The sequence below is a fragment of the Brachybacterium sp. genome (assembly GCF_036379615.1).
Taxonomy (GTDB): Bacteria; Actinomycetota; Actinomycetes; order Actinomycetales; family Dermabacteraceae; genus Brachybacterium.
In genome coordinates, this window is the sequence record NZ_DASVGJ010000079.1 from 1 (window position 1) to 56,665 (window position 56,665).

The 56,665-nt window shown below is 70.3% G+C and carries 52 protein-coding genes, 2 tRNA genes and 1 riboswitch (1 of these 55 cut by a window edge); of the genes, 28 read left to right on the forward strand and 26 right to left on the reverse strand.

The window, feature by feature from the left end; genetic code table 11:
• Positions 1–238 (forward strand): ferredoxin family protein (locus VF289_RS18995; protein WP_330885983.1); only part of this gene is annotated, 238 nt, incomplete at its 5' end.
• Between the two features lie 143 nt (positions 239–381).
• Positions 382–771 carry a MerR family transcriptional regulator gene (locus VF289_RS19000; RefSeq protein WP_330885985.1) on the forward strand — a complete coding sequence of 130 codons (390 nt, stop codon included), beginning with the start codon at positions 382–384 and terminating at the stop codon, positions 769–771.
• 133 nt (positions 772–904) lie between these two features.
• Here the strand turns inward: VF289_RS19000 and VF289_RS19005 are convergent, their stop codons facing one another.
• The 5 genes from VF289_RS19005 to VF289_RS19025 all read right to left on the reverse strand — a co-directional run bounded on the left by VF289_RS19005 (position 905) and on the right by VF289_RS19025 (position 5,390).
• Positions 905–1,294 (reverse strand): barstar family protein, encoded by a 390-nt coding sequence (locus VF289_RS19005; protein ID WP_330885987.1) that lies wholly within the window; start codon positions 1,292–1,294, stop codon positions 905–907.
• A 95-nt stretch (positions 1,295–1,389) separates the two neighbouring features.
• Positions 1,390–2,994 carry a PepSY-associated TM helix domain-containing protein gene (locus tag VF289_RS19010; protein WP_330885989.1) on the reverse strand — a complete coding sequence of 535 codons (1,605 nt, stop codon included), beginning with the start codon at positions 2,992–2,994 and terminating at the stop codon, positions 1,390–1,392.
• Positions 2,995–3,003: 9 nt separating this feature from the next.
• On the reverse strand, positions 3,004–3,777 hold the full coding sequence (locus VF289_RS19015; protein ID WP_330885991.1) for a class F sortase: 774 nt from the start codon (positions 3,775–3,777) through the stop codon (positions 3,004–3,006).
• 1 nt (position 3,778) lies between these two features.
• Positions 3,779–4,567: a hypothetical protein gene (locus tag VF289_RS19020; protein ID WP_330885993.1), complete on the reverse strand. Its 789-nt coding sequence runs from the start codon at positions 4,565–4,567 to the stop codon at positions 3,779–3,781.
• A 211-nt stretch (positions 4,568–4,778) separates the two neighbouring features.
• Positions 4,779–5,390: a LysE family translocator gene (locus tag VF289_RS19025; RefSeq protein WP_330885995.1), complete on the reverse strand. Its 612-nt coding sequence runs from the start codon at positions 5,388–5,390 to the stop codon at positions 4,779–4,781.
• 170 nt (positions 5,391–5,560) lie between these two features.
• Here VF289_RS19025 and VF289_RS19030 point away from each other — a divergent pair, with 170 nt between their 5' ends.
• Positions 5,561–5,989, forward strand: a complete 429-nt coding sequence (locus VF289_RS19030) for an Lrp/AsnC family transcriptional regulator (protein ID WP_330885997.1) — start codon at positions 5,561–5,563, stop codon at positions 5,987–5,989.
• A 151-nt stretch (positions 5,990–6,140) separates the two neighbouring features.
• Complete coding sequence (locus VF289_RS19035) at positions 6,141–6,764, forward strand: DUF998 domain-containing protein (RefSeq protein ID WP_330885999.1); 624 nt, start codon at positions 6,141–6,143, stop codon at positions 6,762–6,764.
• Between the two features lie 200 nt (positions 6,765–6,964).
• Here the strand turns inward: VF289_RS19035 and VF289_RS19040 are convergent.
• From VF289_RS19040 to VF289_RS19050, 3 genes are all read right to left on the reverse strand, one after another.
• Positions 6,965–7,040: transfer RNA gene (locus VF289_RS19040), tRNA-Ala, on the reverse strand.
• A gap of 11 nt (positions 7,041–7,051) precedes the next feature.
• A complete protein-coding gene (locus tag VF289_RS19045; protein WP_330886001.1) occupies positions 7,052–7,237 on the reverse strand; it encodes a DLW-39 family protein in 186 nt (61 codons plus the stop codon).
• 21 nt (positions 7,238–7,258) lie between these two features.
• Positions 7,259–7,332: transfer RNA gene (locus tag VF289_RS19050), tRNA-Ile, on the reverse strand.
• 229 nt (positions 7,333–7,561) lie between these two features.
• Between VF289_RS19050 and VF289_RS19055 the strand changes: the two genes are divergently transcribed.
• The 4 genes from VF289_RS19055 to VF289_RS19070 all read left to right on the forward strand — a co-directional run bounded on the left by VF289_RS19055 (position 7,562) and on the right by VF289_RS19070 (position 11,552).
• Entirely contained in the window at positions 7,562–8,245 is a 684-nt protein-coding gene (locus VF289_RS19055; protein WP_330886003.1) for a fasciclin domain-containing protein, read from the forward strand.
• A gap of 87 nt (positions 8,246–8,332) precedes the next feature.
• A complete protein-coding gene (locus VF289_RS19060) occupies positions 8,333–8,965 on the forward strand; it encodes a sigma-70 family RNA polymerase sigma factor (RefSeq protein ID WP_330886004.1) in 633 nt (210 codons plus the stop codon).
• Positions 8,962–9,912 carry an anti-sigma factor domain-containing protein gene (locus tag VF289_RS19065; protein ID WP_330886005.1) on the forward strand — a complete coding sequence of 317 codons (951 nt, stop codon included), beginning with the start codon at positions 8,962–8,964 and terminating at the stop codon, positions 9,910–9,912. Before VF289_RS19060 ends, VF289_RS19065 begins: the two co-directional genes overlap by 4 nt.
• Positions 9,909–11,552, forward strand: a complete 1,644-nt coding sequence (locus VF289_RS19070) for a molybdopterin-dependent oxidoreductase (RefSeq protein ID WP_330886007.1) — start codon at positions 9,909–9,911, stop codon at positions 11,550–11,552. Before VF289_RS19065 ends, VF289_RS19070 begins: the two co-directional genes overlap by 4 nt.
• Before the next feature lie 89 nt (positions 11,553–11,641).
• Here VF289_RS19070 and VF289_RS19075 read toward each other — a convergent pair whose 3' ends face one another.
• On the reverse strand, positions 11,642–12,478 hold the full coding sequence (locus tag VF289_RS19075; protein WP_330886009.1) for a hypothetical protein: 837 nt from the start codon (positions 12,476–12,478) through the stop codon (positions 11,642–11,644).
• A 127-nt stretch (positions 12,479–12,605) separates the two neighbouring features.
• On the opposite strand from VF289_RS19075, the gene VF289_RS19080 reads away from it, so the two are divergent.
• Both VF289_RS19080 and VF289_RS19085 read left to right on the forward strand, forming a co-directional pair.
• Entirely contained in the window at positions 12,606–13,043 is a 438-nt protein-coding gene (locus VF289_RS19080) for a GNAT family N-acetyltransferase (RefSeq protein WP_330886011.1), read from the forward strand.
• A gap of 98 nt (positions 13,044–13,141) precedes the next feature.
• Positions 13,142–13,621 carry a YbaK/EbsC family protein gene (locus tag VF289_RS19085; RefSeq protein ID WP_330886013.1) on the forward strand — a complete coding sequence of 160 codons (480 nt, stop codon included), beginning with the start codon at positions 13,142–13,144 and terminating at the stop codon, positions 13,619–13,621.
• Positions 13,622–13,765: 144 nt separating this feature from the next.
• Here VF289_RS19085 and VF289_RS19090 read toward each other — a convergent pair whose 3' ends face one another.
• The 11 genes from VF289_RS19090 to dnaA form a co-directional block, all read right to left on the reverse strand.
• Complete coding sequence (locus VF289_RS19090; RefSeq protein ID WP_330886015.1) at positions 13,766–14,362, reverse strand: DUF3566 domain-containing protein; 597 nt, start codon at positions 14,360–14,362, stop codon at positions 13,766–13,768.
• Between the two features lie 3 nt (positions 14,363–14,365).
• Positions 14,366–17,275, reverse strand: coding sequence for a DNA gyrase subunit A (gene gyrA, locus VF289_RS19095; RefSeq protein WP_330886017.1), 2,910 nt, complete (start codon positions 17,273–17,275; stop codon positions 14,366–14,368).
• An 88-nt stretch (positions 17,276–17,363) separates the two neighbouring features.
• A complete protein-coding gene (gyrB, locus tag VF289_RS19100) occupies positions 17,364–19,481 on the reverse strand; it encodes a DNA topoisomerase (ATP-hydrolyzing) subunit B (protein ID WP_414644531.1) in 2,118 nt (705 codons plus the stop codon).
• A 467-nt stretch (positions 19,482–19,948) separates the two neighbouring features.
• Positions 19,949–20,449, reverse strand: a complete 501-nt coding sequence (gene ribH / locus VF289_RS19105; RefSeq protein WP_330886020.1) for a 6,7-dimethyl-8-ribityllumazine synthase — start codon at positions 20,447–20,449, stop codon at positions 19,949–19,951.
• Positions 20,446–21,723: a bifunctional 3,4-dihydroxy-2-butanone-4-phosphate synthase/GTP cyclohydrolase II gene (locus VF289_RS19110; RefSeq protein ID WP_330886022.1), complete on the reverse strand. Its 1,278-nt coding sequence runs from the start codon at positions 21,721–21,723 to the stop codon at positions 20,446–20,448. Before VF289_RS19110 ends, ribH begins: the two co-directional genes overlap by 4 nt.
• Entirely contained in the window at positions 21,720–22,334 is a 615-nt protein-coding gene (locus VF289_RS19115; RefSeq protein WP_330886024.1) for a riboflavin synthase, read from the reverse strand. The genes VF289_RS19110 and VF289_RS19115 overlap by 4 nt, the downstream gene beginning before the upstream one ends.
• 15 nt (positions 22,335–22,349) lie before the next feature.
• Positions 22,350–23,465: a bifunctional diaminohydroxyphosphoribosylaminopyrimidine deaminase/5-amino-6-(5-phosphoribosylamino)uracil reductase RibD gene (ribD, locus tag VF289_RS19120; protein WP_330886027.1), complete on the reverse strand. Its 1,116-nt coding sequence runs from the start codon at positions 23,463–23,465 to the stop codon at positions 22,350–22,352.
• 122 nt (positions 23,466–23,587) lie between these two features.
• Positions 23,588–23,717, reverse strand: a riboswitch (FMN riboswitch).
• Between the two features lie 138 nt (positions 23,718–23,855).
• A complete protein-coding gene (locus tag VF289_RS19125) occupies positions 23,856–24,404 on the reverse strand; it encodes a DUF721 domain-containing protein (RefSeq protein WP_330886029.1) in 549 nt (182 codons plus the stop codon).
• A 314-nt stretch (positions 24,405–24,718) separates the two neighbouring features.
• Entirely contained in the window at positions 24,719–25,978 is a 1,260-nt protein-coding gene (recF, locus tag VF289_RS19130) for a DNA replication/repair protein RecF (protein WP_330886030.1), read from the reverse strand.
• A gap of 19 nt (positions 25,979–25,997) precedes the next feature.
• Complete coding sequence (gene dnaN, locus VF289_RS19135; RefSeq protein ID WP_330886032.1) at positions 25,998–27,122, reverse strand: DNA polymerase III subunit beta; 1,125 nt, start codon at positions 27,120–27,122, stop codon at positions 25,998–26,000.
• A 682-nt stretch (positions 27,123–27,804) separates the two neighbouring features.
• Complete coding sequence (gene dnaA / locus VF289_RS19140; protein WP_330886034.1) at positions 27,805–29,508, reverse strand: chromosomal replication initiator protein DnaA; 1,704 nt, start codon at positions 29,506–29,508, stop codon at positions 27,805–27,807.
• 431 nt (positions 29,509–29,939) lie between these two features.
• Between dnaA and rpmH the strand changes: the two genes are divergently transcribed.
• From rpmH to VF289_RS19180, 8 genes are all read left to right on the forward strand, one after another.
• The gene (rpmH, locus tag VF289_RS19145) at positions 29,940–30,077 is read left to right on the forward strand and encodes a 50S ribosomal protein L34 (RefSeq protein ID WP_330886036.1); all 138 of its coding nucleotides are present in this window, start codon (positions 29,940–29,942) and stop codon (positions 30,075–30,077) included.
• A gap of 43 nt (positions 30,078–30,120) precedes the next feature.
• On the forward strand, positions 30,121–30,489 hold the full coding sequence (rnpA, locus tag VF289_RS19150) for a ribonuclease P protein component (RefSeq protein ID WP_330886039.1): 369 nt from the start codon (positions 30,121–30,123) through the stop codon (positions 30,487–30,489).
• Positions 30,486–30,794 (forward strand): membrane protein insertion efficiency factor YidD, encoded by a 309-nt coding sequence (gene yidD, locus VF289_RS19155; RefSeq protein WP_330886041.1) that lies wholly within the window; start codon positions 30,486–30,488, stop codon positions 30,792–30,794. The genes rnpA and yidD overlap by 4 nt, the downstream gene beginning before the upstream one ends.
• 85 nt (positions 30,795–30,879) lie before the next feature.
• A complete protein-coding gene (gene yidC, locus VF289_RS19160) occupies positions 30,880–31,983 on the forward strand; it encodes a membrane protein insertase YidC (RefSeq protein WP_330886043.1) in 1,104 nt (367 codons plus the stop codon).
• Positions 31,984–32,051: 68 nt separating this feature from the next.
• Positions 32,052–32,804 carry a protein jag gene (locus VF289_RS19165; RefSeq protein ID WP_330886045.1) on the forward strand — a complete coding sequence of 251 codons (753 nt, stop codon included), beginning with the start codon at positions 32,052–32,054 and terminating at the stop codon, positions 32,802–32,804.
• Between the two features lie 8 nt (positions 32,805–32,812).
• The gene (gene rsmG, locus VF289_RS19170) at positions 32,813–33,487 is read left to right on the forward strand and encodes a 16S rRNA (guanine(527)-N(7))-methyltransferase RsmG (protein WP_330886047.1); all 675 of its coding nucleotides are present in this window, start codon (positions 32,813–32,815) and stop codon (positions 33,485–33,487) included.
• Between the two features lie 34 nt (positions 33,488–33,521).
• Positions 33,522–34,403 carry a ParA family protein gene (locus VF289_RS19175; RefSeq protein ID WP_330886049.1) on the forward strand — a complete coding sequence of 294 codons (882 nt, stop codon included), beginning with the start codon at positions 33,522–33,524 and terminating at the stop codon, positions 34,401–34,403.
• 86 nt (positions 34,404–34,489) lie between these two features.
• On the forward strand, positions 34,490–36,553 hold the full coding sequence (locus tag VF289_RS19180; protein WP_330886051.1) for a ParB/RepB/Spo0J family partition protein: 2,064 nt from the start codon (positions 34,490–34,492) through the stop codon (positions 36,551–36,553).
• Between the two features lie 2,909 nt (positions 36,554–39,462).
• On the opposite strand, the gene VF289_RS19185 is transcribed toward VF289_RS19180, so the two are convergent.
• From VF289_RS19185 to VF289_RS19210, 6 genes are all read right to left on the reverse strand, one after another.
• Positions 39,463–39,963: a hypothetical protein gene (locus VF289_RS19185; protein WP_330886053.1), complete on the reverse strand. Its 501-nt coding sequence runs from the start codon at positions 39,961–39,963 to the stop codon at positions 39,463–39,465.
• Entirely contained in the window at positions 39,960–41,021 is a 1,062-nt protein-coding gene (gene trxB, locus VF289_RS19190; protein WP_330886055.1) for a thioredoxin-disulfide reductase, read from the reverse strand. The genes VF289_RS19185 and trxB overlap by 4 nt, the downstream gene beginning before the upstream one ends.
• 100 nt (positions 41,022–41,121) lie before the next feature.
• Entirely contained in the window at positions 41,122–41,694 is a 573-nt protein-coding gene (locus tag VF289_RS19195; protein ID WP_330886057.1) for a hypothetical protein, read from the reverse strand.
• The gene (locus VF289_RS19200) at positions 41,691–44,516 is read right to left on the reverse strand and encodes a hypothetical protein (protein ID WP_330886059.1); all 2,826 of its coding nucleotides are present in this window, start codon (positions 44,514–44,516) and stop codon (positions 41,691–41,693) included. Before VF289_RS19200 ends, VF289_RS19195 begins: the two co-directional genes overlap by 4 nt.
• A gap of 55 nt (positions 44,517–44,571) precedes the next feature.
• Positions 44,572–46,311 carry a murein biosynthesis integral membrane protein MurJ gene (gene murJ, locus VF289_RS19205; RefSeq protein WP_330886061.1) on the reverse strand — a complete coding sequence of 580 codons (1,740 nt, stop codon included), beginning with the start codon at positions 46,309–46,311 and terminating at the stop codon, positions 44,572–44,574.
• Positions 46,308–48,662, reverse strand: coding sequence for a DUF6049 family protein (locus VF289_RS19210; RefSeq protein WP_330886063.1), 2,355 nt, complete (start codon positions 48,660–48,662; stop codon positions 46,308–46,310). The genes murJ and VF289_RS19210 overlap by 4 nt, the downstream gene beginning before the upstream one ends.
• Before the next feature lie 193 nt (positions 48,663–48,855).
• Between VF289_RS19210 and VF289_RS19215 the strand changes: the two genes are divergently transcribed.
• The 10 genes from VF289_RS19215 to VF289_RS19260 all read left to right on the forward strand — a co-directional run.
• Entirely contained in the window at positions 48,856–50,271 is a 1,416-nt protein-coding gene (locus VF289_RS19215; protein WP_330886089.1) for a CCA tRNA nucleotidyltransferase, read from the forward strand.
• A gap of 224 nt (positions 50,272–50,495) precedes the next feature.
• On the forward strand, positions 50,496–53,198 hold the full coding sequence (locus VF289_RS19220; RefSeq protein WP_330886065.1) for a transglycosylase domain-containing protein: 2,703 nt from the start codon (positions 50,496–50,498) through the stop codon (positions 53,196–53,198).
• Positions 53,199–53,232: 34 nt separating this feature from the next.
• A complete protein-coding gene (locus tag VF289_RS19225; RefSeq protein ID WP_330886067.1) occupies positions 53,233–53,436 on the forward strand; it encodes a hypothetical protein in 204 nt (67 codons plus the stop codon).
• A 207-nt stretch (positions 53,437–53,643) separates the two neighbouring features.
• Positions 53,644–53,934 (forward strand): 30S ribosomal protein S6, encoded by a 291-nt coding sequence (rpsF, locus tag VF289_RS19230; protein ID WP_330886069.1) that lies wholly within the window; start codon positions 53,644–53,646, stop codon positions 53,932–53,934.
• 56 nt (positions 53,935–53,990) lie between these two features.
• Positions 53,991–54,548 carry a single-stranded DNA-binding protein gene (locus tag VF289_RS19235; RefSeq protein ID WP_330886071.1) on the forward strand — a complete coding sequence of 186 codons (558 nt, stop codon included), beginning with the start codon at positions 53,991–53,993 and terminating at the stop codon, positions 54,546–54,548.
• 84 nt (positions 54,549–54,632) lie between these two features.
• On the forward strand, positions 54,633–54,869 hold the full coding sequence (rpsR, locus tag VF289_RS19240; RefSeq protein ID WP_330886073.1) for a 30S ribosomal protein S18: 237 nt from the start codon (positions 54,633–54,635) through the stop codon (positions 54,867–54,869).
• Between the two features lie 17 nt (positions 54,870–54,886).
• Entirely contained in the window at positions 54,887–55,357 is a 471-nt protein-coding gene (gene rplI / locus VF289_RS19245) for a 50S ribosomal protein L9 (protein ID WP_330886075.1), read from the forward strand.
• Between the two features lie 349 nt (positions 55,358–55,706).
• A complete protein-coding gene (locus VF289_RS19250) occupies positions 55,707–55,988 on the forward strand; it encodes a hypothetical protein (RefSeq protein WP_330886077.1) in 282 nt (93 codons plus the stop codon).
• 103 nt (positions 55,989–56,091) lie between these two features.
• Positions 56,092–56,334, forward strand: coding sequence for a hypothetical protein (locus tag VF289_RS19255; RefSeq protein ID WP_330886079.1), 243 nt, complete (start codon positions 56,092–56,094; stop codon positions 56,332–56,334).
• Between the two features lie 38 nt (positions 56,335–56,372).
• A protein-coding gene (locus tag VF289_RS19260; RefSeq protein WP_330886081.1) for an amino acid permease crosses the window boundary here: on the forward strand, positions 56,373–56,665 show its beginning. The gene runs 1,126 nt beyond the window's last position; the window shows 293 of its 1,419 coding nt (coding positions 1–293); it begins with the start codon at positions 56,373–56,375; its stop codon lies off the right edge, out of view.

Here is a 56,665-nt window from a genome sequence, read left to right on the forward strand (position 1 = left end):
GATGCTCTACATCCAGCCCGACGAGTGCGTGGACTGCGGGGCCTGCGAGCCCGTCTGCCCCGTCGAGGCGATCTTCTACGAGGACGACACCCCGGACCAGTGGGCCGAGTACTACAAGGCCAACGTCGAGTTCTTCGACGACCTGGGTGCTCCCGGCGGCGCCGCGAAGACGGGCGTGATCGACAAGGACCACCCGATCATCGAGGCCCTGCCCACGCAGCCGAACCCCCTGGCGTGAAGGTCCCGGAGCGGCCCGTCCATCGGGCCCGGCGGACCCCGTGCCCCGGCGCGCACCCCACGACCCCGGGCGCCGACGACACGCGACCCGACATCCGCGGCAGGGTCCCTGATCGGGCGGCCACGGCTCTCTAGACTGCACATATGTCCGCACCTTCCCTGCACGTGAGGCTCTCCCAGGAGCCCCTCCTGAGCATCGGGGACCTCTCCTCTCACACCGGCGTGAGCCATCGTTCGCTGAGGTACTACGAGGAGCAGGGCCTGCTGGCGTCCCAGCGCACCCCGGCCGGACATCGCCGCTACGACCCCGAGGCCGTGGACCTCGTGCTCCTGGTCCAGCGTCTGTTCGCCGCCGGGCTCACGAGCACCGAGATCCGCCCGGTGCTGCCCGGGCTCGTCGACGAGAACAGCCGTACGGAGGGCCTCGTGGCGGTGCTGCGCGAGCACCGCGAGCGCCTGCAGCGGGAGACGGACCGACAGCTCGACACCATCGACATCCTCGACGAGGTCATCGAGTACCACGGGCAGCGCTGAGCCGCCAGGCAGCACCTCCGGGACCCAGGGGCCCGAGGTCCAGGGCTGAATCGAGACCGTGGGCCGAGCCCGCCGGGGTGAGAGAACCTCCCGTGCCGGGCCGTGACCCGCACCGGGAGCCGGGCGTGCCGGTTCAGGCTTCGACCAGCTCGACGTCCGGGTGCTCGGCGAAGATCTCGAGCACGGTCTGGTAGTACGTCGGCCCGCCGCCGGCCTCGAGCCGCGCGAGCTTCTCCCGGAACACCGGCTGGGCGAAGAGGTCAGGTCGGGCGAGCTTGCCGAGCAGGTACTCGCGCGTGGCGTCGATCCCGAGCGCCTCGCGGACGTGCTCGTGGGCGGTGAGCACCACCCGCGCCCGCTCGTGCCCGTTCAGGGCGCCGTAGCCGCCGTGGAGCAGGTCGTCCAGCGCATCCAGGCTCGGTCCCAGCGTCCAGTCCTCCCCGCGCATGAACACCCGGTTCAGCTCGTCGTAGAGGCTCGTGATGCCATGGATCCGGGAGCCGTCCAGGGTGAGCGTGAGCATGGGGTCATCCTGCCGGATCCGCAGCCGCGCGGCACGACGGGGGCGGGGCGGAGCGGCCGACGGGGGTGCCACGACGGGAGGCACGACGGACAGGCTCAGCCGGCCGGTCGGCCCTCCTGTCGCGCCTGTCGCGGCCTTCGGACCCGCCCCACCACGGCATCCAGGAGCACGAAGGCGGCGAGGCTCGCCCCCATCAGCGGGAGCATCAGACCGATGGCGAGCGCGACGAGCAGCACCAGGCCCACTCCCCACCAGGGTGCCCGGCGCAGCGCGCCGCGCTGCGGCGGCCTGCCCGGTCCGCGCCCCGCGCGGCTGGGCCGGCGCTGCCACCACATGAGGTATCCCCACAGGATCATCGCCACCAGCATCACCGCGATCACCGCCAGCACGATCTGGTTGACCAGGCCGAACATCGTCCCCATGTGCAGGTCGATGCCCCATCGGGTGAGCTTGGCGGCGAGGTCCTGATCGGCGAAGTCGGCACGGTCGACGACCTCGAGGGTGGCACCGTCCACGGCGACGGCGTCGACCTGCGTGGGATAGCTGCGCTGGATCTCCTGCACCACCCAGGCGGAGTCGGGGCCGGCCGGCGGGAGGATCTCGACCAGACCGGTGTCGATGTTGACGGCCTGGCCGGCGGCCAGGACGTCGTCGATCGCGGCCAGATCGGTGCGGTCGCCCGCTGCGGTGCCCGGTGCCGCGCCGGCGTCCGCCCCCGCGGAGTCGTCCGCGCCGCTCTGTCCGCCGTGGCCGTCGTGCCCGGTGTGGCCCGACCCGTCGGACGCAGCGTGCCCGTCCCCGCCGTGCCCGGTGTGGCCCGACCCGTCGGCCTCCTGCGTCCCCGTGGTGTGGCCGGCGTGCTCGCCGCCCCCGGCGGCCGCCGGCTCGCCCTGCTCTGCCCCGTCCTCCTGGTCGGCGGCTGCCTGCCCGCCCGCGGCCGGCAGCTGGGCATCGACCGCCTGGGTGGTGAAGCCCAGCGCCTCCCGGATCGTCCCGATGTTCGCCCCGCCGTACTGGGACCAGGTGATCCCGGTGGCGGCGAGGAACAGGGCGCCCAGCAGCACCCATGCCCCGGCCGCGGAGTGCAGCGAGAGCGTGCGTCGGTATCCGCGGGCCCGCAGGTCAGGGCGCAGCAGGTCCCGCTTCCGGCGGGAGCGGCGTGCGCGCCGGATCCACAGGCCGAGCCCGGCCACGGCGATCACTCCGAGCCAGGAGGCGGAGAGCTCGCTGTACAGGCGGCCGGCGTCCCCGAGGTGGAGGTTCCGGTGGAGCTGGTCGATCCAGCCCCGCAGCGGCAGCGCGCCGCTGGTGCCGTAGACGGTGAGATCGCCGCGCACCTCGCCGGTGGCCGGGTCCACGAAGATCCCGCGGCTCTCCCCCTCGACCAGGTCCTCGCCCGCGAACATCACGCGCGTGGCATCCCCGGGTCCGGGTGCGGGCCGCACGGCGACCAGCCGTTCCTCCTCGCCGACGTGCGCGCGGGCCGCCTCGACCTGCGTGGCCAGCGGCAGCGGTGCGCCCTCGGCCGGGGCGGTCAGGGCCTCGGCGTAGACCACCTTCTCGAGCTGAGGGCTCAGCGCGTAGAGCGCACCGCTCGCGGCGGAGACCAGCAGGAACGGTCCCACCAGGATCGCGGCGTAGAAGTGCAGGCGCAGCAGCAGCGGACCGAACCAGCCCTGCGCGGGGCGAGAGGTGCTCATGGCGTGTTCTCAGCTCTCGATCAATCGTGCGGAGACGACGGTGTTGTCGAGATGGTGCCCGTCGGCGCCGAGGTCGCCACCGCAGGTGATCAGGCGCAGCTCCGGTCCGTCGGTGCGACCGTAGACGCCGACGGTGGGGAACTCGTCCTTGGGGTATCGGGCCGTGTCGTACACCTCGAAGACGGCGACGCTCCCGTCCTCCCGGTCGACCTCGATGCGGTCGCCGGGCGCGAGCGCCCCGAGCTCGAAGAACACTGACGGCTCACCGCCCCAGGTCACATGGCCCTCGATGACGGCCGGTCCCGTCTCCCCCGGGGTGGGGGACCCGTCGAACCATGCCGCCAGATCCGCCTGCTCGCCGCGAGGTGCGAGCAGCTCCCCGTCCTGCCCGAGCCCGATCGGGAAGACCTGCTCGTCCACGCCGATCGCGTCGATCCGCACTCCGGTCGGCTCGGAGGCCGGGAGTGCCGCCACCGATGGCTGCGCCGTCTCCCGGGACGCGTCGTTCTCGGCCGGTGCGGCCACCCCGGTGTCGGGCTCCTGCGACGGGGACGCACCGCCGTCGGACCGGTCGCCGTCGGCCGGGTCGGCGTCGGGTGCCTCGCCGGCACCGCCATCGTCCGACGCCTCCGGGCCGCCTCGCAGTTCGGGCTCCGGCGGGGCACCGACCTGACTGGTCAGCGCGAAGACCAGCAGCGCCGCACCCACTAGGGCGAGCACCGCCAGGACGGCGACCGCCATGCGGCGGCCGCCGTCCCGGTGGGGAGTGCCCGAGGAGCTCATCTCAGTTCCGGGTGCTCACGGTCTGGCGACGGCGCAGCGCGAAGGCACCTGCGGCCGCAGCGGTCAGCAGCCCGCCACCGGCGAGCAGGGCTCCGGACTGCTCGATGCCGGCGGTGGTGCCGTCGCCGGTGTCGGCGCCGCCCTCGGGCCAGGCGCCCATCTGGGCCACGTCGAGCGTGCCGCACGCGGCGGGATCGGTCGCCTCGGAGGGCAGGTTCGGGTCGAGATCGGACATCACGTCGCCGTCGTACTCGCCGCTGCCGTTGTGGTCGACGCCGTGCACGACGATCACACCGTCGCCGGCCACGATGTCGGCGGCGACCTCGTCGCTGACCTCGAAGGTCCGCTCATAGGGGTCATCGCCCACCGGGAAGCGGTCGACCGCGAGGCCGCTGTCCGGGCTGGTGTCCCCCTCGGTGGTGAGGGAGGAGACGATCATGCCGTAGTCGTCGTGGGCGTCGGAGACCTGGAGGGCCCCGTTCTCGCCGTTGCCCTCCTTGTCCGGATCGGGGCACTGGTTCTTCCCGCCCACATGGATGTGCTGGGCGTGCGGGGAGCCTGCCAGCAGGCCCGTGTTCTCCATCTTCACGGTCACCTCGGTGCCCTCGACCGTGACCCACGCGGTGCCGGAGGCGCCGGAGTCGTTCAGCTCGGTGAGGTGGGCCTCGAGGGTGGTGGCGTCATGGCCTCCGCCGTGGCCCTCCGCGAGGGCGGCGCCGGGGACGGCTGCCATGCCGAGCACCGCGGTGGCCGCAAGGAGGGGGAGCATTCGCTTCGTCGTCGTGCGCATCGTGACTCCTTCGTCGGACGCCGGACGACCCTGCGGCCGTCGTGGGCGGCGTTCCATGGCATGGTTCGGAGCCGACGGGAGATTGGATGGGAGAGGTTTTTCGGGGATGTGGCGGCGGAGTCAGCGGCCGGCGAGCGGGACCACGTCCAGCATCCGGTCGGCCCCGCCCCGGGGCGACCCGACCGGCGGATGTTCCGCGTGCGCCCTGCGGCTAGCCTCGCACGACCCCGACGACGAGCAGTGCGGCCAGTCCGCCGTAGACCGTCCCCGCCGCACCGTCCAGCGCGAGGCGCACTCGGCGACGACTCAGCACCGCGTCGCGGAACACGCCCGCCGTGCTCCCGATCGCGAGGTCGGTGATCAGGCCCGTGACCTGCAGCAGCAGTCCCAGCATGAGCATCTGGGCCATGGGGTTCTCCCCCGTCGTGCCCAGGAACTGCGGCAGGAAAGCGACGAAGAACAGGGCGACCTTGGGGTTGGTCAGGTTCACGACGAAGCCGCGGCGGAAGACGTTCGGCACCACGGCGGCCTCGGTGATCGCCGCGCCCGCATGGCGCCAGGTGGAGATCGCGAGGAAGGTGAGGTACGCGGTGCCCGCGAGGCGGATGCCGTCCAGGGCGGCGGGCACCTGGGTCAGCGTCACCCCGAGCCCGGTCGCTGCCACCAGCACCCAGATGCTCATCGCGGTGGTCACCCCGAAGGCTCCGCGCACGGCCGCGCGTCGTCCCTGGTTGATGCCGGTGGCGACCATGAAGGCCATGTCCGGCCCCGGGGTCGCGAGGATGATCACTGCAGCCACCAGGAAGGCAGGCAGGACGGACACGTCGAGCACTTCTCACCACACTCTCTTCTTCGCGGGAACCCGTCCCAAAACATGCCCTGACCTGGGCCAGGAGCGACAGTAGAGCGGGCCGATGCGGGACCGCAATCGGCGAGATGCGGGCGGAACGCGGAGAGAGCGCGCACTCTGCTGGGTCGCAGTAGGCTGACTGCGTGCTCGACGATCTCGACTACCGCCTCATCGCCCTCCTGCGCTCCGACAGCCGCACCCCCGTGGCGGTCCTTGCGCGCGAGCTCGGCATCAATCGCTCGACCGTCACCTCCCGCATCGATCGCCTGGTGGGCAACGGCGTGATCGAGGGGTTCACGATCCGGGTCAGCGGCGACCTCGAGCACGATTCCGTCCAGGGCGTGATGCTGGTGGCGACGGAGAACCGCCGCAGCCACGAGATCGTCCACGAGCTGCGCGGCTATCCCGAGCTCGAACAGCTCCACTCCACCACCGGCAACTGGGACCTGGTGCTCCAGATCCGCACCAAGAACCTCTCCGAGTTCGACCTCGTGCTCGAACGGGTCCGTGCGATCCCGGGCGTGAGCTCCACCCAGACCAACCTGCTGTTCAGCTCACTGCGCACCGCGTGAGCTCGCGGCCGTGCGGGGCGGGAGCGTCGTCCCTGCACGTCCACGAGGCTGCCGGAACGGCGCGAACCCCGTCCGGGAGGCGGCGGCGGCATGCTCCGGGCATGACCGATGGCACTGCCGGGCGGGCGGTGGCCGGTGCTGTGATGGGCACATGACCGCACTGAATCCCGTGAACCTGCTGCTCTGGACCGGGGTGGCCGGAGCCGCTGGGTCTCTCGCGGTCGTGCTCATCGAGGGGTGGAGCCGACCGGGATACTCCGCGGTCCAGCATCCCGTGAGCGCGCTGGCGCTGGGCCCCCGGGGAGGGATCCAGCGGGCGAACTTCGCGCTCGCGGGCGCGGCGATCACCGCCGGTGGTCTCGGGGTGATCGGGCTGGAGACGGTCCCGATGGTCGCGCTCGGCCTGGTCGTCGTGGTCCTCGGCCTCGCCCTGGCGCTGTCCGCTGTCCCGATGGATCCCAGTCGCGGCTACCCTTCCGGGGCCCCGTCGGGTGACCCCGATCCGCCGAGCCGGTCCCACCGGATCCACGATCTGGCAGGGGCCGGGGTGTTCTTCTCGCTGCCGATCATCGCGATCGTCGCCGTGTTCGTGCTTCCCGAGTGGTGGATGAGGCTGGGGTCCGCAGCGATGGCCGCGTGGCTGTTCGTGGCTCTCGGCCTCTTCAGCCGGGCATGGGAGGCGCACTCCCCTCGAGCGGGGCTGGCCCAGCGAGCGTTCATCGTTCCCGGCTGGCTGTGGCTCGCATCGCTGTTCTGCGTGCTCGCCATCGGGTAGCACCGCGGGCCGGACATCGGAGTCTGCCGTGCGTGCGAAGACCGAACGCGAGGGCGCTCGCGTGTCCTGATCATCGAGAGGTGAGACGGCAGGGATCCGCGTCGGCGCCCATCTCTCCCTCAGAAGAGCACGTCGCCCTGAACTGCGTGAACATGCACAGAAGGCCCCTCCGGGAGGAGGGGCCTTCAGGTGATGCTGCCTGGTGGAGACTAGGGGGGTCGAACCCCTGACCTGAAGCTTGCAAAGCTACCGCTCTACCAACTGAGCTAAGTCCCCGAAGATGTGGATCAGGCGCTGCGGGTCGGTGCAGGCTGGGCCTGCGCCGTCGTCTCAGCATCCTGCTCGGCGGAGACGCGCTCCGCCTCGTTCCACAGATCGTTGCGGATCCGGCCGGACTCGACCTTCCGCCACGTGAGGATCCCGGCGACGGACGTCCCGATCAGGACGACGGCGGCGGTGATGAACTTCTTCATGCGTTCCTCCGATCCTCGAAGTGGGCCTAACTGGACTTGAACCAGTGACCTCTGTCTTATCAGGACAGCGCTCTAACCGACTGAGCTATAGGCCCATGGGGTCTGACCGGATCGCTCCGGTGTCAACCACCGACGAACTACGCTACCGCGCCGCGGCCCGTCCCGTCCAACCGATCCACCCCGCTGTACGGGAGGTCACAGCACGGTCTTCGATCGCGGGCCAATCCGGCCCCTCGTCGGCTCCGAACCCCCGGTACGGCACCACACAGGTGCCCGGCGCTCGGGCCTCGAGCGCGACGCTCCCGCCATCCCCAGGAGACCGCCATGAAGAACCGGAAGATCCTCCCCACCCTCGGAGCCCTCGCGGCCTCGGTCGCCCTGCTGAGCGCCTGCTCGGGCGGCATGACGAACGACGCCCCGGCGGAGCAGGGTGACGCCCCCGCGGCGGAGCAGGAGCAGAGCCAGACCTCCGACGGCGGAGGCATGGCGATGGACCCCGCCGCGAACCTCGTGGGCGCCGGCTGCGCCGACTACGCGGAGATGGTCCCCGACGGGGCCGGCTCCGTGGAGGGCATGGCACAGGACCCGCTGTCGGTGGCGGCCTCGAACAATCCGCTGCTCACCACGCTCACCTCAGCCGTCTCCGGAGAGCTGAACCCGGACGTGAACCTCGTGGACACCCTGGACGGTGACGAGTTCACCGTGTTCGCCCCGGTCGACGACGCCTTCTCCGCGATCCCCGAAGAGGACCTCTCCGCCCTCGCGGGCGATGCGGACGCCCTCTCCGGGGTGCTCACCTACCACGTGGTCCCCGGCCAGATCTCGCCCGACGAGATCGCCGGCACCCTCACCACGGTGCAGGGAGAGGACGTCGAGGTCACCGGCAGCGGCGACGATCTGATGGTGGACGGCGCGACCGTGATCTGCGGTGGCGTGACGACCCAGAACGCGACCGTCTACCTGATCGATACCGTTCTGATGCCGCCCACCATGGCGGAACAGAGCTGAGCGGAGCACACTGCACTGTCGCCCCGAGCGGGCGAGCGGTGGACCCACCGCCACTCGCCCGCGCGGATCCCTTCCCGAAGGAGTCGCATGCCTCCCGAGCCCACCCCGCCGGAATCGGCGCCCCCGCGCGCCGGTGAGGCGGCGCTGCGCCCGCTGCACGGAGAGGGCTCCACGGCGTCGGCGCCCGCGGAGCTGCTGCGCCGGGTCGCTCTCGGCGACGAGGACGCCTTCTCCCTTCTCTACGACGACGTCGCCCCGATGCTGTTCGCACTCATCCGACGGGTGGTGCGGGACGTGTCGATGAGCGAGGAGGTCCTGCAGGAGGTGTTCGTGGAGGTGTGGCGACAGGCCACCCGCTTCGACGCTCATCGGGGCACCGCGAAGGGGTGGCTGTGCACGATCGCCCATCGCCGCGCGGTGGACATCGTCCGCTCGAGCGAAGCGGCGCGGCGCAGGGACTCGGAGGAGGGCCTGCTGCAGCTGGATCAGCAGGTCGTGGACGTGCAGGAGGAGGGGATCATGAGGGTCGAGAGCCGACGGGTGCGCATCGCGATGGGCGAGCTGACCGCGCCGCAGGCCGAGGCGATCCGCTTGGCCTATTTCGGCGGCTACAGCCACCGTGAGGTGGCCGCCCTGCTCGACATCCCGGTGGGAACGGCGAAGACTCGGATACGTGACGGCATGATCGTCCTGCGGGACAGGTTGGGGGTGACCTCGTGAACGAGCAGAAGCACACCATGACCGGCGCCTGGGCCCTGAACGCCCTGGACGCCGAGGAGCGCGAGCAGATGCGCCGCTACCTGGAGGAGGACCCCGAGGCTGCGGCCGAGGCCCTCGCCTTCGAGGAGACGGCCTCCGAGCTCGCCGGGAGCCTGTCCCCGCTCACCCCGCGCCCTGAGATGAAGGCGGCGGTGATGGCGCGCATCGGCACCACCCGCCAGCTCTCGCCGCTGCCCGAGCAGGAGGACCCGGCCGCCGGTGCCGATCTCGCCGTCCCCGCTCCCGCAGCAGCCGATCCCGTCGATGGGCGCTCCCCCGCTGCCGAGTCCACCGCGCCGACGGATGCACCGACGACGGCACCCGCTGCCGACCCGTCGGCCATGCCGTCGGCCGCTCCCGCGGACGCACCGCGCGCCGAGGTGGTTCCGCTGGACCGCTACCGGGCGAGCGTCCGCCGCAGCCGCTGGGCCGCGATCGCCGCGGGCGCGCTGCTGGTGACCACCATCGTCGGTGCGGGCCTGTGGAACAGCGAGCGGGTCGCCGAGCAGGAGGCCCGTGCCTCCCTCGAGGCCATGGCCTCGCAGCAGGCGGAGTCCGGGCAGGAGCAGGCGATGCTCTCGACGATCCTGTCCTCGGACGATGCCGCGCACCTCGTCGTGCCCTCTCAGGAGGGCGGGGCGCTGCAGCTGATGTACTCCCGTGACCAGCAGGCGATGATCGTGCACGGCGCAGGCCTGCCGGCCCTGCCCTCGGGCGAGACCTACCAGCTGTGGATGATCGACGACGCCGGCGGCATCACCAGTGCCGGTCTGCTCGAGGACCCGTCCACCGGGGTGACGCATGCGGGGGCGATCCCCGAGGGCGTGACCATCGGCCTCACCATCGAGCCCGCCGGCGGGTCGGAGCAGCCGACGATGACCCCGATCGCGGACGAGGTGCTGTCATGACCTCCCCCGCACGCCGCACCGCCCCCGGGTGGTCGGCGTTCGCGGGGGTCGTCGCCGGCGTGGTGCTGGTCGCGGCCGCCGAACTGCTCTCCCTCGCCTTCAGCTCCTCCTCGGCACCTTTCGTGGCCGTGGGCGGTGCCTTCGTGGACATCGTGCCCGGATGGCTGAAGGACGCCGTGATCGGCCTGTTCGGCACCGCCGACAAGCTGATCCTGAACCTCTCGATGGTCGCCGTGTACCTGACGCTCACGGCCCTGATCGGCCTGCTGGGCGAGCGCCGCCCGCTGCCCGCGGCGGGCGCACTGGCCGGACTCGGCCTGCTCGCGGCCGCCCTCGTGCTCACCCGTGCGCAGAACACGCCTGCGGACACCCTCCCCACCCTCGCCGGGACGCTCCTGGCCGTGCCGCTCCTGCTGGTCCTGCTGCGGCTGGTCCGCACCACGCCGCCCGCTACAGCCGCCACGGCCGCCACGGCGGACGGCATCTCCGATGATGCCGTCGCCCCCCACGACGCCGGCATCTCCGATCGCGCAGGCGCTCCCGAGGACACACGTGCCTCCGCATGGTCCCGTCGGCGGGCGCTGATCGGCGTCGGTGCACTCGGTGTCCTCGCGGTGATCGCCGCAGCAGGCGCCCGCAGCGTGACCGCGAGCCGGGAGCTCGCCCGTCGGGCCGCGCAGTTCGTGCTGCCCGCCCCCGCCCGCCCAGCGGACCCGATCCCCGCGGACGCCCAGGTCGAGCTCGAGGGCATGGGTCCATTCGTCACCCCCAACGGGGACTTCTACCGCATCGACACGGCGCTCGCAGTGCCCCGCGTGGACCCCTCCACCTGGGAGCTGACGGTGCACGGGCTCGTGGAGCGCGAACTGACCCTCAGCTTCGAGGAGCTCCTCGCCGAAGAGATGATCGAGACGCACCTGACCCTCGCGTGCGTCTCCAACCCCGTCGGCGGCGACCTCGTCGGCAACGCCACCTGGCTGGGACTCCCGGTGCGCACCCTCCTCGAGCGCGCCGGGGTGCAGGACGGCGCCGACATGGTCCTCTCCCGGTCGATCGACGGCTTCACCGCCTCCACCCCGCTCGAGGCGCTCACCGACGCTCGGGACTCCCTGATCGCGGTCGGGATGAACGGCGAGCCGCTGCCGGCGGAGCACGGCTACCCGGTGCGGATGGTGGTGCCGGGCCTGTACGGCTACGTCTCGGCGACCAAGTGGCTCACCGAGCTCAAGGTCACCCGCTTCGCCGACGACACCGCGTACTGGTCCACCCGCGGCTGGTCCGAGCGAGGCCCGATCAAGATCTCCTCCCGCGTGGACGTCCCCCGCTCCTTCGCCACCCTGACGGCGGAGGCCGACGGTGCCGTGATGCTCGGCGGCACCGCCTGGGCGCAGCAGCGCGGCATCGCGACGGTCGAGGTGCGGATCGACGACGGCGAGTGGCGCGCGGCCGAGCTCGCCACGACGGTCAACGCCGACACCTGGGTGCAGTGGTCCCTGCGCTGGGAGGACGCCTCCCCCGGGGACCATTCAATCTCCGTGCGGGCGGTCGGAGCCGACGGCGAGCAGCAGACCGAGGAGCGCGCGAACCCCGCCCCGAACGGCGCCAGCGGCTGGCACACGATCGAGTTCAGCGTGGAGTGACCTCCCCGGAAGGCACCGGCCCGCGGCACCAGGTCACCAGGTCAGCGAGACGGCCGGTCAGCAGGTCAGCGGGGCCGCGGGTCACCAGGTCAGCGCGGCAGCCCGTCCTCGAGCACCAGTGAGTGGGTGATGGCCAGTTCGCGCAGCGCCGTGGGCCGCTCGGCGAGGACGCGGCACACCTCGGCGGCATCGCCGTGCAGGAGCTGCTCCCCGGTCAGTCCCACCAGCTCATCGAACAGCTCCTGCTGGCGATGGCGCAGCGGGATCGGTCGCTCCTGGCCGAGCACGCCGCGCAGGGACGCGTAGACGTCGACGTGGGCGGGCCGCTCACCGGTGGCCAGGGCGAGGGGGAACTCCGCGGCGTCCAGCCGCAGCCTCTCGTAGTTGGGTTCGGTGGCATCGACCACGGCCAGCTGCTCCTCGTCGAACCAGCTCGCGACCAGTTCGAGCCGCTCCCCGTCGGCGCGGTACGGCGCAGCGGGCACGTACCCGGGGGCGGCCGTGTTCGCGACATGGCCGACGGCGAGGCCGTGCACGGTGCAGCGCACGAAGGGCGTCGCCCGCCGGACGTCCCTTCCGGAGCGGTGGTACTTGCGGGCGATCGTCCGCGGGGTCTGGTTGGAGCCGACGGCGAGCACCAGGGTGCGGGCGGCGAGAGGGGCCGCGCCCTCGGCGGCGAGGGCCTGCTCGATCGCGGCCACCTCGACGAGCGGCCGTTCGAGCTGCTCGGTGGGGGTGTGCACGCCGTCCGCGGGATCGAGGTCCACGACGCCCGTCTCCCCCAGCAGCGCGGACCGCACCGCAGGTCCCAGCCACGGGTAGCCCTCCGGTGCGGGGAGCGATGCGGTCACAGGGTCCTGGTCCTGGACGCCGAGCCTGACATCGATGTCATGCTCTCCGGCGGAGGTGAGGGAGGGGAAGGGCATCTCTCGACCCTATCGAGGTCGCCGCATTCACCCCAGGATCCCGCGACCATGCTCACGCGACCGTCGGACGGTCCACGGGGCGGGACGCTGTGTCCCCGCTGGACCCGCCGGATTCACACTTCTCCTCATGGCTTCCTCCGCACTGCCCGCTGGATACGAGTTCTCCGCCGATCCGGGGAGGATCGATGTCCCCCGGGTGCTGCACCTCCTGCTCGAGAGCGCAGGCTGGGCGCAGGGGCGGAGCCTGGAAGCGCAGCGGGCGATCACCTCCGCGTCCCGGAACTACGGGATCTACTTCGAGGGCACCGATGACCAGGTCGGCTATGCCCGGATCGTCACCGACGGAGTCACCTTCGCCTGGTTCGCCGATGTCATCGTGGATCCCGCGCACCGCGGGCGTGGTCTGGGCACGGCCCTGATCGACGGAGTGCTCGAGGATCTGGCACCACTGGACCTGAAGCGGATCGTGCTGAAGGCCTCGCCCGACGGGCGACCCCTGTACGAACGCAGCGGCTGGACGACCCTCGAGGGCCCCGAGGACTGGATGGAGCGCAGGCGGCGCTGACTGTGAGCGTGCCGGTGCTGACGGCGCTGCCGGTGCTGACGCTCCTGACGCTCCTGGCAGGGCCGACGTCGTTGAGCACCAGCGCCTACGCTGGTCCCATGAGCGAACAGCGCGCGACCGATGCCCTGGAGGCCTCCGGCCTGGAGTTCGAGATCACTCGTCACGGCCGGGTGGGCTCCCTCGCGGAGGCCGCGGCCGCCCGCGGCGTGCAGCCGCGCGACATCATCAAGACCCTGGTGGTGCGGCGCGGTGAGGGGGACTTCCTGTTCGTGCTGGTGCCGGGCGACCGTGAGATCTCCTGGCCGAAGCTGCGCGCGCTGCTGGGCGTGAACCGCCTGTCCATGCCGGACAAGGAGGTCGCGAAGCAGGTCACGGGCTACGAGCGCGGCACCATCACCCCTTTCGGCTCGACCACGGCCTGGCCGGTGATCGCCGACGGCGACCTGTCCGGCGATCCGGGCCGCAGGATCTCCCTCGGCGCCGGAGCCCACGGTGTCGCCGTGACCGTTCCGGCCGAGGCGGCCCTCGCCGACCTCGGCGCGCAGGTCGCCGACATCACCGAGCCGCTGCGCGACTGATCCCGACCCCCACCTCACCCCGAGTGAGCGTCCCCCCCAACTCACCCCGAGTGAGCGTGACGAAACGGGGGGAATGAAGGCATCATTCCCCCCGTTTCGTCACGCTGACAGGCGGCTGCCGCGAACCCGGTGGCCCCGCCGCGCTCACTCGTCGGTGAAGGTCATCTTCAATCCACCCAGCAGCGCTGCCACCAGGTTGTAGAGGAAGGCCAGCAGGGTGCCGAGCGCCGTGATGATCACGACGTTCACCACGGCGACGATGGTGCCGTAGCTGGTCATCTTCGAGAAGCTGAAGAACTCCATGAAGGGCAGCGGGTTGCCTCCGTTGAGATCCCTGCCCAGCTGTTCGATCTGATCCCACAGGCCGATCGCCTCGACCAGGTTCCACATGAGGATCACCGCGACCACGGTGGCGATGCCGATGGCGATCGCCGCCAGGAAGGACAGCTTCATCACCGAGAACGGGTCGAGCCGGGCGAGGGTGAGGCGCACGCGGCGCGGGCCGCGGCGCTCCTTCTCGGCAGGGTTCGCGATGCCTGTGGTCTTCTTCGGGCTGCGGCTCGCACCGCGCGTGGCCGAACCCTTGCCGGAGCCGATGGCGTGCTCGGAGGTGTCGCCCGTCGTCGAGGTCTCGGTGTTCGCCGAGGACGCCGACGGCTTCTCGTCGAAGGCCGGGAGCGTGGACGTGGACTCGGCCGGGTCGGCGGACCCGGTGGTCGTCCTGGAGTCACTGGTGCTCACGGATCACTCCTCGTTCGGGTCGGCGTCGCCGGTCGGCGACAGGTCGGACTCCTCTGAGCCTAGAACATCGGCCTGCTCGCCCACTGCATCCGACGCGGCATCTGCCGAGATCTCCACAGCATCCCCTCCCTCGGTGCCCTCCGCGGCGCTCTGCGCGTCGCTCTGAGGATCAGCGCTCGGAGAATCTCCCCCCTGAGGATCGGCATCGACGATCTCGGGGGCCTCCGCCTCGTCCTCGTCGACCTCGGACTCCTGGCCCGTGGTGACCAGCAGGATGCGGTCCTTCTTGTCGGGCTTGGCGAAGACCACGCCCATCGTGGTGCGGCCCTTGGCCGGCACCTCGGAGACCTTGGAGCGGACCACGCGGCCGCGCTCCATCACCACCAGCAGCTCGTCGGACTCCTCGACGACGGCGGCGCCCACCAGGTGGCCGCGGTCGTCGGGCAGCTTCGCGACCCGGATGCCCAGACCGCCACGCCCCTGCAGGCGGTACTCGTCCACGCTGGTGCGCTTGGCGAAACCACCATCGGTCACGGTGACCACGAAGCTGTCGGGACGCACCACGTCCATCGCCAGCAGGCGGTCGTCGTGGCGGAACTTCATGCCGGCGACGCCGCTGGTGGCACGGCCCGTCGGCCGCAGGGTGCCGTCGTCGGCGGGCATCCGCACGGACTGGCCGTTGCGGGAGACCAGCAGGATCTGGTCCTCGCTGTTCACGGCGCGGGCCGCGATCACACGGTCCGGCTGGGATCCGTCGGGGCCGTCGATGTCGCGCAGGTTGATGGCGATGATGCCGCCGGTGCGGCTGGAGTCGAAGGCGGTCATCGCCGTCTTCTTCACCAGTCCGGACTCGGTGGCCATCACCAGGTACTCGGCGTCCTCGTAGCTGTCGATCGCGAGCACGGAGGCGATGTGCTCCTCCGGCTGGAAGGCCATCAGGTTCGCGACGTGCTGGCCCTTCGCATCGCGCGGCGCCTCGGGCAGCTCGTAGCCCTTGACACGGTAGACCCGGCCCTGGTTGGTGAAGAACAGCAGCCAGCGGTGGGTGGTGGTGGTGAAGAAGTGCTCGACCACGTCGTCCTCGCGCAGCGTCGCCCCGCGCACGCCCTTGCCGCCGCGCTTCTGGGCGCGGTACTGGTCCTCACGGGTGCGCTTGACGTAGCCGCCCCGGGTGATGGTGACGACCATGTCCTCCTCGGGGATGAGGTCCTCCATCGCCATGTCCCCGGCGTGCGGCAGGATCTCGGTGCGGCGGTCGTCGCCGTAGCGGTCGACGATGTCCTGCAGCTCCTCGGAGACGATCTCCCGCTGCCGCTCGGGCGAGGCGAGGATCGCGGTGTACTCCTCGATGAGGGCCTGCAGGCGGTCGTGCTCCTCGGTGATCTTCTGGCGCTCCAGGGCGGCCAGGCGGCGCAGCTGCATCGCGAGGATCGCGTTGGCCTGGATCTCGTCGATCTCCAGCAGGTCCATCAGCCCGGTGCGGGCCTCGTCGACGTCCGGGGAGCGACGGATCAGCGCGATGACCTCGTCCAGCGCGTCGAGCGCCTTGAGGTAGCCGCGGAAGATGTGGATCTGCTCCTCGGCCTTGCGCAGGCGGAACCGGGTGCGCCGGATGATGACGTCGATCTGGTGCTTGGTCCACTCGCGCACGAAGGAGTCGATCGACAGGGTGCGCGGCACCCCGCCGGCCAGGGCCAGCATGTTCGCGGAGAAGTTCTCCTGCAGCTGGGTGTGCTTGAAGAGGTTGTTCAGCACCACCTTGGCCACGGCGTCGCGCTTGAGGGTGATGACCAGGCGCTGGCCGGTGCGGCCGGAGGTCTCGTCGGTGATGTCGGCGACGCCCTGGATCTTGCCGAGCTTGACCATCTCGGCGATCTTGCGCGCGAGGGTGTCGGGGTTGACCTGGTAGGGCAGCTCGGTGACCACGAGCGACATCCGGCCGTTGATCTCCTCGGTGGAGACGACGGCGCGCTGGGTGATCGAGCCGCGGCCGGTGCGGTAGGCGTCCTCGATGCCGGAGGTGCCCACGATCGTCGCACCGGAGGGGAAGTCCGGGCCCTTGATGAAGCGCAGGCACGCCTCGAGCAGCTCGGGCTTGGTGGCCTCGTGGTTCGTCAGCAGCCACTGGACGGCGTCGGCCACCTCGCGCAGGTTGTGCGGCGGGATGTTCGTGGCCATGCCGACAGCGATGCCGGCGGAGCCGTTGACCAGCAGGTTCGGGAAGCGGGCGGGCAGCACGGTGGGCTCGTCGACGGTGTTGTCGTAGTTGCCCTGCATATCGACCGTCTCCTGGTCGATGTCGCGCACCAGCTCGAGGGCCAGCGGGGCCATCTTGCACTCGGTGTATCGCGGCGCGGCGGCGCCGTCATCACCAGCGGAGCCGAAGTTTCCCTGGCCCAGGATCAGCGGGTAACGCATCGCCCAGGGCTGCACCAGGCGCACCATGGCGTCGTAGATGGCGCTGTCGCCGTGGGGGTGGTAGTTGCCCATGACCTCGCCGACGACCTTCGCGGACTTCGAGAAGGAGCGGTCGGGTCGGTAGCCGCCGTCGTACATGGCGTAGACGATGCGGCGGTGGACGGGCTTGAGGCCGTCGCGCACGTCCGGCAGGGCGCGCGAGACGATCACGCTCATCGCGTAGTCCAGGTAGGAGCGCTGCATCTCCTGATTGAGGTCGACCTGGGTGATGCGGTCGATCTCGGCCTCGTCCAGCGGGTCCACCAGGGTGACGGTGCGGGAGGCGGCTTCGTCGGCCGAGATCTCGTGGGCGCCCTCGGGCGTCTCCTGACCACCGAGGCCGGCGTTCTGCGCCGGGGTCGAGGCCTCGTCCGAGGCGCCGCTCGGGGTCGCGTCCTGAGCCGGGGTCTCCTCCGGGGTCGGGGTGTTCTCGGGGTCCTGCGGGGTGTCGCTCATGAGCGGGAAGGCCTTTCGGGTGGGGCCGATGGATCGAGGGGGTCCCCGGGGGTGCGCGGTCCGGCGCGCACCTCCCCGGGAGCCGACGTCAGATGTCGAGGAAGCGGACGTCCTTGGCGTTCTCCTGGATGAAGCGGCGCCGGGACTCGACGTCGTCCCCCATCAGGACGGAGAAGATGGTGTCCGCATCGGCGGCCTCGTCGACGGTGACCTGCTTCAGCGTGCGCGTGGTCGTGTCCATCGTGGTGGACTGCAGTTCCTTCCAGTCCATCTCGCCCAGACCCTTGTAGCGCTGGATGCCGTTGTCCTTGGGGATCCTGCGGCCCGCCGCACGACCCGCCTCGAGGCGCTCGTCGCGCTCCACGTCGCTGAAGACGTACTCGTGCGGGGCGTTGGACCACTTCAGGCGGAACAGCGGCGGCATCGCGATGAACACGTGGCCCAGCTCGATCAGCGGCCGCATGTAGCGGAACAGCAGGGTCAGCAGCAGGGTGCAGATGTGCTGACCGTCGACGTCGGCATCCGCCATCAGGATGATCTTGTGGTACCGCAGCTTGGTGGCGTCGAAGTCCTCACCGATCCCGGTGCCGAAGGCGGTGATCAGGGAGCGGACCTCCTGGTTGTCCAGGGCCCGGTCCAGGCGCGCCTTCTCGACGTTGAGGATCTTGCCGCGGATGGGCAGGATCGCCTGCGTGCGCGGGTCCCGGCCCATCACGGCCGAGCCGCCGGCGGAATCGCCCTCGACGATGAAGATCTCGGACTCGGCGGGGTTGCGGGAGGAGCAGTCCCGCAGCTTGCCCGGCATGCCGCCGGTCTCCAGCGGGGACTTGCGACGCGTGGCGTCGCGGGCCTTGCGGGCCGCCTCACGGGCGGCCGCGGCGGCCTGGCCCTTCATGACGATGGACCTGGCCTCCTGCGGGTGGGAGACGAACCAGTCCTGCAGCTGGTCGGTCATCACCTTGACCATGAAGGTGCGGGCGATGGTGTTGCCCAGCTTGGTCTTGGTCTGGCCCTCGAACTGCGGCTCGCCCAGCTTCACCGAGATCACCGCGGTGAGGCCCTCGCGGATGTCCTCGCCGGTGAGGTTGGCATCCTTCTCCTTGAGCAGGCCATGGGACCGCCCGTACCGGTTCACGATCGAGGTGAGCGAGGAGCGGAAGCCCTCCTCGTGGGTGCCGCCCTCGTGGGTGTTGATCGTGTTGGCGTAGGTGTGCACCGACTCCGAGTAGGCGCCGGTCCACTGCATCGCGACCTCGACGCTGATGTGCGCCTCGGTGTCCTCGGACTCGAAGGAGATGATGTCGGGGTGGATGACCTCGGCACGCTTGGCGGTGTTGATGAACTCGACGAAGTCCTGCAGGCCGCGCTCGTAGAGGTAGGAGATGGTGCGGGGGCCCTTCTCCTTCTCGGCCTGCTCGCCCTCGAGCTCGACGTCGATGACATCGTCCTCGGCGTCCTCCCCGCCCTCCGGGGCGCGCTCATCCGTCAGCGACAGCCGCAGCCCCTTGTTGAGGAAGGCCATCTGCTGGAACCGCTTGCGCAGCGTCTCGAAGTCGTAGACCGTCTCGTCGAAGATCTCGTCATCGGCCCAGAAGGTGATCGTGGTGCCGGTCTCGTCGGTCGCCTCGCCCTTCTCGAGCTCCATGGTCGGCGCGCCGCGCCGGTAGGACTGGCGCCAGACGTGGCCGTCACGGCGGATCTCCACGTCCATGCGGATGGACAGGGCGTTGACCACGGAGGAGCCCACGCCGTGCAGACCGCCGGAGACCGCGTATCCGCCGCCGCCGAACTTGCCGCCGGCGTGCAGCACGGTGAGCACCAGCTCCACGGCGGGCTTGTTCTCGGTGGGGTGCATCGCCACCGGGATGCCGCGGGCATGGTCGACGCAGCGCACGCCGCCGTCGGCCAGCAGCGTGACCTCGATCGACGAGCCATGGCCGGCCATCGCCTCGTCCACCGAGTTGTCGACGATCTCCTGGACCATGTGGTGCAGTCCGCGCTCCCCGGTGGAGCCGATGTACATGCCCGGGCGCTTGCGGACCGCTTCGAGGCCTTCGAGAACGGTGATGTCCGAGGCGTCGTAGTGCTCCGGCGCGTGCGCGGCGCGCTCACCTGCGGTGGTGGGCGCGATCGAGTACGCCGCTGCCGAGTCGGCCGCTCCCGGTGACGGGTCCGGGGTGCTCACGGGCACGTCCTGATCGGGCATGGGGCGGTCGCTGTCGCTCACCTGATGTGGCTCCTCGCAGTCCAGGGTCCCCCGCTCGGTTGGCGGCGGGGGTGGTTCGGCAGGACCCCGGGGACAGGAGCGCCGGCTCAGCACTCGCGCGACGACCGTTCATCACCGCGCGCGCGTACGCGCGCGCGGGATCACCGGAGGGCCGCGGCGAGCGTGCCGACGACATCAGTCCACGAGGACGTCGGAGGACGTCGGCCGAACCTCCCCGATTCTAACGGAGAACGCCCCTCGAACCTATTCGACCCTCCGCGGATGTGGACGACGCATCGCGGATCCACCTCCAGACGGCCCGGAAAAGGCTCGAAACCGGCTCCGCAGAGCGTGGCACGAGGTCCCATACCCCACACGGGGTGATCGGGCGGCACAGGGGCCATGGATCGCCGCGCCCGAGAACGTCGTGCCCGCACCGCGCCCGCACCGCCCTCACCCCGTCGAGCTCAGCTGCCGGGGGTCGCCCCTGCGCGGTCGGCGGCGAGCCCCGCGATCACGTGCGCCGTGGTCAGCGCGGCGGCCGCGGCCTCATAGCCCTTGTCCTCGATCGAATCCGGCAGACCGGCCCGGTCGAGCGCCTGCTTCTCGTCGTCGCAGGTCAGCAGGCCGAAGCCGATCGGCACGCCGTGATCGAGAGCGACCCGGCTCAGTCCGTCGGTCGCGGCGGCGCACACGTACTCGAAGTGCGGGGTCCCGCCGCGGATCACCACGCCGAGCGCCACCACGGCGTCGTGATCGCGGGCCAGGGCATCGGCGATCACCGGCAGCTCGAAGGATCCGGGGGCGCGCACCACCGTCGGCTGCTCGATGCCGGCCTCGGCGACGCCCCGCAGCGCGCCGGCGAGCAGTCCGTCCATGACCTGCTCGTGCCAGGAGGCGGCGACGATCGCCACCCGCGTCCCGGGCTGGTGGGGGATCTCGGTGGTGGGGCTTCCGTGGCCGCTCATGCGGTCTCTCCTTCGGTGGTGGGGGTGAGGGTGCTGGGTGCGATGGTGCTGGTCGTGAGGGCGGGAAGGCCGACGAGGTGGTGACCCAGCCGGTCCCGCTTGGTGGTGAGGTAGGTGAGGTTCTCGGGGGTGGGATGGATCTCGAGGTCCACGGTCCCGGCCACGCGGACCCCGCCGCCGACCAGGGCGTGGCCCTTCTCCGGATTGTGGGTGAGCAGCTCGACCCCGGTGACGCCCAGGTGGTCGAGGATGCCCGGCACGGCGGCGAAGGAGCGGGAATCCACCGGCAGGCCGAGGTCGAGATTGGCGTCGACAGTGTCTCGACCCGCATCCTGCAGGGCATAGGCGCGCAGCTTCTCGAGCAGTCCGATGCCGCGACCCTCGTGACCGCGCAGCAGGATCAGCACCCCGCGCCCGGCCGCATCGATGCGGGCCAGGGACTCCTGCAGCTGGGGGCCGCAGTCACAGCGGCGTGAGCCGAACACGTCCCCGGTCACGCACTCGGAATGGACGCGGGTGAGCACCGGATCGGAGGTGGTGACGTCCCCGCGCACCAGCACCAGGTGCTCGGCGGTGCCCTCACGCACGGCGAGCGCCTGGAAGGTCCCGTGCTCTGTGGGCAGCGGCACCGGCGCGGTGATCTCGAGCGCGGGGCGGTCGGTGCGCCGACGATGTGCGGCGAGGTCCTCGATGGAGATCATCCGCAGGTCATGCGCATCGGCGAAGTCCCGCAGGGCGGGGCCGCGCATCATCTCGCCGTCGTCGTGGACGAGCTCGACGATCATCCCCACGGCGGGCAGGCCGGCGAGGCGGGTGAGATCGACGGCAGCCTCGGTGTGGCCGCGGCGCTCGAGCACGCCGCCGTCCTTCGCCCGCAGCGGGAGCACGTGGCCGGGACGGATCAGATCCGTGGGCACGGTGTCCTCCCCGGCCAGCACCCGCAGGGTCCGTGCCCGGTCAGTGGCGCTGATACCGGTGGTCACACCGTCCGCGGCATCCACGCTCACGGTGTAGGCGGTGCGCAGCGGGTCGGCGTTCTCGCGCACCATCAGCGGCAGCTGGAGCGCATCGGCTCGCGCAGCGCTCATCGGCGCGCACAGCAGGCCGCTGGAGTGGCGCACCGCGAAGCCGATCTGCGCGGGGGTGGCGGTGGCGGCGGCGAGGATCAGATCGCCCTCGTTCTCGCGGTCCTCGTCATCGACCACGACCACGGGGGCTCCGGCGGCGATCGCGGCGATCGCGTCCTCGACGGGATCCAGGCGCAGCGTGCTCATCGGGTGGCCTCCGTCCCGGGCAGCAGGCTCGCGGTGAGCTTCTCCACGTACTTCGCGAGCACGTCCACCTCGAGATTGACCCGGTCGCCGACGCCACGGCGACCGAGCGTGGTGCGGGCGAGGGTCTCGGGGATGAGGCCGATCATCACCTCGTCGCCGTCGATCGCGGCGACGGTGAGACTCACGCCGTCCACGGCGAGGGATCCCTTGGCGACGACGTAACGGGCCAGGCCCTCCGGCAGGGCGAGGCGCAGCAGGGTGGTGCCGTCCCCCTCTTCGCGACCCGTGATCTCGCCGACTCCGTCGACGTGTCCCTGCACGATGTGGCCGTCGAGTCGGCCGTCGGCCCGCACGCAGCGCTCGAGGTTGACGGGATCGCCGGGGGCCAGGTCCCCCAGGGAGGTCGCTGCGAGGGTGGTGGAGATGACGTCGGCCGTCCAGAGCTCGCCCTCGACGGAGGTGACGGTGAGGCAGCAGCCGCTCACCGCGATCGAGTCGCCGAGCGCGATGCCCTCCAGGACGTGCGGAGAGCGGATCTCCAGGCGGACGGGGTCGGTGCCAGGGGTGAGCGACTCGACGGTGCCGAGCTCGTGGATGATTCCGGTGAACATGGGGGTCCTTCCAGGTCAGGAGCGGGGGGAGTGAGCGTCTGCGGAGTCCGCCGGCCCGGGGTGGGCGCGGGGATCGTGACGGGCGCGGGGTCGCAGGGTGAGGCGGAGGTCGCTGCGGCCACCCTCGGAGGGCAGCGGGGCGACGTCGACCAGGTCGAGGTCGAGACGGTCCGTGAGGGTCGTGATCGAGAGGTCCCCGACGGCAGCGTGGCCGCTGCCGAGCAGGGTCGGTGCGAGGTGGAGGATCAGCTCGTCGACGAGCCCGGCGCGCAGGAAGCCGGCGGCCACTCGGGGTCCGCCCTCGAGCAGCACATGGCGCATTCCGCGGCCGAACAGCTCCGCGAGGGCGGCCGACGGGTCGCGGGTGCGCAGGCGGATCGCGTCGCCGGCGCGGTCGACGGCGGGCAGCGCCGGGGTGTCGGAGACGCCCATCACGACGCGCAGAGGCTGGCGGGCATGGAGCGTCCCGTCGGGTCGCCGGGCGGTGAGGGTGGGGCGGTCGGTGCGGGCGGTCCCGGTGCCCACGAGCACGGTGTCGCAGGTGGTGCGCAGCTGGTGGACCTCTTCGCGGGCTGCGGGGCCGGTGATCCACTGGCTGGTGCCGTCGGCCGCTGCCGCGCGGCCGTCGAGGGTGAGGGCGATCTTGGCGGTGACCAGGGGACGCTCATGCTGCAGGCCGTGCTCCCAGCCGCGGTTCAGCGCTGCTGCGGCGCCGGCGAGCTCCTCGGGGACCTCGCTCTCGACGTCGATCCCGGCGTCGCGCAGGCGCTGGATGCCGCCGGTCGCGACGGGGTTCGCATCACGGCGGGCGATGACGACGCGGCCGATGCCCGCGTCGATCAGGGCCTCGGCGCAGGGTCCGGTGCGTCCCACATGGGTGCACGGCTCGAGGGTGACCACGGCAGTGGCCCCGCGCAGGGAGTCCGGAGAGGCGGCGGAGCGGGCTCGGGCCAGGGCGTCCGCCTCGGCATGGGCCGTGCCGGCCCCTCGGTGGTGGCCCTCGGCGAGGATCTCGCCGGCAGGACTCAGCAGCACGCAGCCGACGCGAGGGTTCGGACCCAGGGGGACGACCGGATCGGCCGCGATTTCGAGGGCGCGGCGCAGGGCACGGCGCTCGGCATCTCTCAGCATCTCTCTCCTCCACTCCGCTGCTCGCGGACCCGGAGGGAGAGGAAGGGTGATCGGGAACGCCGTCACCGGGGTCGCGACGTCGCGCACCGGGTGCGCGGCGACAGCTCGCCCGAGGACGTCGTTCGCGTGCGCTTCCCATCCGGACTATGACCGTCGGTCCAGGAATTTCACCTGGTCAACCGGGGGCCGAAGGCCCTCGGGTCGCGGACTCTCACCGCCGGCTCGGAATTTCACCGACCCCAGTGCACGCGAGCTTCATCAGCTCGTCGACAGCCACGGTAGCAGGAGGAGATCCTCCGATGACGCCGCATGAACGCCGCCTCACAGCACGTCGATCAGCCAGCGCTCCTCCCACTGACCTCCTACCGCTCGTCCCTCACAGCACGTCGATCAGCCGTAGGTGTCCCGGGGGCCGCGCCAGGTGACGGTGCGCCGGCCCTTCTTCCAGGAGCGCTCGGCGGCGGCTGGGCCGGTGACCTTGAGCTCGGAGATCACATGGGAGCCGACGCGCTCCTCGATCGTGGTGATCAGCTGGGGGGTGAGCATCCGCAGCTGCGAGGCCCAGGCCGAGGAGGACGCGCTGACCACCAGCACTCCCTCCTCGAAGGAGACCGGGCGGCAGTGGGTCGCGATCCGTTCGCCGACGATGTCGTCCCACTCCTCGAGCACCCGGCCCGCACTCATCCCGGCGTTCCAGCCGAGATTGCCCAGCACCTTCCGCAGCACGCTCTCGATGCCCTGCGGGTCGCGGGGGTCCGGGCGCGACCCGGAGTACCCGGGAGCGCGACCGGACCGGTCGCGGACGTCCCTGGCCTGCGCCTTCGCCGAGATCGGGAAGAGTCCCCGGTCTCGGGCCGCGGCCCGGGAACGGTTCACGGTGCGCCGGGCGAGCTCGAAGGGATCCGGCGGCGAGGGCAGCTCGGGAGGGTCGTAGAGCACCTGCTCGCCAGAGCCACCCCCCGGACCGCCCCCCGCGTCGGCCGGCGCAGTTCCGGCGGGCTCCCGCGGGACCGTCCGGGTCGGCGCCCTCCCGGCCGACGGCTGCGGGGCCCGCGACCCCGGGCTCTTCGACCCCGGGCTCTTCGACTCCGGGTTCTTCGACATCGGGGTCCGCGGATCTCGCGACGAATCGTCCCGCTGTCCGGTCCCGGCGGGATCCGGCTCCGCCGCGGTCCAGGTGCCCAAGCCGTAGGGGTTCGCCAGACGCAGCCGAGCCCGCCCGCCGCTCCCGGTGCGCGATGCCTCCGTCCCGGTCATGGCCGGGGACCGCTTCCGCGCGGCAACGCGGAGCCGAGGATCACGTCGATCACGTGGATCTCACCATCCAGCGAGTCCGGGATGTCGGAGTCGTTCGCGGTGGTGATCAGCACCTGGGAAGCGGCGGTCACGATGCGCCCCAGGCGTTCGCGGCGACGGGTGTCGAGCTCGCTGAACACGTCGTCGAGGATGAGGATCGGCTCGCCGTCGCCCAGGTCCCCCTCCTCCAGGCGCAGCAGGTCGTAGGAGGCCAGGCGCAGCGCGAGCGCGAGCGACCAGGACTCCCCATGGCTCGCGTAGCCCTTGGCCGGGAAGTCGTGGAGGCGGATCTCCATGTCATCCCGGTGCGGACCGGTCAGGCTCGCGCCGCGATCGATCTCCTCGTCGCGCCCCGCGGTGAGCATCTCCAGCATCACGTCCTGGAGCTCCCGGGTGCCGGGCAGCACGCCGTCGGGGGTGCCGAGCTGCTCGAGCACTGCCGAGCGGTACCGGATCGAGGCCGGAGAATCCACCTCCCCGCGCTGGTCAGGAGGAAGCTCCAGAGCCTGCTCCGCCCCCTCGTCAGTGGCCACCCGCAGATAGGAGTATCCCAGGTGGGGACTCAGCCGGTGGACCAGGTGGAGCCGGGCTCGCAGCAGCTCGGCGCCGAAGCGGGCCAGCTGCTGGTCCCAGACCTCGAGCGTCGAGGACGCCGCGTCGGCCGGGTCCAGGCCTCCGACGCTGCGACCGCTGCCACCACGACGCATCGACCGCATCTGCTTGAGCAGATTGCCGCGCTGCTTGAGCACGCGGTCGTAGTCCGCCTTCACCGAGGCGTACCGGGGGGCGATGAGGAACAGCAGCTCGTCGAGGAAGCGTCGCCGGCCCTCGGGATCGGCCTTGACCAGTCCTAGGTCCTCCGGCGCGAAGAGCACCGCCCTCACCTCGCCGAGCAGATCCCGCAGCCTCGAGACGTTCTGTCCCTGCACACGGGCCCGGTTGGACTTGCCCGGGGTGATCTCGAGATCGACCTGTAGTGGTCGGCCCGCGCGGACGAAACTCGCCCGGACGATCGCCGTGCTCTCGCCGCGGTGCACGAGGGCGGCATCGTGCGGGACCCGGTGACTCGACAGCGTCGAGAGGTACCACAGCGCTTCGACGACGTTGGTCTTGCCCTGCCCGTTCTGGCCGACGAGCACGGTGATGCCCGGCTCGATCGGCAGGCTCAGCTGGCGATAGGAGCGGAAATCGGTGAGATCGAGAGAGGTCAGCTGCACGGAGGGAGCTCGCCCTCCCTCAGATCCGCATCGGCATGATCAGGTACTTGTACGAGGTGTCGGGGTCTCCCTCGAGCGAGTCCTGACCGGTCATCACCGACGGCTTGATCGAGTCGGTGAAGGTGAGGCGGACGAACTCGGTGCCCAGGGCGCCGAGACCGTCGAGCAGGAAGCCGGAGTTGAAGCCGACGACCAGGTCCTCACCGGTCAGATGCGCCTCGAGCACCTCGCTGGCCTGGGCGTCGTCACCGGCGCCCGCCTCGAGCGCGACCTGTCCCTCGGTGAAGGACAGCCGTACCGGGGTGTTCCGCTCGGCGACCAGGGAGACGCGCTTGACGGCGTCGATCAGGCTGCCTGTGGCGACCACGGCGGTGATCGCGGAGGTGTCGGGGAACAGACGACGCACCGGCGGGTACTCGCCGTCGACCAGGGTGGAGGTGGTGCGGCGACCGCCGGCCTCGAAGCCGATCAGGGTCGCCGAGTCGTCCTCGGACAGGGCGATCTCGACCCCACCGCCGGTGGCCAGGGAGCGTGCCACCTCGTGCAGGGTGCGACCCCGGACCAACGCGGTGAGCTCGGTGCCGGGAGTGGTCGGGTTCCAGGTCAGCTCCCGCAGCGCCAGACGGTAGCGGTCGGTGGCCATCAGCGTCATCGTCTCGCCGCTGATCTCGACCTTCACGCCGGTGAGCAGCGGAAGGGTGTCGTCCTTCGAGGCCGCGACGGTGACCTGGGAGATCGCCTCGGAGAACACGTCCGCCGCGACGGAGCCGGCGACCGGCGGCATGCTCGGCAGCTGGGGGTACTCCTCGACGGGGAGGGTGGCCAGGGCGAAGCGGGCGCTGCCGCAGCGGACCTGGAGCTTGGTGCCCTCGAGCGCGATGGAGACGTCCTTGTTCGGCAGGGCCCGGACGATGTCCGAGAGCATCCGCCCCTGGACCAGCACCTCACCGGGCTGCTCGATCTCGGCCTCGAGCCGGATCTGGGCACTGACCTCGTAGTCGAAGGTGGAGAACTGCAGCTCGCCACCGGCATCGGCGACGATCCGGACGCCTTGCAGGATCGGCATCGCCGGTCGGACGGGGAGGGTGCGGGTGGCCCAGGAGACGGCGTCGCCCAGGACGCCGCGATCGAGGTGGAACTTCACCGTTGCCACTCCTTCGCAGTGGTCGAATGACAGAACAGGCCCGACATCACGATCCGAGGACGTGGTCGAACGGTGCACAGCGTATCGGTTCCGGACAGCTCCCGCCGACACACCGGGGATCATCCTTGACTTCCTTCGCCTGCCGATCCCGTCGCGCCCACGCCCGATGTCCGATGCGCGCCGTCGTCGGCGCTCCGGCCTCGTCCCGAGCATTCTCACCGATCCGTGGAACCTCACCCCTCCTCATCCAGGAATCCTGTCGTTCCCCAGCACTCGAGTGACATGGTCCGAGATCGCTCCCGAGCAGCCCGCCCCGTCCACACCACCGCCGAGCAAGTAACTACAGTCCTCATCATCACGGCTGTGGATTCAGTGGATAACCCCCATCAGGGCAGGTCACATGGGAAACACCCCTCGTGGACGGAGCGGGGAGGACTCGAGCTCGAGCGTGGGCGAGCTGTGCAGGACGATGGTCGCGACGGCAGTTCTTGTGATTCAGCCGTGCACATCGGCTCCTGCGCCGATGCCTGTGATTCCACAGTGTCCACAGAGTTATCCACAATTGGGGAGAACTGCGTCGTGACCTGCCCTGTTCTTCACCGAGTGCAGCGTCGCCCCGATCGCGGGCATCGGGGACCCTCCGTGGTCACCGCAGTACGGGCTGCGGTCGCCACGGCGGCCGTCACGGCCGTGCCGCGGAGCTCGAGCTCTTGATCCGCGCGGTGAGCTCGGTGACCTGGTTGAAGATCGCCCGCCGTTCCTTCATCAGCTCGCTGATCTTCTTGTTCGCGTGCATCACCGTGGTGTGATCGCGACCGCCGAACTCCTCGCCGATCCTGATCAGCGGCATGTCGGTCAGCTCTCGGCACAGGTACATGCCGATCTGACGGGCCGAGACCAGCCGACGGGAACGTCCCGTGCCCACGATCTCCTCGACCGAGAGCCCGAAGTAGGTCGCGGTCTGGGCGATGATCGTCGAGGCCGTGATCTGCGCCCCGTCATCGTGGGAGAGCAGGTCCTTGAGGACGCTCTCGGCGAGGGTGACGTCCATCGGCTGCCGGGACAGGGAGTGCAGGGCCTGCACCCGGATCAGCGCCCCCTCGAGCTCACGGATGTTGGTCGCGATGTGCGAGGCGATGTATTCGAGCACGTCATGCGGGACTTCGCCGGTGTTCTCCTGGGCGACCTTCTTGCGGAGGATCGCGATGCGGGTCTCGAGGTCCGGCGGCTGCACATCCGTCATCAGGCCCATCTCGAAGCGCGAGCGCATACGGTCCTCGAAGCCGCCCAGCTCCTTCGGAGGCAGGTCAGAGGTGATGACGATCTGCTTGTCCGAGTTGTAGAGGGTGTTGAAGGTGTGGAAGAACGCCTCCATCGTCTCGGGCGCTCGCTGCAGGAACTGGATGTCGTCGATCAGCAGGATGTCGATGTCGCGGTAGCGGCGCTGGAACTCCTGCGCCTTGCCGAACTGCCCGGACTGCACGGAGTTGATGAACTCGTTGGTGAACTCCTCGGAGTTCACGTACCGCACGACCACCTCGGGGTACAGGCTCTGGGCGTAGTGGCCCACGGCGTGCAGCAGGTGGGTCTTGCCCAGTCCGGAGCCGCCGTAGATGAACAGCGGGTTGTACGCCTTGGCCGGGGTCTCCGAGACGGCGGACGCCGCAGCCTGTGCGAAGCGGTTCGAGGAGCCGATCACGAAGGTGTCGAAGGTGTACTTGCTGTTCAGGCGCGAATCCTCGACGATCGTGCCGTCACCCGCCGGGGGTGCTGTGCGGCGGGGGGCGGGGCCCGGTGAGGGCGCGGACGAGCCGGTCAGGGCCGACAGGCCCGCATACGCGCTGGGATCGTCGGCCGCGCGGCCGCGGTAGTCACGATGGGTCGCGAACCGCTCCGCCCCGGAGACCGTCCCTGCGGAGCCGGCGGAGCTGCTCGACGGCATCGCGGCACGTCCGGGCTGCCCGCTCGAGGGCAGGACCGAGCCCTCGTCCCGGCGGAACGGGGCGGTGTGGACATCCTGGGAGTGGCTGTCCACAGCGTTGTCCACACGATGTGCACTGTCGTGCGCGGAGGAGGAGGTCAGCGGCGGTGGGGACACCGGATCGGAGGAGTCCCCCTCGAGCATCAGCGACTCATCGACCGTCACCGCGAAGCGGATGTCCCGGCTGACAGCCTCGCTGAGGGCTGCCTGGAGGGAGGCCGCGATCCGGTGCTCGAACAGCTCTTTCGCCGAGGTCGACGGCGCGGCGACCAGCGCCGTATCCGCCACGACGGCCATCAGGCGGGAGAGGGTGAGCAGGGCGATGACCCGCTGCGACACGGTGTCGTCGCGGCGCAGGGTCTGCAGCGTGCGATCCCAGATCGCGTCGGCGTTCGCCTCGTTCATCAGGTCTCTTCCTACGGGTCGAGCGGGGGTCCGCAACAGTTTTCCACAATAGCTTCTGTATTGTGGATCAAGAATGTGGACAACGGATGGTGAGGTCCGCCTCCCCCTCCCCGCAGCGCCTCACGAGGGGTGCGGTGGGGGGCTGCGGCGAGCGGAACCCGGGCGCCACGGGGCCGAGAGTGAGAATCCGGCCACAACTGGGCTCCTGCCGCCGCGCACCGTTGACCCCGTGCACGTCCGCGCCTAAAATCGTGCAGTCAGCGCTGCGCGCCGTCCCGATACGGTTCCCGGATCCACTGCGGATCCACCCCGGCATCGGATCGGACCTCGGCAGCCGCCCCGCCCCGGCGGGTGCGCCCGGACGTCCCGTTCGTGCAGCAGACCACAGACCACCGCGAGGGGCACGTCCGTGCCCACGATCGAGGAGAACCATGAGCAAGCGCACGTTCCAGCCGAACAACCGTCGCAAGGCCAAGAAGCACGGCTTCCGCGCCCGCATGCGCACCCGCGCCGGACGCTCCATCCTGAACGCCCGCCGCGCCAAGGGCCGCACCGAGCTCTCCGCCTGAGGACTGCGGTTCACACGCTCCGCGGCGTGCACCTCGTGACGCCGTGAGCTGGTCCCGGCACCGCCTCCACTCCGGCGACGAGTTCCGTGCCGTCACCCGTGGCGGCGTGCGCAGCGCCCGATCCCACGTGGTCGTGCACCTCTCTCTGCTGACGCAGGGCGAGGAAGCACCCCGCGTGGGATTCGTCGTGTCCAAGAAGGTCGGCAACGCCGTGGTGCGGAACCGCGTCACGCGCCGGCTGAGAGAGATCGTCAGGCCGCACCTGCGGGTGCTGCCGGCGGGCTCGGCGATCGTGCTGCGCGCGCTGCCGGGGATCGTGGACCAGCCGTTCGCGGAGCTCCGGGCCGACGTCGACTCCGCTCTCGGAAGCGCCGAGCGCAAGCTGGCCCGGCGCCAGGGGGCCCCGCGATGAGCTCGCGGGCGATCTCCGGCGGGCCCTGGGCTCGGCTTGTGCGTCTGCCGCGACGGCTGCTGATGCTCCCCGTCCGCGGCTACCAGGTGGGAGTCTCGCCCTATACCCCGCCGGCCTGCCGCTATGACCCGGTGTGCTCGCAGTACGGCATCGACGCCCTGCGGGTGCATGGTGCGCTCAAGGGGATCCTGCTGACCAGCGGGCGGATACTGCGCTGCAATCCCTTCACCCGTGGGGGCCTGGACCCGGTTCCGGCCCCCGGCATGTGGAGGAATCCACGCCGACTGAGGCGCCCGTCCCGCTAGGGCCTACTCTTGTCCACAACTCCCGATCACAGCCGACACCTCGCATGAACGACATGCGCATCCGTGCGGCAGGAAGACCAGGCCGATGAATCCCCTGTATCCCATCGAGTGGGCCGTCGCGTGGCTCATGGTGCAGTTCCATGCGCTGCTGTCCGTGTTCATGGACCCGAACTCCGGCCTCACCTGGGTGCTGTCCATCGTGGGGCTCACCGTGGTGGTGCGCACGCTCATCATCCCGCTGTTCGTGCGCCAGATCCGCGCCTCCCGGGCGATGCAGATGGTCTCTCCCGAGCTGCAGGCCGTGCAGAAGAAGTACAAGGGCAAGACCGACCAGGAGTCCCGCCAGAAGATGGCGGAGGAGACCATGTCGATCTACAAGGAGGCGGGCGCCAGCCCGTTCTCCTCGTGCCTGCCGATCCTGCTGCAGATGCCGATCTTCTTCGGTCTGTTCCGGGTGCTGTTCAACAAGCTGCCCAATGCTGCCGCGGGCGACGCCTTCGGCCCGCTGACCGTCGAGCTCGCGCAGAGCGCGTCCAGCTCGACCCTCCTGGGCAACGTGACCATCGCCCAGAGCTTCCTGCAGTCCGGCGACGGCGGGGTCACCACCAAGATCGTCGCGGGCGTCATCATCGCCTGCATGTCAGCGGTCACCTTCTTCACCCAGAAGGAGCTGACCATGAAGAACATGCCCAAGGCGGCCCTCGAGGGCCCCATGGCCAGCACCCAGAAGATGATGCTGTACATGCTCCCGTTCATCTACGTGATCACGGGACCCGGCATGCCGATCGGTGTGCTCATCTACTGGCTCACCACGAACATCTGGACCTTCGCCCAGCAGTACATCGTCATCCGCGCCACCCCCACGCCCGGTTCCGACGCGGAGAAGGAGCGCCACGCGCGCATCAACGCCAAGCGGGAGAAGAAGGGCCTGGAGCCGCTGGACTTCACCCCGCCGAAGAAGGTCTCGGAGGAGCCCGAGGCCGAGGCCCCGATCCGCGTGCAGCCCTCGAAGGAGAAGGGCGGCAAGAAGCTCAGCGACCAGGAGAAGCTCGAGCGCGCCCGCGCCCTCCGCGCGAAGGCCGCAGAGGAGCGCCGCCAGGCCCAGGAGGCCGCCGGCGAGACGTCGACCCCTCCGGCGAAGAGCTCCAACGCCCTGAACAAGGGCGCGAAGAAGAAGCGCAAGAAGTGACCTGGTCCCCGGGAGCACAGTCGCTCCCGGGGCGCATCCCTCATCCCAGGATTCCCCGGAGGACCCGAATGAACGTCAACGACGCCACGCCCGACACCACCGAGGCGGAGCAGAGCCGTACGCAGGAGCCTCTCGCCGCCGAGCAGGCTCCTGAGCAGAGCGCGCCCACGGAGTCGGCACCTGCCGCGGAGCAGCAGGAGGACGCGCAGTTCACGACTGAGCAGCCTGTGACCGAGCAGGCAGCGGACCAGGCAGTCTCCGACCCGTCGGCCGAGGCCTCTCCCGAGGACGGCGGGACGGAGTCCGAGAACGCCGGGGGCGCCGACCCGGAGGAGGACGCGGAGACCGACGAGGAGCGGCTGCACCGCCTCGAGGCGGAGGGAGACATCGCGGCCGACTACCTCGAGGGGCTGCTGGACATCGCCGATCTCGACGGCGACATCGACATCGACGTGGACGGCGACCGCGCCTCCGTCGAGATCAGCGGGGCGGACAAGCTGGCGCGCCTGAACCGGCCCAAGGGTGAGCTGCTCGATGCGCTCCAGGAGCTCGCACGCCTCGCCGTGCAGACCCGCACCGGGTCCCGCTCCCGCCTGATGCTGGACATCGGCGGCTTCCGCGCGGAGCACAAGGACAGCCTCGAGGGACTCGCCGCGAGTGCGATCGCCGAGGCGAAGGAGTCCGCCACCCCGGTGCCGATGCGGCCGATGAATCCCTTCGAGCGCAAGGTGGTCCATGACGTCGCCAAGCGCGAGGGTCTGCGCTCGGAGTCCGACGGTGACGGCAAGAACCGTCACGTCGTGATCTACCCGGCATCCTGAGGCCCGCCGTGCTGCCGCTGCCCGAGTCTCTGCGACCGACGGCCGAGCGTCTCTTCGGAGAGCGCCTCGAGCTCGCCGAGCGCTTCGTCGCCCTGCTGGCAGAGCAGGGTCCGGAGCGCGGTCTGATCGGTCCTCGCGAGATGGAGCGGCTGTGGGAGCGGCATCTGCTGAACTGCGCGCTGCTGGTCGACGGGATCGATGCCGTGGAGGGCCCGGTGACGACTCTGGCCGATGTGGGCTCGGGCGCCGGGCTGCCCGGTGTGGTCATCGCGATCGCCCGCCCGGATCTGCAGGTCACGCTCATCGAGACGATGCAGCGGCGCACCACCTGGCTCGAGGAGGTCGATGCCGAGCTGGGTCTCGGCCTCGAGGTGCTGCGGGCTCGGGCGGAGGAGCTGCACGGCCGGCGCAGCTTCGACGTGGTGACCGCCAGGGCGGTCGCGGCGATGGAGAAGCTGGCCACGTGGACCCTGCCGCTGGTGGCCGAGGGCGGCTCGCTGCTGGCGATGAAGGGCTCCTCAGCGGCAGAGGAGGTGGAGTCCGCGCAGAAGGTCCTCACCCGGCTCGGAGGGGTGGATCCCACCATCTCCCAGTACGGGGCGGGCGAGGTCGAGGTTCCCACTACAGTGGTCCAAGTGCGTCGCCGAGCGAAGGCGACCAGGAAGGGAGACGCACGTGGCTGAAGAGCGCGATGATTCCTCCCCGAGGAGCGGCACGATGGAAGACACCCCGCTGATGCGAGAGCTGACCCGGGATCATGCCCGCAGGAAGAAGCTCGAGGGCCTCGATTTCACTCGCGGAGGCACCACCCGCATCATCACGATCGCCAACCAGAAGGGTGGGGTCGGCAAGACCTCGACCACGGTGAACGTCGCGGCGGCGCTGTCCATGGGCGGCCTGAAGGTGCTCGTCATCGATGCTGACCCGCAGGGGAACACCTCCACGGCGCTGAGCATCGACCACCATGCCGAGGTGCCGAGCATGTACGAGGTGCTGGTGGAGTCCGCCCCGCTGTCCGAGGTGATCCAGCAGGTGCCCGACATGCCGGGACTGTTCTGCGCGCCGGCGACGATCAACCTCTCCGGCGCCGAGATCGAGCTGGTCTCCCTGGTCGCGAGGGAGAACCGCCTGCGCAACGCGATCCGTGACCTCCTCGAAGAGCGCGATCAGCAGGGCCTGGAGCCGCTGGACTACGTGCTGATCGACTGCCCGCCCTCGCTCGGGCTGCTCACGGTCAACGCGCTGGTCGCCGCCCGTGAGGTGATGATCCCGATCCAGGCCGAGTACTACGCGCTCGAGGGCCTCTCGCTGCTGCTGAACAACATCGATCTGATCCGCCAGCACCTGAACCCGGAGCTGGTGGTCTCGACCATCATGCTCACGATGTACGACGCCCGGACCCGCCTGGCCGCACAGGTGGCCCAGGACGTCCGTGATCACTTCCCGGAGCAGACGCTGGAGACCACGATCCCTCGCTCCGTGAGGATCTCCGAGGCCCCCAGCTACGGGCAGACCGTGCTGACCTATGATCCGAGCTCGAGCGGCGCACTGGCCTATCGTGCGGCGGCCTTCGAGCTGAACACCCGCCCCGCCCCCTGACCCGCTCTCCGGGTCCACGGCGCGATGCGGCGTGAAGGACTCGCGGACACCCCGACGACGATGACAGATCCGGAAGGACGAAGGCCATGACGCAGAAGCGAGGACTCGGTCGAGGACTCGGTGCCCTGATCCCGGGTGCCGGCTCGACCCCTGCGCCCGAGCAGGAGCTTCGTACGCGTACTCGGGCGAGCTCGAGCTCCGGCGACGAGTCCGCCAGTTCCCGTCCGGTGGACATGTTCTTCTCCGGGGAGAAGGTCTCCCCCGAGGAGGAGCGCGCCCAGCACGAGCGCGCTGACGCCCGCGATCTGGCCGTCGGCATGGCCCGGGCGGCCGCCGAGCGTCGCGGTCGATCCTCCGGTTCCGCTCCCCGACGGTCGGCCGCCTCCCGCACCACGGCCTCCTCTGCGAAGCCGGCGTCTGCCGGGGGCGCGACGAGCGACGAGACCGACTCTGCCTCCGAGGGCTCGTCGACGCCGTCCCGCAGCGCTCGGACCACTGCGAGCCGCAGCGCAGCGAAGAAGGCCGGCACGACGAGCACCGGGTCCAAGAGCACCGGGTCGAAGAACAGCGGTGCCGCGAGCACCGCCAGCAGGACCGGTGCGACCACGCGAAGCGGCGCCAAGAGCTCGGGCTCCAAGGCCGCCTCCACGACGTCCATTGCTGAGACGGGCGCGGCAGCGAAGAGCACAGCGAGGAAGAGCACTGCCGCCAAGAGCACCGCGTCGAAGAGCAGCGCCTCGAAGAGTGGCGGAGCGAGCACCGGGGCCGCGACGGACACCGGCTCCACGACCGAAGCACCCTCGAAGGGTGCGGCGGTGAAGAGCCCCGCGACGTCCTCGCCGACCGCGAAGGCCGACGTCGCACCCGCGGCCGCTGAGTCCTCAGCCCCCGTCCCTGCGACCTCCTCCGAGTCGCTCCACAGCGATGCCGAGGCGGCTCCCGGCCCCGCAGCACCGAGGGAGTCCGTGCCCGCCCCAGAGGTCGAAGAGAGTACGGCCCCCGCACCGGCCACAGCTGATGTCCCGAATGCTGAAGCTGCGGCGACTGCGTCCGTCGAGCCGGAGACCGCAGAGGGCGCCGGCGACAGCTCGGCTGCGGCAGAGAGCAGGGACGCCGGCGCAGAGATCGAGGACAGCCCGGTCGTCGATGTCGAGGCCACCACCCCGACGCCGGCCCGGGCCGCGGCCGAGGACGAGGATGTGGCCCCGCTCGAGACCGAGACCGAGGCCCGTCTCGAGACCGAGGCGCGGGCCGAGCCCGAGGACTCCGTGCCGACCACGGAGCACACGGAGCACCGCGGCCTGGTGAGCGTTCCGGGCGCCGAGTTCGCGGAGATCCCGATCCACGAGGTGCGGGAGAACCCCCGCAACCCCCGCACGGCCTTCGATGAGGACGAGCTCGACGAGCTCGCCTACTCGCTGCGCGAGGTGGGTGTCCTGCAGCCGGTCGTCGTCCGCCCGATCTCGGTCACGGAGGATGGCGAGTCCTTCGAGCTGGTCATGGGTGAGCGTCGCTGGCGTGCTGCGCGCCGAGCAGGCCTGCTCTCGATTCCCGCGATCATCCGCGAGACCAGTGATGACGACCTGCTCCGCGATGCACTGCTCGAGAACCTGCACCGCACTCAGCTGAACCCGCTCGAAGAGGCCAACGCCTACCAGCAGCTGCTCGACGACTTCGGCTGCACGCAGGACGAGCTCGGCGAGCGGATCGGGCGCTCTCGTCCTCAGATCACGAACACTCTGCGCCTGCTGCGCCTTCCGGCACTCGTGCAGCGCCGGCTTGCGAGCGGGGCGATCAGCGCGGGGCATGCGCGCGCCCTGCTCTCGCTGGACGATCCCACGCTGATGGAGGAACTCGCCCAGCGCATCGTGCAGGAGGGTCTCTCCGTCCGCGCCGTGGAACGCCTGGTGGCGAGGGGAGGGCAGCAGCCGAGCACCCGGACCGTGCGACGCAGCACCTACGACCCCCATGTCGTGGACCTGACCAGCAGGCTCTCGAATCGTCTTGAAGCGCCCGTGCGCATCGACGTGGGCAAGCGCAAGGGGCGCGTCACCCTGGAGTTCACGAACCTCGAGGATCTGGAGCGACTCATCGAGAACATGGGTCTTGAGGTGCCGCTCTCCAGCGGGGAGCTCTCTGGCGACGACTGACGTCGAGTGCTGTCATGAAGGGGGTTCGCTGCGGCGAGCCCCCTTCGTCGATCTCGCTGGGGCCCACTGGGCCCACTCTCCGCGCTGGCAGATTTTCAGTGCCGATACTGATGATGACAGATAGGACGGTGACGTCAGTATCGCGTGATGCGGGAGGTGTGGACCTCACTGCTCTGTGTGGAGAACGTGCAGGTCATACGACATCCTCGACGTTGTCCACCGATGTGCACAACACTGTGGAAATCCGACTGCCTCTCTGGTAAGTCACAAGAGCCCCCGCCCCTGGCTCAGCGCGGGACCGATGAGATCCCCCGGAAGTGCATGCCCCCGAGAGGGTCTTCTTGTCCGCATGAGGAGGGTGCTGTCACTCGGCCCATGGGTGTCGGCGCGCGCGGAAACCTGAGGTGCTCATCGGGACGCTGGGGCTAGCGCGGGCATGAGGTCGTGGGAGTGTGCACCTGAGGTTCAGCCACTCCGCTCGGTGTGGGGTCTAAGTAGGGTTTCACGGGAAACGACCTCGCCTGGGCACCACCTCTTCTCTCCCGTTGTGCCCCCTCTCGATGGATCTCTTCGCGCTGCGGGCGCGACCGGGGGTTGTCCCTGACAGCGCCTGCGCAGGAGACTGGGGAGTTCGCCGGAAGTACCAGCTGCGTTGAGCCTGTGCGCCATGTGCTCTGTGCTGTGTCGATGAGCGACCATCGGTGAGGTTCAGCTCGCGGCAGGAGGGTCGTTCCCCGTGAAACGTCCCTTGTGGGCCGATACTCCGCCGAGCTCAGTGCTCACGTCTCATTCACTCCGGGGAGTGCGCGCACGTCGACCCTGCAATTCGGTGGGGTGCAGGTCTGGGAGGAGTGCAGTGAAGTCCCCACGGAGAGGTGGTTTCACGTGCAACGTGCGTCGCACATGATTTCCGGGATCTTTCCTGAATGGGCTTGATCATTCGGGTATGCAAAGGGGTCCGGCGCGGGCGGCAGCAGAACACCGGGAATGGCGAGTGTGCACAGCAGCGCAACTCAGTTCTCCCATGTGCTGCTGTTCCACGTGAAACGCAACGCTCTGCATGGGCCATGCCGAGTGCGCGGTCCGGGGCAGTACTCGCAGTCGCTGTCTGCGGAGTGCCGGGAGGTGTGAGGAGCACGGGCACCCCGCGCAGGTGCTTGTGTTGCGTCAGGTCGATGGGTGCGTCGCGCCCTGTCCGAGGAGGGAGTGTTTCGCGTGAAACATGGGAACGTCATTCCGCTCGTCGCACGTTCTGCGATGCCTGCTCCGTCGACGGGATGCATGGCCTGCCGCTCCTCCCGCGCGTCGGACGTTCTGCGAGTCGGTTGAACGATGTTTCCCGTGGAACGTCGTAAGCTCGAACGATCGGCGCGGTTGCTGATGGTCGGGACTGTCTCTTCTTGTTCACCGCTGCGGTGTATTGCGGCTCCCCGTCACGGTGCCGCAGGGTCGACGCTCGCCGGTTACGACGTGGATGTTCCACGGGAAACATGATTCTTCTGTTCCCACCTTGATAGGTGAACCGGACGCCTTAAGCCCCTGTGCTCGAGCAGCACACGCTACGAGGGTTTATGGCATGCCGAGTCGTCGATCGGGCCCAGCGTCGTCGATCGGTCCGTGCAGGGCGTAAGCAGTAGGAACAGTCGTTCATCAGGGGTCTGCCTGCGATGCTCCTATGTACGGCTAGGTGACTGGCGTATCGACGATTGCCCACGCACTGATCGGGAGCGTTTCACGGGAAACCGTGAGAACTAGAGGCCTGTCAGTGCTGAGAACCGATCGTGTTCGCGTCTGCGTAGTGCCCGTGGCCACCGAAGCGCACAGAGCGTTCCACGGGAGACCCGGACACCCAACAGCTGTGGTGGCTGACGGTTGCTCGGCGGGAGCCAGGGGGCTGCCCCGTGTGCTGAGACACTGCAGCCGAGCAGCAGGGGTATGCGGCGTCGAAGATCCACGTGAAACGACGACGAAATCGCGTCTAGTGACGCGACGCTCGGGCGGGCGGCAGCCGCGCTCCTCGCTTGGTCACCAGGTGTTCGGAGCTCGCGGTGCTCCGTGAGCACGTCGTTCCCTGTGGTTCCACGCGAAACCACCAATGCCAAGCCGGAGAGCACTACACCGGATCCGCTCTCAGGGCACCGTCACTCAGTCCCGTGTCCGCGCGTCTGACGAGTTCTTGGGACTAGATGGCCCGAAGCAAGGCCCACTGAACGCTTCCCCTTGTGTCGATGTTTCACGACAAACTCCGGGGACCGGCCGGGGGTCGCCCAGGCAATGACCGTAGTGCTTAGTGAACGGCCGGTAGCTGGTGCCTGGTGCCTGGTGCCCGGTGCCCGGTGCCCGGCGCCCGGTGGCCGACTGGACGGTCGGGCGGCCTGCGGCCGCTCCGTGCAGAGAACTGAGGGTCCACGGAAAACGAGCCGCTGTATGGGGACAGAGGAGAGGCGGTCGATTCTCGCGCAGCGTGCCGATCCCGATCGACGGGAGACATTGCTGCACCGAGGCTCTCACGTCGCACGCGCTCGTCCTCGTCACGTCGTGCACACTGTGCGTAAGTATGTGGACAACTACGAGCTGACGAGTGTTCAGAAAACCGCGCAGCCGCGTCCGCTGTGCAGAGTGTCGTCACACGTCTCCCGCTCATGCACTGGGCGATCTGCGTTTACGCAGGTCAGAGACCTTTCTGCCATGGGGAGGGACCGCGCCAGCCTGCAGGCTGTCCACAGCGCACTGTGGATAACTGTGTGGATGGAGCTGTGCACTGATGTGGAAACAGTTGTGGACGACGATGTGCACAACGACGTTGTTCCACGTCGGAGCGTGGCGTCCTAGGTGAATTGACAGTCAGCGGTATCCCTGCGAACTGTGCTGTCAGTCTGGCCGAGGGACAGGCCTGAATCGGAGGATGCTCAGGCGTTCGGACCGAACTCGGTGTCGACGACGTGCTTGGGCTGCGCTCCCTCGCGGCGATGCACCACGGTCCACGGACCAGGGAGATGCACTTCCGCCCCGTCGGGACCATGTCCCGAGAGCTCGGAGAGGATCAGAGACTGCGGCGTTCCCGCTGTCGACTCCGGGGCGGTCGCATCGCCGAGACCGGCCTGGCCATCACTCGCTGTGGCAGCAGCCTTCGGCTCGACTCCAGTCCATGCGGTGTCGGCCGGGAGCAGACGGAACCAGGTGGGCAGCACGTCGACTCCCCAGCGGTCGAGGTCCTTCTCGGACGGATCCTCGAACAACAGGGCGTGCGTGGTCGACCCCCACCGACGAGCGAGCTCCCGCAGCACCGTGGGCGCCGGACGGGACGGTCCCGCCCACGGTGCGCTGAAGAGCACGACGGCGGGGACCATCTCGGCCCGGCCGGGGACGCTGCCCTCGCCCGTTCCCTGCCCCGAGGGGTCGTGCGTCACCTGGCCTGGGCCTCCACCAGCACCTCGTCGGTGCTGATACCGGCGGCCTGGTCCGCGAGCCAGCGCTCGGCGTCCAGTGCGGCCTGGCAGCCGGTGCCGGCCGCGGTGATGGCCTGACGGTAGGTGTGGTCCACGACGTCGCCCGCGGCGAAGACGCCGGGGACCGAGGTGAAGGTGGTGCGCCCCTTGCACACGATGTACCCCTCGTCGTCGAGCTCGAGCTTGCCGCGCAGCAGGTCGGTGCGCGGGATGTGCCCGATCGCCTCGAACACTGCCGAGGTGCTCATGACCCGCTCCTGCCCCGTGACCGTGTCACGCAGCGTCACGGATTCGACCTTGTCGTCACCGTTGATGCTGACGACCTCGCTGTTCCATGCGAAGCTGAGCTTCGAGTCCGCCTCGGCACGGCGTGCCATGATCTTGGAAGCACGCAGCTCGTCGCGTCGGTGGACCAGGGTCACGGACTTGCCGAAGCGGGTCAGGAAGGTGGCCTCCTCGACGGCGCTGTCGCCGCCGCCGACCACCACGATCTCCTGATCCTTGAAGAAGAACCCGTCGCAGGTGGCGCACCAGCTGACGCCCTTGCCGGAGAGCTGGGACTCGCCGTCGATCCCGAGCTTGCGGTAGGCCGAGCCGGTGGTGATGATCAGCGACTTCGCGCGGTAGACGGTGCCGTCGTCGAGCGTGACGGTCTTGATCTCGCCGTCGAGCTGCAGGTCCACGGCGTCCTCGTAGATGACCTCTGCCCCGAAGCGCTCGGCCTGCTCCTGGAGGTTGGTCATCAGCTCCGGGCCCTGGATGCCGGTCGGGAAGCCCGGGAAGTTCTCGACGTCCGTGGTGGTCATGAGGGCCCCACCGGCGTCGAGGGCGCCGGCGATCACGATCGGCTTCATCTCCGCGCGGGCGGTGTAGATGGCGGCGGTGTAACCGGCCGGACCCGATCCCACGATGACGACCTCATGGACGGTCCCGTCCTGTGCGGTCGCCTCGACGGGGACGGTCTGGGCGACGGGGGTCGGTCCGCCGAGGATGTTGAGTGCCTGGATGGGCTGTGACATGGAGGATGTCCTTCCGTGGAGAGGTCGGTCGGTCAGCGGGAGGACCGTCGACAAGTATGGAGCAGAGCGCGAGGCGTGAGCGATGGGGAGGGGAACGAGGTCACAGGGGGCCGATCATCACGTCCCCGGACCAGATCCGGTTCTGCGCAGGAGTGAGATCGTCCTCGCTGGTTCCGCAGGTGGGCAGCACCACGGTGGCCGAGACGACGCCGCCGTTCGCCCGCAGGGTCTCGCGATCCAGCGGCCCGTGCACGAGCAACCAGCCCGAGGTCTCCTCGCCGCCCCACGCCACCTCCTCCATGATCAGGATCGACTCCTGGATCCCCAGCGCGCGCAGGCACTGCGCGGCATCGAAGCTCGTCATCGGCTGGATGGTGCCGGTGTCGATGAGGCGCTGCACCTCGGTGCCGAGAGTCGTCTCCGTGACAACGGGAGCGCCGCCGGAATTCTTCCCGGACCCGTTCGCCGCGTCCACGGAGGTGGCGGTGGAGCCCGCGCCGTTGTCGGTGGACTGCGACAGGGCGCCTGCGAGCTGCACCCCCAGCAGGCCCGAGGCGAGGAGGGCGACGATGATCAGCGGCACCGGGATGCCGAGGATGGTGCCGAAGCGGGACCGGCGCTCGCCCTGTGCAGGACCGGGCGGACGGCCCGAAGATCCGGACCCGGAGCTCATTCGACCCGGATCTCCGCGATGCGGGCGCGGAAGCGGCCGCTCTCGTTGCTGTCGGGCGGGAGCTCGGCGATCCAGAGCGCGACCTCCTCGGCCTCGACCGGCTCGGGAGCATCCAGGCGCACCTCGCCGTCGGCGACGAACTCCCCGGTGGCCAGCACGTCCCCGAAGGTGCCGTCCTCGTTCACGGCCCTCAGCTCGACGCTGCCGCCGTTGTTGAGCGCCGTCGTGAGGGTGACGGAGGTGAAGGTCGAGGGTTCGGCGAAGTGCAGACGAAGCCCCACCCCCTCCTTGAGACCGCCGTAGTCGGGGCTGCCGTAATGCTTGGTGGACCAGTACGTGGCGGGATCTCCGTCGGTGATCCGGTCCTGCTGATCGACGTTGTCCGGCTCCAGGTCGCTGGCCGGTGCCACCATCTCGATGCTCTCCAGCTCGGGAGCCGGGAGGGCGGGGTCCTCGGTCGCCTCCGCCGTGGGTTCCACGGGTGCCTCGCCGGTCTCCTCCTCAGGTGCTGGCGAGGTGGGCGGCTGGGAGGTCGCCAGCGGGTCCTCGAGGAGGTCGCGCACATCGCTGGTGATCGACGTCAGGGCGACGACCAGCGCGATCATGACGACGATGGCACCGCCGATGATGATCCACTGCGACTGCAGCGAGCGCTTCTCCTGGTCCCGGGGCCCGAGCGTGAACGTCTCGGGGGCATCGTTGTCGACGGCGACCCCGACCACGTCCCGCAGCAGCGAGCTGCGGGTGGAGGGCACGGTGGTCTCCTCCGGTGTCTCCTCGAGCACCGAGCGGTCGCGACCGTGGATCACGATCGGTCCGTCCTCGCGCACCGGCGCCATGGGAGCCGTCCGTCCGGCGACGGCGACCGGTGCGGTCGCAGCCTCCCCCGCACTGTGCGTGACGGGGCTGGAGGGCGTGGGCGCTGAGTAGTCCGGCGTCGACACCGAGGTCTCCGGTCCCGGACCGGGCTGCTGTGCACGGTCCCCGGACGCGTCCGGGGAGGGCTGCGGTGCCAACGGCTGCTCCCCGCCCTCGGCGAGACCGAGCGGCCAGTGGGTGCCGGAGCTGCGGGACGGGATGTCACCGGGTGCGGTGGCCGGGGTGCCCGCCGAGAGGTGGGCCCGGTCGGAGGACTGCGCATCGGCGGTGTGCGCGGAGCGGTCCCCGGTCGTGGCGGCCGCTGCTCCGGCTGCGCCCGCGGCCACGACGGCGCCGGCCCCTGCAGCCACTTCTGTTCCCGGTGCTGCACCGGCTCCCGCTGCCGTTCCGTCGTCCTCGGGTCTGTCGCCCTCGGGGTCCGGCTGAGGCCGCGTCGGGAGCGTGATGTCCAGGTGTCCCGGGAACGGGCTGGTGTCGCGCTTCTGATCGAGGTGGAGCTCCTCCACCAGTGCTTTCGCTTCCTGGGAGGCACGCGGGGAGTCCTCCTCCGGCGGGCCGTCCTGGTCCCGCGAGGAGGTCGCCCCCGGGACCACGCCGACGGCCTCCCCCGCAGGGGCACCGTCGCGCTCCACCTCAGGATCCCGGCCGACGGACGTGGCGACGAGGCCGGTTGCCCCGGCAGCCCCGGTCACCCCAGCCATCCCGGCCGCGGCGGCCGACGTCCCTTCCCTCGTGTCTGCGTCGGCCGACCGAGCGTCTCGGTCTGCGTCTGCCTTCGCGTCCGCGGTGGTGGCCTCGGCGGCGTCGGTGCCGGCGGCGCTGTGCGGATCCGCTGCGGCCCGAGGCGTGCGCACGACGGTGTCCTCGTCGGGCGGACCGGCATCCTCCGACCCCTGCTCGGGCACGGCGGCCATCATCGAGGTGCTCTCGAGGCCGTCCGCGTCGCGACCGTCCTCCGGGATCCTCTTCTCCTCGTCCTGCGGGGAAGGCGCCGCCTGCGGGGAGGGCACCGCCTGCGACGAAGTGGCCTCCAGCGAGGAAGTCGCCTCCGGCGAGGAAGTGACCGTCTGCGCGGGGGGCGCCTCCTGAGAGGGCACGGGAGCCTCGGCCCCGGAGTGCCGGCCGTCCCGGGAATACGCCTCGAGGGTGACGGGGATGGACTGCCAGGGCTGGAGAGCCTCGATCAGCCCTCGGGTGGTCTCGGGGATCTCGTCACCGGACTCGTTGAGCACCAGATCGCACAGCAGGTCGAGATCCTCGGGGATGTGGGTGTCCACCATCGTCGAGGGCAGGGGCACGTCACCACTGGCGTCATGGCGCGGACTGCGGCCGGTCAGGGCCCGATACAGCAGGGCGACCAGGGAGGCGGTGTCCTGGAAGGAGGCGGTCTCCCGGGACCTGTCCAGGCCCTGGTGCGCCGCGGCCTCGACACCGATGCCCAGGATCACCACGGTCCCGGACCGGGGATCCACGAAGACCCGGTTGGAGTCGACGAACTGGTGGCGCACTCCGCGCCGCCGGGCGGCCTCCAGGCCGGTCGCCGCCTCCCCGATGATCGCGCGGGCGGTCTCGGGGTGCAGCGGCCCCTCGGTCAGCAGGGCGGCGAGCGGCGGTGCCGGCGGCAGGGGGTACTCGACGACGGTCGTGGGACCGTCCTCGGAGACCGCGGCCGGCTGCGGTGAGGACGTCTCCCGGGGATCATCGAACACGACGATGTCCTGCACGGGCAGCAGGTGGGGATCTTCGATCAGGTAGGCGCGCCGTACCGCGTCGGCCGCTTCCAGGGCGGTCTCGCCCTGCACGATGAACAGGACCACGTCCTCGCCGGTGGCGATCGAGCGGGCGCGTCGCCATGCCGCGCCGTCGGCGACGCCGGACAGGGGGATCTTCCCCTCCAGCGTCCACCGGGAGCGCAGTGCATCCGGCTGTGGGTTCGAGTTCACGGACCGTCCTTCTCCTTGTCCGGCGACGGTGCGCCGGTCACGTGCATCGTCCATGCTACGAGGTCGCCGTCGCCCCCCGGCGTCGCAGCCTGTTCAGCAGTCTCCTCGCGGAGCCCACCAGCTGACGCATCTCGGGCACGTGCAGCAGGTACGCGATCGCCCCGAACACGACGGTCATCACGAGTGCGACCAGCGTACCGAGCAGCACCGCCATCGCCCGATGGGACCAGAACAGGTCCCCGGCCAGCGCCACCAGTCCGGTGCCGACGGCCCAGCTGAGCACAGCGGAGACCGCCAGCCTGGCGAACAGCAGCACCCCGGTCAGCGTGCTCGGCGCGGCGGTGCCGTGCCGGGCCGCGTGCCTGCGCAGCTGCCACATGCCCAGCACCCACGCCGCCAGGTTGCCGAGGCTGGTGGAGCCCGCGGCGGCCATCGCCGCGTGCTGAGGATCGACGAGGGTGAGGATGATCGGGACCGACAGCATCGTGATCGCTGCGATCGGGATCTGGGCGATGAACGGGGTGCGGGCGTCCTCGTAGGCGTAGAACACCCGCTTGATCAGGTACAGAGAGGCGAAGGGGACCAGCCCGAGCATGTAGGCGACCAGCACCGTGCCGTTGGCGCGGGCACCGATCTCTCCGGTGCCGCCGCCGATGACCCACATGATCGGCCCCGAGAGCGCGACGAACACGGCGGTGCACAGCATCATCGGGACGGCCAGCATCCGGTTGGTCTCGCTGTAGCGGGCCAGGGCGCCCGCGTGGTCGTCATCGGCCGCGCTGCGCGAGATGGAGGGGAAGGCGGCGGTGACCAGGGTGACCGCGATGATCCCCTGCGGGATCATGAAGGCGAGGTAGGCCCATTCCATGGTGAGCAGCGCCGGGTAGCGGGCTGCGAGCTCCGGCTGTCCCTGGTACTGCTCCGTCATCCGGACCGCACCGCCCGTCGCCCAGCGGGATGCCCAGATGCCGAGCTGGCCGAGGCCCAGCATCCCCAGCGACCACAGCCCGATGCGGCTGAGCTTGCCCAGCCCCAGCCCGCGCAGTCCCCACTTGGGCCGCAGCTGCAGGTCCAGCCCCTTGACGTACCAGAACAGGAACAGCACCTGTGCCGCCGAGCCGCCCACGTTGATCAGAGCCATCGCCACGATCATCGACAGGGTCCACACGCTCGGATCGCCGACGGTGCCCCACAGCCCCAGGAACAGGGCCGCGCCCAGGATGCCCACGAGGTTGTTGACCACCGGAGCCCACTGGTACGGCCCGAAGGAGTCGTGGGCGTTGAGCAGCTGCCCGCACATCACGTACAGCGCCGAGAAGAAGATCTGCGGCATCATCCAGTAGCCCAGCTGCACTGCCAGCGCATAGGTCGCCGGGGGCAGCAGGCCGCTGGTGAGGGTCAGGAGCAGCGGCACCGCGACCAGGCAGACGGCGGTGACCCCGAGGGCCACCGCGGCGACCAGGGTCATCAGGCGGGAGATGTAGTCGCTGCCCCGATCCGGGCGCTTCACGGCGCGCACGATCGCGGGGACCAGGATCGCGTTGAGGGTGCCGCCCCCCACCAGCAGCCAGATCGTGTTGGGCAGCGTGTTCGCCGCGCTGAAGGCGTTGGCGGCCGAGGACATCGAGCCGCCGAGGATCGCTCCGAACAGGAAGTTCCGCACGAAGCCGAGCAGCCGCGAGACCATCGACCCCGAGGCCATCACCACGCTCGCCTTCAGCAGGGTGGAGCGGCTCGCAGGGGCGCCGCGGCGTCGGTGACGAGGGATGTGGTGGACACGTCGAGCGGTGCTCATGGGCGGTCCTCCTCGGTCGGGCCGGCGTCGGGGTCAGCAGTGGGGGCGGGGTCAGGGTCAGGTCTGTCCCAGACGTCCTGTGTGAGCCGGGTGTCGACCGTGGAGCGGCCCGTGCGCACCAGCACCTCGGGGTCCTCGGGGCCGTGGACGGCCGGAGCGCGGGTGGAGGCCCCGGTGCGTCGGGCGCGCGCGACCCCGACGATCACCAGCAGTCCCATCGCGATGACCAGCACCAGGGTGGTCCAGTTCTCCCACGACGGGTTGACGGTCAGAGGGACCTCGACCGGGGCGGTCAGCGGCGCGCCCTCCTCGGTGCTCACGATGGTGGTGAGGGTGACGGTGCCGTTCGCGATCGCCTCGACGGGCACGGACGCGTCGACCTGCCCGCGGGCGGGGACCTCGACCTTCACCGGCTCTCCCACCTGCACCAGCGGTTTGTCCGAGGTGACCTCGATCTGCGCGGTGATGGAGGTGTCGAGGTCGTTGCTGATCGTGATGGGGACGCTCGCCTCGTCAGAGATCACGTTGTATCCGGAGGCGGGGACCACCTGGATGCGGTCGCGCAGCCCAGAGGTGACGCCCGCGGAGTGCTCAGCCCGGGCCTGCGGGACCTCGGGCTCGCCGCGCCAGTGAAGGGAGGTGGCGCCGATGATCTCGCGGCGCGGTGCCTCCAGGGAGGTGTCGTCCTCCATCGCGACGGCGAGGGTGTCGATCTCCCGCCAGGAGCTCTCGAGCTCGGTGAGGGCCTGCGGGTCCAGCAGCTGCGGATCCTCGGCGCTCTCCAGATGCGTCCAGCTCCCGTCCTCGGCGGGACCGCTGGGACGCACCGCCGCACCGTCGAGACGACCCAGGGCGTACAGCTCCCCGTCCCCGCCGCGGGGCGCGGTGGTCCATGACTGGTCCTCGGCGGCATCGAGCAGGGTGCCGGTGCTGCCGCTGCGGATCCAGGGCGCCTCGGCCATCGCGTCGAGCACGGCGCCGGTGGCCTCCGGGTCCAGCACCGTCTCGGCCGACGGGGAGATCAGCAGGTGTCGCGGAGCGGTCGCGTACTCGGAGGCGATCGTCGCGGTCTCCGCGAGCAGGCGCTGGCGGGTCTGCTCGGCGTCGGAATCGGCGGTGAGCAGGGAGAACTCGGAGGAGAGCACGGGATCCGGGGCGAGCAGCGTGAGCGGATCCCCTTGGGTGCGGGAGGAGGGGTAGACCCCGATGGAGCTGGGGGTCACGGACGAGGCGGGATCCGCACGCAGGGAGCTCGAGGGGAGGACCGCGGCGGTGCCGTCGGCCGCGAGCACCGATTCGAGGGTGTCAGCATCGGTGGAGGCGGGATCGAGGCGCTGCGCCGAGGCGCGCGGCACGATCCCGGCGTCATTCCATGCCTGCTGGCCGTGATCGCGCACCACATCGCGCAGCAGGTCGGCGCCGGCCGCCTCCAGGCTGACGGTGTCCGCCTGCGCATAGGGCATGGCGATCACGGTGCGCTCGCCCACCTCCTCCTGCAGCACGGAGGCGAGCTCGGCGGATCGAGCCTCGGGGGCGTACTCGCGCACGGCCCCGGGGGCCTCCTCGCCCTCGAGCGGCACTGGCAACATCGGCGCATCCAGCAGCGCCGGGTCCAGCCACCAGTCCACGTCCTGACGCTGGGCAAGCTGCTCCAGCGAGGCCAGCCGACCCGACTCGGCGGACTCGGCGAAGTCCTCCGGATCGGTCACCATGGTCGCGGCGTCCCCTGCCGAGAAGGGCAGCAGCACGGACTGGGTGATCGCCTCCTCCACGTCGTCGGGCCGCCACACCACGAAGGTGCGCAGGGTGGACAGCGGCTCGTCCTCGGAGGCGACGGTCAGTGCGATGCGGCGCGTTCCCCAGTAATAGGGCTCCTCGGAGTAGTCGAGCTCCTCCGCGTCGATCTCGACGGTGAGCCTGGTCGAGTCCCCGGGAGCGAGCTCCTCGTGGGGCTCCGAGCTCGCCAGGGCGGTGCCGGCAGCCTCCGGGGAGGCGTCCGACTGCCACTGGGAGAGCTCGCCCCGCTCGGTGACGCGGGAGGTGCGCGTGCGCAGCTCGAGCGCGAGGGTCGAGAGCGGCTCCGAGGAGGTGTTCGTCACGTCGACCTGCGCCTCGAGGGTCCCGCCGGGGGCGAGCGAGGTGGGGGTGAGGGAGACGAGATCCATGCTCACCGGCGCGTCCTCCGCCTGCTCCGGCGGTGCCGCCGGGGCTGCGGGGGATGCGCTCGCCGCCTCGGCGCGGGCGGCGGGGAGCAGGGTCGCCGGTCCGCTCACCAGCACTGATGAGGCGAGGACCAGTGCCGCCAGCAGAGCCGCGAGCACCGGGTGCACGGGCAGCGGGAGGGACGGCATGGGGACACTGTAAGCGGCCGTTACCGTAGGGGCCTGCAGGTGCACGAGACCTCTACATCGCTGCGTCACAGCTCATGCGGCGCTGCGGCACCGCCCTCCCCGACCCAGGACAGGACCCACCGTGACCGAACCCGTCGACGAGATCGCTGCCATCGCCCAGCGGCTCGACACCGCGCGCCGACGTGCCGGTGCGATGTTCCAGGCGCTGCCCGAGGAGATCCACGAGCTGGGTCGGCGCTTCGAGGCCGCGGGCCACGAGCTCGCCCTCGTGGGCGGGCCGGTGAGGGATGCGGTGCTGGGGCGCTCGAGCGCCGATCTCGACTTCACGACCTCGGCCCGCCCGGAGCAGACCGAGGCGATCCTGCGCGACTGGACCTCCGGCGGCGCGATCTGGGACATGGGCCGGGACTTCGGCACCCTCGGCGGGGTGCGCGACGGGGTGAAGGTCGAGATCACCACGTATCGGACCGAGTCCTACGACCCCACCAGCCGCAAGCCGCAGGTCGAGTACGGCGACACCCTCGAGGGCGACCTGTCCCGTCGCGACTTCACGGTCAACGCGATGGCGGTGCGCCTGCCCTCGCTCGAGCTGGTGGATCCCTTCGACGGGCTCGCGGACCTCTCCCGCACCGTGCTGCGCACCCCCGTCGGCCCCCAGCAGTCCTTCACCGACGATCCGCTGCGCATAATGCGAGCGGTGCGCTTCGTCGCCCAGCTCGGGTTCCGGATCGAGGACGCCACGGCCGACGCGATCGAGGAGCTCGCCGAGCGGATCACGATCGTCTCGGCCGAGCGGGTCCGGGAGGAGCTGGTCAAGCTCATGCTCGGCGCGCATCCCCGCGGCGGCCTCGAGCTGCTCACCGAACTGGGCCTGGCCGCGCACGTGCTGCCCGAGCTGCCGGCCCTGCAGCTCGAGCGGGACGAGCACCACCACCACAAGGACGTCTACCAGCACACCCTCACCGTGCTCGACCAGGCGATCGATCTGGAGAGCCCGGCCGGATCCGACGGCCCCTGCGAGGGCCCCGACCTGGTGCTGCGCCTCGCCGCGCTGATGCATGACATCGGCAAGCCCGCCACCCGCCGCTTCGAGGCGGGCGGTGTGGTCACCTTCCGCTTCCACGAGACCGTCGGCGCGAAGATGACGATCAAGCGGATGAAGGCGCTGACCTTCGACAAGGACACCACCAAGAAGGTCGCCCGCCTGGTGGAGCTGCACCTGCGCTTCCACGGCTACGTCGACTCGCCGTGGACGGACTCCGCCGTGCGCCGCTATGTCACCGACGCCGGGGACCTGCTGCAGCACCTGCACCGCCTCACCCGGGCCGATGTCACCACCCGCAACAAGCGCAAGGCCCGCATCCTCGCCCGCGCCTACGACGAGCTCGAGGCCCGCATCGACGAGCTCGCCGAACAGGAGGAGATCGGGCGGATCCGTCCCGACCTCGACGGGAACCGCATCATGGAGGTCCTCGACCTGCCGCCCGGGCGAGTGGTCGGCGAGGCGTACACGCACCTGCTCGAGCTGCGGATGGAGCACGGACCACTCGGCGAGGAGCGGGCGATCCGGGAGCTCCGCGCCTGGTGGGCGGACCGTTCCGACTCCTGACCACGGTCCGTCGGCGGGCGCGACCGCCGGATGTGGAGGTCGTGTGCGGGCGGGTCGACGGGGTGTGAGCGGCGCCGCACCGGTCGTGCACACCCTGTGTGCTTCGCCGCCGCGGCATTCCGTCACAGGACCGGACGTGGTCATACTGAGTGGCTGGGTGACCGCCGGTATCGTCTCGGTCAGCGCCCTCGCCCGTCCGTGCCCCCCAAGGACCAGGAGCAGCCATGAGCGATTCACGACGCTCTTCCCGCGGCTCGTCGGATCGATCGCGCCGATCGAGCAAGCCGACGAACGGTGGTGCCCGTCGCGCCGCCGGAGTGCGTCGCGCCTCAGCGCCCAGGTCCTCGACGCCCGACTCTTCGCCGTCCACGTCCTCCAGCGGCAAGCCTGCCGCCCCGAAGGGCACCAGCCGCACCGGCCGCAGCACGGCCGCGGGAGCCGCAGGCGCCGCCGGCTCCACGTCGGGCAAGCGCGCCTCGTCGGCCGCGAAGTCCTCCGCGAGGTCCACCGCAGGAGCGTCGAAGTCGCCCAGCAGCCGCACCTCGGTGAGGGCGCGTCACGCCGGGGTCGCCGCGAGCGCCGCCGTCGCGGGCCGCTCCACGAGGGGCGGCGCCACGAAGAAGGCCGCCGCGACGAACTTCCTGAACTATCCGCGCGCCGGGGCGAAGAACCCCTGGCGCTGGTTCCCGTCGCTGCGCCTGATCGTCGGGGCGATGGCGCTGATGGTGCTGGCCGGGCTCGGCTTCGCCGCCTGGCTGTACAACGACACCGAGGTGCCCGAGCCCTCGGACTTCGCCCTCGCCCAGACCAGCCGCGTCTACTACGCGGACGGCGAGACCGAGATGGGCCAGTTCAGCGAGATCAACCGCACCGAGCTGCCGGCCGATGAGATCCCGGACAACATCAAGCAGGCGGTCGTCGCCAGCGAGGACAACACGTTCTACGAGAACCGTGGCGTGTCCCCGCGCGGGATCGTGCGCGCCCTGGTCAACAACGTCATGGGCAACTCCCGCCAGGGAGCCTCCACCATCACCATGCAGTACGTGGAGCGCTACTACACGGGGACCGAGACCTCCTACGTGGGCAAGGCCAAGGAAGCGGTCATGGCCCTGAAGATCGACCAGGAGCTCAGCAAGGACGAGATCCTCTCCCGCTACCTCAACACCATCTACTTCGGCCGCGGTGCGTACGGCGTGCAGGAGGCCTCGCAGGCCTACTTCGGCAAGGACGCCGCCGATCTCACCGACGCCGAGGCCGCCCTGCTGGTGGCCGTGATCCCCAGCCCCTCCACCTACGATCCCGCGAACGACACCGAGAAGGCCACGAGCCTGTGGGACCGCGTGATCACCCGGCAGGTCGCCGAGGAGCAGATGACGCCGGCCGAGGCCGACGCCCTCGAGTTCCCCGAGACCGTCGAGCCGAACAGCGAGAACTCGCTCGGCGGAACCAAGGGCTACCTGGTGGCCCAGGTGCGCAACGAGCTGATCGCGGAGGGATTCACCGAGGAGGAGATCAACACCGGCGGCTTCACGATCGTCTCCACGATCGATCCGTCGATCCAGGAGAACAGCGTCCAGGCCGTCGAGAACCTCCCCGAGGACCGGCCGGACAACAACCGCGTGGGCACCGTGACCATCGATCCCTCGACCGGGGCGATCCGCGGCATGTACGGCGGCCCCGACTACGTCGAGCAGGCGCAGAACGACGCCACCCAGTCCCGGATGCAGGCGGGGTCGATCTTCAAGACCTTCACCCTCATCGCAGCGCTCGAGGACGGCTATCCGCTGGACTCCCGCTGGGACGGGAACTCCCCGAAGTCCTTCCCCGGCGGCTGGGAGGTCAACAACTTCAACAACACCGACTACGGCCGGGTGACCCTCGAGACGGCCACCACCAACTCGATCAACACCGCCTACGCGGAGGCGAACATCGAGGTGGGTCCGCAGCGCACGGTGGACACCGCGACGTCCCTGGGCCTGCCGGAGGAGACCCCCGGTCTGCACGCCGACGCCTCCAACGTGCTGGGCTCCGCCTCGCCGACGGTCTCCGAGATGGGCGAGGTCTACTCGACGATCGCCGCCGGGGGCGTGCACCGGGATGCCTACGTCGTCCAGTCGGTGACCCGGCCCGACGGCTCCTCCCGCTACGAGCACGAGGACGACGGGGAGCGGGTGATGGACGAGGAGGTCGCGATCAATGCGACCGTCGCACTCCAGGGCCCGCCGACGGAGGGCTCCGCCCGCAGCCTGCAGGGCGTCATGGGCGGCCGCCCGGTGGCCGGCAAGACCGGCACCTCCGAGAGGTTCCGCTCCGCCTGGTTCGTGGGCTTCACCCCGCAGCTGGTCACGGCCGTGGGCATGTTCCAGCCCGGCGAGGACGGCTCCGAGGAGTCCCTCACCCCGTTCGGCGGTGCGACGAGCATGACCGGCGGCGTCTACCCCACCGACATCTGGGGGGACATCATGTCGACCTCGCTCGAGGGGGAAGAGGTGCTCTACTTCGATGACCAGGTCGAGCTGGAGAACGAGAACCGGGAGCGCAGCTACGTGCCCCCGCCGCCTCCGCCGCCGACCACCGAGGCCCCCGAGCCGCCGGAGCCGACGGAGGAGCCGTCGGAGGAGCCGAGCGAGGAGCCGTCGGAGGAGCCCAGTGAGGAGCCGAGCGAAGAGCCGTCGGAGGAGCCCAGTGACGAGCCCTCGGAGGAGCCGAGCGAGGAGCCGTCGGAGGAGCCCAGTGACGAGCCGAGCGAGGAGTCGTCGGAGGAGCCGTCAGGCGACGACGAGAACACCCAGCCCACCGAGCCCGCGAGCGAGGAGGAGGCCAGCGCCCCCACGGGCCAGGACCAGGGCCAGAACCGCGAAGGCCGCCGAGGCGGCTCCGGACGGGGCTCCGGCGGACGGGACGACGGCGCGACCGACGTCCTCTAGCCGCCTCCCCTCGCCGGGATGGCACCATCGGGGCATGCGATGCGAACAGTGCGGCAGGAAGATCCGCGGCAGGGCGTACACGTCGATCACCGGACGGAAGCTCTGCGACCGCTGCGGGACGCGGCTGCAGGGCCGCACGGCCGGGGTGGTCGCCGGCGGCGGCATCCGTGGAGGGATCAGCACCGGAGGCTGGTACGCCCGGGTCCGGAAGGCGATGGGCCGCCCGCCGCGCAGCTGAGGCCCCCCGGCGGTGCGAGTCTCTCCCGGCGGTGCGGTGCGCCTGTGATGCGTCGCGCACCCGACCCCGCCCTCTGGCCCACTCCCCGGCGCACGGGTAGGCTGAGCCGGTCCGTGCCGTGCATCGCCGATGCCCGAGCGGATGGCATGAACCCTCCTGCCACGGAGAGACCGTGGCCGCAGAGACCACAGGAGGTGGGTACCAGACATGCGCAAGTACGAAATGGTCGTCATCCTCGACCCGTCCGTCGATGAGCGGACCGTCACCGGAACCTTCGAGAAGCTCGTCCAGGTCATCCCGACCGAGGGCGGCACCATCGACAACGTCGACGTCTGGGGCAAGCGCAAGTTCGCCTACGAGATCGACAAGAAGGCCGAGGGCATCTACATCGTCCTGACCTTCACCGCGAAGTCCTCCACCGCGCAGGAGCTGGATCGCCAGCTCGGGCTCAACGAGTCCGTCATGCGCACGAAGGTCATGCGCCTCGACGGCGAGTGACCAGCTGCCGCTGACCCCCGCACCACCCCACACCACCCCGGAGCAGAGGAGCACCCATGGCGAATGACACCGTCATCACGGTGATCGGCAACCTCACCGCGGACCCCGAGCTGCGCTTCACGCAGTCCGGCGTCGCGGTCGCGTCGTTCACCATCGCGTCGACCCCCCGCACCTTCGACCGTCAGTCGAACGAGTGGAAGGACGGCGAGGCGCTGTTCCTGCGCTGCTCCATCTGGCGCGATGCCGCGGAGAACGTGGCGGAGTCGCTGGAGAAGGGCACCCGCGTCGTCGCGCAGGGCCGCCTCAAGCAGCGCTCCTTCACCGACCGTGAAGGTCAGAACCGCACCAGCATCGAGCTGGACGTCGACGAGATCGGCCCCTCCCTCAAGTACGCCACCGCGAAGGCCAACAAGGTCCAGCGCGGCGGCGGCGGAGGTGGAGGCCGAGGCGGCTTCGGCGGCGGCCCCCAGGGCGCGCCGCAGGGCGGCGGCCAGGGCGGTTACGGCAACCAGGGCGGCCAGGGCGGCTACAACAACGCCCCCCAGGGCGCACCTGCAGCCGACCCGTGGGCCGGCGGCGGCAACCAGGGCGGGTACGACGACCCTCCCTTCTGATCGCCTCGGCGATCGACGCACCACACTGATCCATTCCATCCCGGGTGCATGCCCGGGCTCCCCTCAGAAAGAAGGAGCACCACGATGGCCAAGCCCTCACTTCGGCCCCCGAAGAAGAAGCAGAACCCGCTGAAGGCCGCGGGAGTCGAGACCGTCGACTACAAGGACGCCGCGCTGCTGCGCAAGTTCGTCTCCGACCGCGGAAAGATCCGCGCTCGTCGGGTCACCGGCGTCTCCGTCCAGGAGCAGCGCAAGATCGCGAAGGCCGTGAAGAACGCCCGCGAGATCGCCCTGCTGCCGTACGCGACCTCCGGTCGCTGAGCGAGGAAGGGAATCACATGACCACCAAGCTCATCCTCACCAACGAGGTCACGGGTCTCGGAGCCGCTGGCGATGTCGTCGACGTCAAGGACGGCTACGCCCGCAACTTCCTCATGCCCCGCGGTCTCGCGACTCCGTGGACCAAGGGCGGTCAGCGTCAGCTCGACCAGATCCGTGCGGCCCGCGGCAAGCGTGCGATCGCCAACATCGAGGACGCACAGGCGCTGAAGGCCTCGCTCGAGTCCAAGCCCGTCGTCATCTCCGAGCGCGCCGGCCAGAACGGCCGTCTCTTCGGTGCGGTCTCCTCCAAGGAGGTCGCCGAGGGCGTCAAGGCGATCTTCGACAAGGACATCGACCGTCGCACGGTCGAGTTCGTCTCGCCCATCCGCTCGCTCGGCGAGCACAAGGCGACCGTCCGCCTGCACGAGGACATCTTCGCGAACCTCGTCGTCCAGGTCGTCGCCGCGAAGGGCACCGCCAAGGTCTGAGTCCGCTCGGCCGGGGCCCCTTCGCCCGCCTCACAGACGTGCCCCGCACCGGTTCCGGTGCGGGGCACGTCTGTGTCCACCGCGGGGTTCACCTCGGTGGGCTATCGTCGGCAGGACATCGCACGGACCAGGGGAGCCTGGGGGTCAAGGACCAGGTCGACACCTGCGAGGGGATCCCCGGCGGGAACAACGGCCACGCGGGAGTGCGATGCGTCGGCACCCAGGACGTCGGAGGGATCCCGTTCGAGGTCCAGCTGTATCCCACCTTCACGGAGGGCTCGAGCCCGGCGGCGCTGACTCTGGTGCATCGCCCGAGCCCATGAGCCCGGCGGGAGGATAGGGTTCCCTCATGTTCGGACGCACAGCACTGCAGCAGAAGCAGATCGACCATCTCCGGCGGCAGGTGCACGAGCTGGAGGGCCTCGTCGGCACGCTCGCCGAACGTGCCGGCGTCGACGAGGCGGAGCTGCGCAGCCTGCGGAACGCGAACGGCGCCCAGATCTCGCAGCGGTGCCGCGCGCTGGTCGCCGAGGGACGGGTGATCGAGGCGATCAAGGAGTACCGGGCGCAGACCGGTGCCGGGCTCAAGGACGCCAAGGACGCGATCGACGCCTACCGGGCAGGGCGCTGACCGTCGGTGCCGACCTTCGTCGGCCGAGCCCCCGACGATCTCCACCGCTGTCTCCTCCCTCCGAGGGATGTGCTGGCAGGTGCGGGTGCGGCAGAGTCTGTGCATGACGACCTACCAGCCCACACGCCGCCCGCTGTCCCGCTCCGCCCGCCACAGCCCGCCGCGCAGCCGGGGTCCCTCCGCGCTGCTGATCGCGGTCGCGATCGTGCTGTTCTCCGTCGGCTTCGGTCTGACCCTGCTGCCCGGGGTCTCGAACGCCGGATTCCTGATCCTCGTGCCCGCGACGCTCCTGCTGCTCGCCGGCCTCGACGGATCGGTGCGTGAGAGCCTCCGCGAGGAGGGCTGAGCGCCCCGCTGCCCGATTCCTCTCGTATCCTCGTACGGGTGAACTCCCCGAACTCCTCCTCCCACCAGGGCCTGGCCCGCTCGCTCGGCCACGGTCAGATGGCGATGATCGCCATGGGTTCGGCCCTGGGCACCGGCCTCTTCCTCGGCTCCGGCGAGGCGATCGGCATCGCCGGGCCGGCCGTGATCATCTCCTTCGCGCTCGGCTCCCTGATCGCCGCGACCGTCGCCCTGGCGATGGGGGAGATGGCCTCACGCCACCCCGTCCGAGGCGGCTTCGGCACCCTCGCCGCGCACTATCTCTCCCCGTTCTGGGGGTACATCTCGCGCTG

Excerpts from the sequence above, each read along its gene's own strand:
- rpsF (WP_330886069.1), top strand. The coding sequence starts at position 53,644 with ATGCGCAAGTACGAAATGGTCGTCATCCTCGACCCGTCCGTCGATGAG.
- VF289_RS19215 (WP_330886089.1), top strand. The coding sequence starts at position 48,856 with ATGTTCCAGGCGCTGCCCGAGGAGATCCACGAGCTGGGTCGGCGCTTC.
- VF289_RS19250 (WP_330886077.1), top strand. The coding sequence starts at position 55,707 with ATGTTCGGACGCACAGCACTGCAGCAGAAGCAGATCGACCATCTCCGG.
- trxB (WP_330886055.1), bottom strand. The coding sequence starts at position 41,021 with ATGTCACAGCCCATCCAGGCACTCAACATCCTCGGCGGACCGACCCCC.
- VF289_RS19070 (WP_330886007.1), top strand. The coding sequence starts at position 9,909 with ATGACCTCCCCCGCACGCCGCACCGCCCCCGGGTGGTCGGCGTTCGCG.
- VF289_RS19225 (WP_330886067.1), top strand. The coding sequence starts at position 53,233 with ATGCGATGCGAACAGTGCGGCAGGAAGATCCGCGGCAGGGCGTACACG.
- ribD (WP_330886027.1), bottom strand. The coding sequence starts at position 23,465 with ATGCTGAGAGATGCCGAGCGCCGTGCCCTGCGCCGCGCCCTCGAAATC.
- VF289_RS19010 (WP_330885989.1), bottom strand. The coding sequence starts at position 2,994 with ATGAGCACCTCTCGCCCCGCGCAGGGCTGGTTCGGTCCGCTGCTGCTG.
- gyrA (WP_330886017.1), bottom strand. The coding sequence starts at position 17,275 with ATGAGCGACACCCCGCAGGACCCCGAGAACACCCCGACCCCGGAGGAG.
- gyrB (WP_414644531.1), bottom strand. The coding sequence starts at position 19,481 with ATGCCCGATCAGGACGTGCCCGTGAGCACCCCGGACCCGTCACCGGGA.
- VF289_RS19220 (WP_330886065.1), top strand. The coding sequence starts at position 50,496 with ATGAGCGATTCACGACGCTCTTCCCGCGGCTCGTCGGATCGATCGCGC.
- rpmH (WP_330886036.1), top strand. The coding sequence starts at position 29,940 with ATGAGCAAGCGCACGTTCCAGCCGAACAACCGTCGCAAGGCCAAGAAG.
- VF289_RS19075 (WP_330886009.1), bottom strand. The coding sequence starts at position 12,478 with ATGCCCTTCCCCTCCCTCACCTCCGCCGGAGAGCATGACATCGATGTC.
- rpsR (WP_330886073.1), top strand. The coding sequence starts at position 54,633 with ATGGCCAAGCCCTCACTTCGGCCCCCGAAGAAGAAGCAGAACCCGCTG.
- VF289_RS19060 (WP_330886004.1), top strand. The coding sequence starts at position 8,333 with ATGCCTCCCGAGCCCACCCCGCCGGAATCGGCGCCCCCGCGCGCCGGT.
- VF289_RS19180 (WP_330886051.1), top strand. The coding sequence starts at position 34,490 with ATGACGCAGAAGCGAGGACTCGGTCGAGGACTCGGTGCCCTGATCCCG.
- rplI (WP_330886075.1), top strand. The coding sequence starts at position 54,887 with ATGACCACCAAGCTCATCCTCACCAACGAGGTCACGGGTCTCGGAGCC.
- VF289_RS19210 (WP_330886063.1), bottom strand. The coding sequence starts at position 48,662 with ATGCCGTCCCTCCCGCTGCCCGTGCACCCGGTGCTCGCGGCTCTGCTG.
- VF289_RS19015 (WP_330885991.1), bottom strand. The coding sequence starts at position 3,777 with ATGAGCTCCTCGGGCACTCCCCACCGGGACGGCGGCCGCCGCATGGCG.
- dnaA (WP_330886034.1), bottom strand. The coding sequence starts at position 29,508 with ATGAACGAGGCGAACGCCGACGCGATCTGGGATCGCACGCTGCAGACC.
- yidD (WP_330886041.1), top strand. The coding sequence starts at position 30,486 with ATGAGCTCGCGGGCGATCTCCGGCGGGCCCTGGGCTCGGCTTGTGCGT.
- VF289_RS19005 (WP_330885987.1), bottom strand. The coding sequence starts at position 1,294 with ATGCTCACGCTCACCCTGGACGGCTCCCGGATCCATGGCATCACGAGC.
- murJ (WP_330886061.1), bottom strand. The coding sequence starts at position 46,311 with ATGAGCACCGCTCGACGTGTCCACCACATCCCTCGTCACCGACGCCGC.
- yidC (WP_330886043.1), top strand. The coding sequence starts at position 30,880 with ATGAATCCCCTGTATCCCATCGAGTGGGCCGTCGCGTGGCTCATGGTG.
- VF289_RS19000 (WP_330885985.1), top strand. The coding sequence starts at position 382 with ATGTCCGCACCTTCCCTGCACGTGAGGCTCTCCCAGGAGCCCCTCCTG.
- VF289_RS19115 (WP_330886024.1), bottom strand. The coding sequence starts at position 22,334 with ATGTTCACCGGAATCATCCACGAGCTCGGCACCGTCGAGTCGCTCACC.
- VF289_RS19085 (WP_330886013.1), top strand. The coding sequence starts at position 13,142 with ATGAGCGAACAGCGCGCGACCGATGCCCTGGAGGCCTCCGGCCTGGAG.
- VF289_RS19235 (WP_330886071.1), top strand. The coding sequence starts at position 53,991 with ATGGCGAATGACACCGTCATCACGGTGATCGGCAACCTCACCGCGGAC.
- VF289_RS19175 (WP_330886049.1), top strand. The coding sequence starts at position 33,522 with ATGGAAGACACCCCGCTGATGCGAGAGCTGACCCGGGATCATGCCCGC.
- VF289_RS19045 (WP_330886001.1), bottom strand. The coding sequence starts at position 7,237 with ATGAAGAAGTTCATCACCGCCGCCGTCGTCCTGATCGGGACGTCCGTC.
- ribH (WP_330886020.1), bottom strand. The coding sequence starts at position 20,449 with ATGAGCGGCCACGGAAGCCCCACCACCGAGATCCCCCACCAGCCCGGG.
- VF289_RS19195 (WP_330886057.1), bottom strand. The coding sequence starts at position 41,694 with ATGAGCTCCGGGTCCGGATCTTCGGGCCGTCCGCCCGGTCCTGCACAG.
- VF289_RS19255 (WP_330886079.1), top strand. The coding sequence starts at position 56,092 with ATGACGACCTACCAGCCCACACGCCGCCCGCTGTCCCGCTCCGCCCGC.
- VF289_RS19080 (WP_330886011.1), top strand. The coding sequence starts at position 12,606 with ATGGCTTCCTCCGCACTGCCCGCTGGATACGAGTTCTCCGCCGATCCG.
- VF289_RS19035 (WP_330885999.1), top strand. The coding sequence starts at position 6,141 with ATGACCGCACTGAATCCCGTGAACCTGCTGCTCTGGACCGGGGTGGCC.
- VF289_RS19020 (WP_330885993.1), bottom strand. The coding sequence starts at position 4,567 with ATGCGCACGACGACGAAGCGAATGCTCCCCCTCCTTGCGGCCACCGCG.
- VF289_RS19110 (WP_330886022.1), bottom strand. The coding sequence starts at position 21,723 with ATGAGCACGCTGCGCCTGGATCCCGTCGAGGACGCGATCGCCGCGATC.
- VF289_RS19055 (WP_330886003.1), top strand. The coding sequence starts at position 7,562 with ATGAAGAACCGGAAGATCCTCCCCACCCTCGGAGCCCTCGCGGCCTCG.
- VF289_RS19165 (WP_330886045.1), top strand. The coding sequence starts at position 32,052 with ATGAACGTCAACGACGCCACGCCCGACACCACCGAGGCGGAGCAGAGC.